Raw genomic sequence first — 57,671 nt, forward strand, 5'->3', positions numbered from 1 at the left:
GCATCGTCCAAGCGCAACGGATTTTTTCGACCCGACTCAATAACATTAAGCATCCTACGATCATTCTGACTTCTTCGAAATTCTCCCATCGCGCGGTCTTGCCTCCGCCTCAACGGAGTTATTCCATCGAGTTCGCAAGGGGACATTTTTTAGAGAGTCAATAACAAGCGCATTCAATGGAGTTGTCTTACCGATCCTCGGCCTCTAAAAGGCTATGGATTCGGAGAACACGCTTATGGCCGACTGGTTCAGCCGACTCAACGAGACAATGATCGCCGGCAACGAATTGTGGCGAATCGGCGCATTCTTTCTCGCCATGCTGGCCGGGCTACTTGGCGGCAAAATGGCCCACTTAGCTGCATCGCGGTCCGCGGACTCCCTTCAGCGGCGAGGTCGTGAATTAGCAGGTGTTGCGCTCCGATCCATAGCCCGCGTGTTTCGGTTTGCCGGATTCATCATCGGCTTCAAGATTGGGTTCTCATTGCTGAACGCGGGACCAGACGCAACGGTATTCGCGAAAACCCTGTTTGGCGTCTTTGTAAGCCTCGCCGTCGGCTACACGGCATATTCCCTTGTCGACGTGGTCGATCACTGGCTCATTCGGTTGATGAGCCGACAAACGGGAAATCTCGGCGAGATGGTTCGCCCCATGGTGCGCGCGAGCCTGAGGATCACGGTGGTGGTGCTCACCCTTCTGCAAATCGCGCAAATTTTGACGGACAAGCCGCTGACGTCCATTCTGGCCGGCCTGGGCGTGGGCGGACTCGCTGTCGCGCTCGCCGCCCAGGATACCGTCAAAAACTTTTTTGGCTCGCTGGTCATTTTTGCGGACAAACCGTTTCTCGTCGGCGACCGCATCATCGTCGATAATACTGACGGAGTCGTTGAACAGGTTGGTTTTCGATCCACGAGGATCCGAACCCTCGAGGGAAGTCTGGTTACCATCCCGAATGGTGAACTGGCAAATAAGGCGATCCAAAATATCGGGCAACGCCCTTTCATCCGGCGAACGCTTAACCTGTCCATCCCCTACTCGTCTTCGCCGGAGAAAATTCAGCGGGCCCTGGAAATTCTCCGGGAACTCCTCGCCAATCACGAAGGGATGAAACCCGAATTGCCGCCGCGGGTTTTATTCAACGATTTTGCGCCGTCCTCGCTGAACATCCTTGTGATGTATTGGTATCATCCCCCCGACTTTTGGGCTTTCCAAGCGTTCAACGAGCGCATCAACCTTCGGATCTTTGAACGATTCACGGCCGAGGGAATCGAATTTGCGTTTCCCACGCAAACCGTTCACGTGGTCAACACGCCCGGCAGCTCACGGTCCTGATAAGTACCGGCCCGCTGTCCGCAATCACTCAAATCCGAATTTTCCGGATCGGGCAGAGGGAATGCCGGCGCGCTGAGGTTCCATCAAGAGCTTGACTGCTTCGAACACCACTCGGAAACGCCGATCGAATTTCTTCTCCAGCGCCTCGACCCTTTTTGCCAGCTCCTCGTGAGAGGCCATCAGTTGTCGGAGCCGCACGAATGCGCGCACCACGTGGAGGCTTGCCTCCACCGCCGCGGGACTGTTCAACACCGCGGCGAGCATCACCGCGCCGTGCTCGGTGAAGGCGTAGGGCAGAGAAGCCGAAAACTTTAGTTTTCGGAGGTGGTCACAAGTTGTGACCACCTTTTGTTTTTCTTCCGCCGTCAGTTGAAACATGAAATCCGGAGGAAAGCGATCCGCGTTCCGTTTCACCGCCTGATTGAGGACCTTGGTCGGCACGCCGTAGAGATCGGCAAGGTCGGCGTCCAGCATCACGCGTTGCCCTCGCAGCACAAAGATGCCGCGCTCGATCCTTTCTGTGGGCACCGGCCAGTCGGAACGACTCATAGTTCGGTTGTACCCTCTCCTGAGGCTATAACGGCATGTGCCCTTGTGTGCGGCCAAAGATCCGTGCTACTCAACCGGGCCATATGCGCCTGATTTTAGCCAGCGGATCGCCCAGGCGGCGAGCGCTACTTTCACAGCTTGGTCTGGATTTCGATGTGGACGTTTCCGGGATCGAGGAACACCCATGGCCTCGCGAGTCCCCCTATTCCTATGCGCTGCGCAACGCGACCGAAAAGGCCCGCGCCGTCGCGATCCGCCACCCCGACGCGCCGATCCTCGCGGCGGACACGATTGTCGTGCTCGAAGGCAAAATTCTGGAAAAACCGACCAGTCCGGAAGAGGCGCGCGAGATGCTTCGGTCCCTGTCCGGGCGCACCCATCTGGTCGTGACGGGGGTCTGCCTCCGCGTGCCCTGCGAATCCGGCTTTCGCGAAATGGCCGACCTCGCCCAGACTTCAGTGACGTTTCATGCCCTCACGGATGAGGACGTGGAGGTGTATATCCGGACCGGCGAACCACTCGACAAGGCCGGCGCATACGCGATCCAAGGCGGTGCCGCGAAATTCGTCGCGCGTATTGAAGGCCCATATGACAACGTGGTGGGATTACCTCTCGAGACGGTCTCCCGGCTGCTCCGTCGGGCCGGGGTGAGGTTTTCCCCTTGAGGAACCGTTTGATTCCCCACTTGCTCATCGAGCGCGGACTCGCCTCGCTGGTTGCCGAAAGAAACTCACTTAGTTGGCGAGGATTCGGAGCGGCCGCGAAGCCGCGCTTGCGCCCCCGCATCAAGCACGCCAAATCCAAAGCGCTCATCCCGACCCGGTTTGCCCGCATCCGTCACCGCAGCGCGAAGCGCATCGATCGCTTGCTGAGCCGTCGTGCCGGGGTTTCGGGCGAAAAACAGAGCGATCTCGCGCGCGACCCAGGCGCTGGCGATTGAGGTTCCTGCATATAGACCTGCGGGTCCCTGATAGCCAATCGGCATGACCGCGGCGCCGGGTGCAGCGACCGTGACAAAATCTCCGCGGTTCGAATTTTCCCAGAGGTCCCCCTTCGACGCCAAGGCGCTCACGGCTATCACCCCCTTGTAGGCGGCCGGATAGACCGGACGGCCGGTCGGTTCGTTCCCGGCCGCCGCGACGACCACCAACCCTTTTGCCTGCGCATAGGCGATCGCTTCCTCGAGGAAAGGGCTGTGCGTCGGCGTGCCCCAGCTCAGGTTCAACACACGAGCCCCTTGGCGGACCGCATAGTCAATAGCGCGTAGGATCGCGAAATTTGAAGTCACACCTCGGTCGTCAAATGCTCGTATCGCAAGAATCGGCAGTCCTTCGTCCGATGGAAGAGATCCCGTTGGCCGGATCATTCCGGATGCAAGCAGCGCCATCTGGGTTCCGTGCCCGAGGGGATCGACGGGCTCCCGATCGGGGGCCATCGCGTTGAACCGGCCGACGACCCAGGCTCCAATCCCGAGTTCGTCCCGCACCCCGGAATCCAGAATCGCGAGGGGAGGCGCCCCGCGCAGGGGCTTGGCCGGCGAGTCTGCAACGAGGGCCTCTTTTGACATCGGGCTGTCGAAATCGGCCCGCGGCAGTGGCGTCGCGAAATTCGGTTCCGCAGATTCGATTAACGGGTTGCGATTCGCCCTCTCGACCAAATCGAAGATGTTGACCCCTGGTGCCACGCGCAACTGGTAGACGCCCAGTGAGGGAACGCTGGCGACGATCGATGCGCCGACTGACCTCAGCCAATTGCGAAACTCTTCTGCGCGAACCCCCCGCGCGACGCGGACCAGGAGTTCATCCGCGACGATCAGCGGACTGTCGGGAAATGGGCCTTGAACAACCCGGAGCACGTTCTCCGGCTGAAGGGGCCGTATCCGCTCCTTCTCGCCGGGGCGAAACACGTGTAATTCAGCCAGCCGCGGCCACTCGCCCAAGGGGCCCGGGACAACCTCCCAAATCGCCGCATACGCGAACGGCTCGAGGAGGGCGGCCAGCGCCTCCTCCACCGGGGCCGCGCCGCAGGATCCCGTGACGAGCACGTCGATCGACGGGTCGTACTGCACACGGACCCCCTTTTCCGCAAACCGCGCGAGAATATTCGTCAGCGGCTCCCTCTCAACGCGAAGGCTGATCCGGTCGTGGTCGAATTGCATCTCGACCGCCCAGCCCGACACAGCCAGACCGACAACGACAATCAGAACAATCCAGGTTCGGCAGTTCACAATCAGTTGGACAACTTTCGCGGCGGTCCAATCAACCTGATATCGGCCACTTTTCGCAAGATTGTGCCGCACTCTTCGTGAAGCTAATATACCTGCGCATGACGTCAGGCAGAGAAGATTCGGCCCGCCTGCTATCCCTCGGATTTGACGAATATTTCGCAGCTTGCGCAGCGGCTTGCGGAGCGACCGGATCGCCCGCCCGCGTGGTGCGCGACGGGCGCGACCTTTGGCACATTGTCGACGAAGGCGGGGAGCGTATTGCCGCGTTATCCGGCCGCTTCCGGAAATCCATCGTCTCGCGCGCCGACTGGCCCGCGGTGGGCGACTGGGTTATGGCGGAAACCAGACCCGACGCGGATCGCGCCACCATCCATGCTGTTTTGCCGCGTAAAACCGCGATCCGCCGAAAACTGCCCGGCGAAGAGGTCGATTCCCAAATTGTGGCCGCGAATGTCGACCTCGTATTTATCGTCAGCGCGCTGGATGGAGGCCGCAATTTTCACCCTCGCTCGATCGAACGCTATCTCGCTCTCGTGCGGGAGAGCGGCGCCCAACCGGCGCTCATCCTGAATAAGTCGGACCTATGCGCGCAGCCGTTGCCCTTCCTTGAGCAGGCACGCGCCCTCGCACCGGATACCCCCGTCTGTCTCACCTGCGCTCTGACCGGTCAGGGGATGGACGCGGTCGTCCGGCTCACCGAACCGGGCCGAACATGTGCCTTTATCGGACCATCCGGCGTTGGAAAATCTGCCTTGGTCAATTGGCTTATGGGGAAGGAAGTGAAAGAAACCGGCGAAGTTCGGGAGACCGACCGCCGAGGCCGCCATACCACCACGTATCGGGAGCTTCTCATGCTTCCAAATGGAGCGTTGGTGATCGATACGCCCGGCCTTCGTGAAATACGAATCTGGGCGGACGAGGACCACCTCGCCGAACTCTATCCCGAGATCGCCGAGCTCGCGGCCGGCTGCCGGTTTTCTGATTGCCGTCATGACCGGGAACCAGGCTGCGCCGTCCGGCAGGCCGTCGAGCATGGAAGCCTGCCCCCCGAGCGGCTTGCTGCATTCCATCAACTGCGAGCGGAATTAGCCGAATTGGCTGAGCGACGGAGAATCCATGAACGCAGGCGGGAGCGCCGACACCGCCGAATCCTACAAATCGGCATAGATCGAGAGACGGCGGTCAAACGGGGACGCGGCGAATGAAGCCCGCTCCCCATTACCTTCGAGAGGCCATAACTCTTGTGATGGCCGCAGCTTCGGTCGCATCGGCTTTCGGGTCGGACCCTAGACCCGAGATTCCTGCGGAGTCGTCTGTCCAGACTGGCCGCACGGAACAGGCAGACTCCGACGCAGGGAATCGACGAACCAATTCGCCTCCACCGGTCCTCGTTGGACTCTCTCTGGCAGTTGGAACAGGGGGGTGGATCATCTCCGGTGTCGATTGGAACTCCGCAGATCCGCGCGCCGACGAAACCGAACCTTCACGGCCTGAGCCACTAGCCCCCACAGGAGAACTGCCGGAGAGGAAGGACGTACTGGAATTCCGCTGGAGCCCCGTTGAGGGCGCGCTCGGCTATTTAGTGGACGTCGACCTCTGCTCAAACGGCGATGCTTGTACGGACTATCGGTTCGATCGCGTTGTCGAAACGTCGTTTGCGACAAGCTGGCCATCCGGTGTAGATCGGGGCCGCTGGCGCGTACGTGCCATTTTCGAAGGGAATCTGGCAGGACCTTGGAGCGAATTCCAAGTCTTCATGTTTCCCCCCCCGGAGCCATAACGCCCGGAGACCAATCGCGGTCAGGGAGCGGCGCCATGCGGGGGAGAGTGATTGGGTTCGCCTATCCATCCCCGCTGATCCCGTCAAAACACTGCAGAAATGTCCGCGTTTCAGATGAAAAGTCGGGCGGAGGGGATGCCGACAACGCAGCCCGATCGCCCGTCAGCGCCGTCGCTAGCCGACTCTCTCTTTGGCTTGACCCTTGGCGTTCGGCGTTTACGCCAACCTCACCCCCACACACTGAGTATCTACCACACGTCAGTCTTGCGTAAGCGCGACTTCGTGTCGAACCTCATAATCCGCCCGGGTTCGCGGCTCTCCCCCTTTCCATGACACTCTTGCCATCGTTCCTTGCCGAAGTTCCGTTTATCGGATAAGGTACTTCGGAGAGTTTCATCATGGATTCGTCTCCAAAGAATTCGCCCGGTTCATCGTCCGACGACAACCGCATGCCGTTTCGCGGCATGGCCCTCTGGTTCTTGCTACTGGCCGGCCTTCTATTCATCTTTCAGATGTTTTCGCAAGGCCCTGAGCGCGTCTCGAAAATCCCCTACAATCCCGATTTTCTTGCGCTGATCGAAGAGGGCAAAATTCAGAAGGCGGAAATCGTGATGGAAATGTCCGGTTTTCGCTTCGTGCGGGGGGAGTTGAAGGAGATCGACGAAAAAACCGGTCGGCCGAAGAAATTCAAGGTCAACATTGCATCAACAGATGAGGTTCAGAAGCGCCTGACCGAAAAGGGTATTCCCTTCGAGGTGATCCCGCAAAATCCCTATCTTTGGCAGGTGTTGTCGGGCGCGATCCCCTTCCTGCTGGTGATGGGGCTGCTGTACTTCCTTTTCATGCGCCAGATGCGGATCGCCGGCAAGGGCGCGATGAGTTTCGGGAAAAGCCGCGCCAAACTTTTGCAGAAAGGAAAAAATCGCATCACCTTTGCCGATATCGCGGGGGTTGAAGAGGCAGAGGAGGAAGTCACTGAAATTGTCGAATTTCTCAAGGATCCGAAGCGCTACCAAAAACTGGGCGGCCGAATTCCGAAGGGCGTTCTCCTCGTCGGGCCGCCCGGCACCGGCAAGACTCTCCTCGCCAAGGCCATTGCGGGCGAGGCGAATGTTCCGTTCTTCAGCATCAGCGGTTCGGATTTTGTGGAGATGTTTGTCGGCGTCGGCGCCTCCCGCGTGCGGGACATGTTTGAACAAGCGCGAAAACATGCGCCCTGCATCATCTTTATTGACGAAATCGACGCGGTCGGCCGGAGCCGTTTCAGCGGGATCGGCGGGGGCCACGACGAACGCGAGCAGACCTTGAACGCCCTGCTCGTGGAAATGGACGGCTTCGACACGCAGGAGGGCATCATCATTATTGCCGCCACCAATCGGCCGGATGTGCTCGACAACGCGCTGCTGCGGCCCGGCCGGTTCGACCGCCAGATTGTGGTGGACCTGCCCTCGCTTGAAGGCCGGGAGGCCATCCTCAAAATCCACACCAAAAAGGTCCGGCTGGCGAAAGATGTGGACCTCCGCCGAATCGCGCGCGGAACACCCGGCTTCTCAGGCGCGGACCTGGCCAATCTGGTGAACGAAGCGGCGTTACTCGCCGCCCGCCGCGGGGCCGAATTCGTAGAAATGAAAGATCTTGAGGAGGCGCGCGACAAGGTCCGGTGGGGCCGAGAGCGGCGCAGCCGCCTGCTCGACGAGCAGGAAAAACGGCTGACCGCCTACCATGAGGCCGGTCACGCGATCGTCCTCGCGCTTCAGGAAGAGAGCGAGCCGTTGCACAAAGTCACGATCATCCCGCGGGGGCAGGCCTTAGGCGCTACAATGCAGCTTCCGGAGAAAGATCGTTATACCCAAGGCCGGCGGAAATTGCTGGGCATGCTGGTTGGCCTGATGGGTGGCCGCGCCGCCGAGGAACTGGCCTGCAGCGATATTACCACTGGAGCTCAGAACGACCTGAAGCAGGCGACTCGCCTGGCCCGCATGATGGTGTGCGATTGGGGGATGAGCCCCGAGCTCGGTCCGCAGTCATTCGGCGAGCGCGAGGAATTGCTGTTCCTCGGACGCGAAGTGTCCCGAAGCCAGGACTACAGCGAAGCGACCGCCCAGAAAATCGACCAGGAGGTCAATCGAATGCTTCGGGAAGCCTATGCGAAGGCGATTGAGATTCTTCGGACCCATCGCGACAAGCTTGACCTTGTCGCCCGGATGCTGATCGAACGGGAAACCTTGGAGGGCTACGAAGTGATGGAGCTCATCCGCTACGGGCGTTTGCTATCCGAAGCTGAGCGGCAGGCGCTTTCCAATACAGCCCCTCCGCCATCGCCCGCTCCATCGCCTTCGGCCGTGCCGGTGACCCAACCGGCGTCCCGCGAGGAACCCGTTCTCGGCGCAAATCCGACCCCCTCCCCCGCGTAGAGGGGCTACATGGCTCCCGCGTTGCTCTGGCGGTGCCGAGACCGGCTGATCGATTGTTCTGCGCGTCCGCTTGTGATGGGCGTGCTCAATGTCACCCCGGATTCCTTTTCGGACGGCGGCCGGTATCTCGACAGTGAACGAGCGGTCGAACGCGGCCTGGAAATCGCCAGCGAGGGGGCGGATATCATCGATGTCGGCGGCGAATCTTCTCGGCCCGGCGCCGTGCCCGTGTCGGCGGAGGAAGAGCTTCGGCGAGTCAAACCGGTCATTGAAGAGCTTGCCCGCCGGACGGATCGGCTGATTTCGATCGACACTTCGAAGGCCGCAGTGGCGGAGGCGGCGCTGGCCGCGGGAGCCCACATCATCAACGACATTTCGGCGCTGCGCGGTGACGCTCGGATGGCGGCGCTTGCCCGCGAAACCGGTGCTGGAGTGGTGCTGATGCACATGCAGGGCACGCCGCAAACCATGCAGATCGATCCGCGGTACGAGGATGTGGTTCGCGAGGTCAGCGACTTTCTCAGCGAGCGAATCGACGCCGCCTGCCGGGCAGGGATCAATTGGGAATGCCTCGCGATCGATCCCGGCATCGGATTTGGCAAAACCGTCGAACACAACGTCGCTCTGTTGGCCCATCTTTCACGCCTTACGGCTATGGGCCGCCCCGTACTTGTCGGCGTTTCGCGAAAGCGTTTCCTCGGAGCCCTCACGGGTCGGGACGTCCATGACCGACTCTTGCCCAGCCTGGCCGCGCTCGCGTTTTCGGTGGCGCAAGGGGCGCACATTTTGCGAGTCCACGACGTGAAGGAGTCTTGCGAAACGGCTCGACTGGTGGCTATCCTGCGATCAGGCCGTGTGCCACCGAAATGACGTTTAAGGATCGAATCGTTTTTCCCGGGCCGAATGGCCTGCTCGAAATCGCCTTCATGGCGGTGGCCATCTATTATTTGCTTCTCTTTTTCAAAGGCACTCGCGGCGCCCAGGTTCTCTACGGGTTGGGCATCCTCTATCTCGGCCTCATGGCGTTGACCTACCTGTTCGAGCTGGACACGCTTAACTGGCTTATCCAGCGTTTCACGGTCTACCTCTCGGTCGCGCTATTGATCATCTTTCAACCGGAGATTCGCCGCGCTCTAGCGGAGCTGGGGCCCCGCCATTTTTCCGCCGGCGAGCGGGAAGATCGCGCTACGGTTGAAGCCCTCCTGGAGGCGGTGCGCCGGCTCGCCGAAAACAAAATCGGCGCGCTGATTGCCATCGAGCGTGGCGTCAATACGGCGCCCTATCAAGAGGCGGCGACGCGGTTGGACAGCCTGCTGTCGCCGGAATTGCTCACGTCAATTTTTTTCCCCAACAGCCCCCTGCACGATGGCGGCGTGATCATTCGCGGCGGCCGCATCGTTGCCGCAGGATGTTTGTTCCCCCTTTCGCAAAAACCCGAACTGAGCCGTTCGCTCGGCACCCGCCATCGGGCAGCCATCGGCCTCTCCGAGGAGACCGATGCGATCGTGATCGTAGTTTCCGAGGAAACGGGCACCGTATCCGTCGCCTACAAGGGCCGCTTGCGGCGCGGCATCGAGCTGGACCGCCTCGAGCGCTTCCTCATCAACATGCTCGTCCGGGCAAGGCATGCAGGGACTTCAACCGCCGCGCGCTCCCGACGATGGCTCGAGGTTTTGCGGCTGCCTCGTCCGCGCGTCCGGGAGACCGTGGCCGCCGCCCTCAATGAGGGTTCTCATGGCCGCTAACCCCTATCTGCTGCTTCGAGCCGTTCGCAATAACTGGCGGCTCAAGTTGATCTCGGTGGCCCTCGCGGTCTTCGCGTGGTATGCCGTCCGTGAATTTACCAGTTACACATCCGTTGTGCGTGAAGTCCGCGTGAATGTCCTTCTCGACGAAGGGTGGGCTGTGCTGGATCGGTCGGTGGAGGATGTCGACGTGCTTTGCCGAGGGTCTCAGAGCGATATCCGTTATCTGACCCGCGACCAGGTGCGCGTCGAGGTCGATCTGCGGGGCCGCTCTGTTCCCGGCGCGATCGAGGTGCCGCTCAGACCGCAAAACGTCAAAATCTCGGGCGGCGCGAGAGCCGTCAGTGTCGAGCCACCCGAATTGACGCTGACGCTCGACCGCGAAGGCGAGCGCGTCGTGCGCGTCCGCCCGGACATTGTGGGCAATCCGCCCGAGGGCTTTGAACTCGCCGAAATCACCGCCACGCCCGCAGAGGTCCGCCTGCAGGGGCCGCAGGGCCGGCTGGCCGCGGTCTCGGAGGTGCGCACCGCCCCGATCGACCTCGAGGGCCGGCTCAAATCTTTTTCGCTCACGCGGACGATTCTGCCGCCCAGTGAGCTCTGGAGCGCGCGTGTGGACCCCGACCGCGCGCGCGTGGACGTGCGGATCGTGGAACGTTCATCAGCAGCCGAGCTTTCCGGCATCCCGATCCGCCTACTGGTCCCGCCCGGCACGCCACAGATTCGAATCATCGACGGCCGAGACCAGGTAAAATTGACGATCCGAGGCCGTGCGGATGCTGTACGCCAGCTAACGACCACAAATGTGACCGCCTTCGTCGATTGCTCCGGCCTGGAACCCGGCCGGGCGGCCGAACTGCCCGTTTTGGTCAACGCCCCGGCCGGCGTTGAAATTGTGAATCGAGAACCATCGCACATTACGGTCCAATTGCTATAATGCTGACTATGCGAATACGTCTCGCATGTCTGCTGCTCATCATCGTCGGGACTGCCTATCAGCTTCATGCCGACGAGGCGGAGGAGACCGTCGATTCGCTCATCGCCCAAATTTACGAGATGTCGTCGAAGCTTCCGGAGCACTCGCGCGTCGCCGATCCGCGGCTGAGCAAGCTCGCTGCGCTGTATGAGCAGAATCGCCTCGAGGAACTCGTCATAGAGTCGCGTGAAATCATCCGTGCGGATCCGGCCAACCTCCCCGCGCGCTACTATGCCGCGACCGCCCTCATTTCGCTGCGGCGATATGAAGCCGCGCGCACCCTCCTCGAGCAGTTGCTTGAATTGCACCCGCAGCATCCCGCGCTGCTGAACAATCTGGCCTGGCTCTACGCTGCTGCCACGGATCCGGCAATCCGCCAGCCGCAGCGGGCCCTCGAGCTGGCCCGCCGCGCGGTCGTCATTGAGCCCAACAGCTTCCACATTTGGAACACCCTCTCCGAGGCTTATTTCGTCAACCGTGATTTCGAGCGCGCCTTGCGGGCCGCGGAGGAAGCCCTTCGCCTCGCCGAACAGCAGAAGGCGCCCGCCGATCTAATCGCCAAATACATCAACCACGCTGAAAAATGCAAAGAAGCCCTCACCGCCTACTCGATATTCGAATAATCGTTGCAATCGCCGTCTTCATCTGCGCCGGGTGCGCGACCGCCGAGGTGGCTCAGGCGCCAGCCGAGCCGAAACCGCCCGCACTGGATCCCGGACGATGGAAATCCCTCGGAACGGTGTCCGTCGATCCGGATGTCCGCGCCGTCATCGCCACGGGCTTTGTCAACCAGGTAGAGGGCGCCATCGAACTGCTGATCTGCGGACCCGGCGGGAAAACCCACGAAAGCGTCTTCGTGATGCAGGCACATCCGATGGACCTGCAGACAGCCCTCCTCCTGCTGAACCTCGAACCAGGACCTCCGCGCTCTGAATTGGGTGAGGGCCCGCCGCTGGGGCCCACCGTGGATATCTGGGTCCAGTGGGAAGACGATCAGGGTCGGACTGTCTCGCATCCCGCCGAAACGTTCGCCTACAACATCGAAACCAAAGAGGTCCTGCCCCATTCCGGCTGGGCCTTCACCGGTTCCGTGGTGATCGACGGCCAATTCAAGGCTCTCGCTGAAGAAAGTTTTGCCGCGACATACTGGGATCCGTGGGCCATTCTCAACATCCTCAACGAAGTGGGGGCGAACGACGAAATCCTCGCCGTCAATCGTGCGCTGGTTCCGCCGCTTGGCACGCCGGTCCGTTTTGTGATCGTTCCCCGTTAGATCTTATCGCCACCGCTGCCATCATGCGCCGCGTCGTGGCGATCCTTGCCTTCCTCCTCGCCGCCGCGGCCGCTGGCGCGGGCGATGACCGCGACGGCGTCGTGTTGTTGGTCAACCGCGCCGTCCCTGAGTCCCGCGCCCTCGCCGAGCTCTACTGCCAGCTTCGCGGCCTGCCGCTGGAGCGGATCTGCGAGCTTGAGCTGCCCCTCGATGAGCAGATCAGCCGCGAAGACTACGAACGACTTCTCCGCGACCCGCTGCTGGACTGGTTGAGGCGCGAGGGCTGGATCGATCAAATCAAACGGGACCCTCGCCGCGTGCGCAGCCACGAATCCGGTTGGGTCACCGTCAAATCGCGCTTGCGCATCCTTTGCTCCTTTTACGGCGTTCCGATTCACATTCGCGATACCCGCCCCTGGCTGCTGGAAAAAATCCGAAATCTTCTTACGCGATCCCCGCAACGGGACGAAGCCGCCGTCGATTCGGAACTCGCCCTCCTGTTGCACAGCCCTTATGACATCGAAGGCCGCATCGGCAACCCATGCTTCGGCCAGCTCCGCTGGGACCATTCCGCCGCATCCGGGTTTGTCATCCTTGCGGCCCGACTTGACGGTCCCGATCCCGACGTGGTCGAACGCATGATGCGCGACGCGGTCGACGCCGAACGCAACGGGTTGCATGGCCGGATGTATTTCGATCTGCGCCAGGCCGCATCAGACGAGTACAAGCTTGGGGATTTCTGGATCACCGAGGCCGCCGAACGATTTTCGCGAGAGGGTTATGACGTCGTCATCGAGCGCACGGAGCTTCTGTTCCGCGAGATCGACCCGATGGATCATGCAGCCCTCTACCTCGGGTGGTATGCCCCGCACGTAACCGGGCCGTTCGCGCGCACGGGCTTTGCGTTCCGGCCGGGCGCGATCGCCAACCATCTCCACTCCTTCAACGCCGCCCGCCTGCGGACTTACACGAACCACTGGGTCGGCCCTCTGTTGGCCGCCGGAGCCGCCGCAACGTGGGGTTCTGTGTCCGAGCCCTTTCTCGGTGCAACGCCGCACCTTCCCATCTTCGCCGACCGGCTCTGCCGGGGGGCGACGTTCGCGGAAAGTGTCTATCTCTCGCTGCCGTTCCTTTCTTGGCAGATTACCGTCATCGGCGACCCGCTCTACCGCCCGTTTGCCACTCCTCCCGACGAGCAGGCTCGGAACCTCGAGACCGCCGGACGCCTGGAAGAGCTTGCATGGGTTGAGCTACGAAAGATCAATCGGCTTGTTCGCGAGGGCCGTCTTCTGATTGCGCTGGATCAGGCCCGCGCCGCCTTGCGACAGCGGGAAAGCGCGCCGCTACACGAGAAGGTCGCCAGTCTCCTCGCGACGAACGGACTGATCGACGAATCCATCCCCCACTATGAGCGGGCTCTCGAACTGGCGACCGACGCCGGAGAGGCCCTTCGGATCGGGAGCGACTATCTGGCTCACCTTCGAGCGGCGGGCCAGGACAGCCTCGCGGAAGGCGTAGAAACCCGACTTCGAGAACGATGGCAAAATAGCCCCTTCCTCGGCCTGCTCGAGCCTGATGGCCGGTAAAGCGATAAAAAATATGCCGACTTTCTTCGATACCCACGCTCATCTGGATACCTTTGACGAAGACGGCTCTTTGCACGACGTGCTGGACCGAGCCCGGAATGCCGGTGTGAGGCGGATCGTCGCGATCGGCGGCACGCCGGCAGCAAATGCGCGAGCGCTCTCGCTCACGCGAGAAAATTCTGACATGCTTCGGGCGGCGGTCGCCTACGACCGCGACGAGGCCAGGGCGGGGCACGACATCGATGCCCTTCGCCTCCTCGTTCGCGACCCGCTCTGTGTTGCTGTTGGTGAGACGGGCCTCGACTACCACTACAGCCCCGAAACCCGCGCCGAACAGATGGCCCTCTTTGAGCGCATGTTGACCCTTGCCGCTGAAATGGGGAAACCCGTGGTCATCCACAGCCGCGACGCTGAATCGGACACTCTTGCCGCCCTCCGCGCCCACGTCCGGCAACCGGGGGTGCCCGTAGATCGTCCCGGCGTGCTTCACTGCTTCACCGGCTCGCTGGAGTTCGCCCGTCATGCAGCCGATCTCGGTTTTTTCATCAGTTTCAGCGGAATTTTGACGTTCAAAAACGCCGACTCTCTTCGGAAGATCGCCCGCCAACTTCCGGCCGATCGGATTCTGGTCGAGACCGACGCTCCCTACCTTGCCCCGGTACCGCACCGCGGCTCGCGCAACGAACCTGCTCGGGTTGCCGTCGTAGCCGCCGCGCTTGCCGACACCCGCCAGGTTCCGTTAGAAGAAATGGCACAGCAACTGTGGGACAACGCCAACCGATTGTTCGGATGGCCATCATGAGGACCTGCCCATGAATGAATCAGAAATGCGTCATGCGATCGGCGTCGATTTCGGCGGCACCTCCGTCAAGCTCGCGCTCGTCAACGAGCGCGGCGTCATTCTGGGCCGGCGCAAATTCGAGACCCGAGAGGCCCCCACCCAGGGCGAATGGCTCGAACGCGTTGCGCGGGAGGTTCGTGACCTTCATGAAAAAGAGGGCGGAAACTGCCCGATCGCCGGTGTCGGTGTGGGCGTGCCTGGATTTGTCGATTTCGAGCGCGGGTACATCTACGAACTGCCCAACGTTCCAGGCTGGAATGGCGTCCACCTCGGTCCGATGCTCGAAGACCGGCTTGGCCTCCGCACGCGCATCGACAATGACGTCAACGCGATGGCGCTCGGGGAATGCACTTTTGGGGCTGGGAGAACGTATCAGCACGCCGTCTTTGTGACGCTGGGCACAGGCGTCGGCGGAGGACTGCTGATCAACAACAAGCTTTACCGCGGCGCGCATTGGATGGCGGGCGAAATCGGCCATGTGTCGATTGACATGAACGGAATTCCGTCGCCGACTGGATTTGGCGGCGTCGAGCAGTATGTGGGCAATCGCCGCATCGTCGAGCGGATGGAAAAGGCGATCGACTCGGGCCGCCCCACCATTCTGCTCGACCTCGTGGGCGGCGACCGCTCAAAACTTTCGCCGAGGGTGCTCAAAGAGGCAGCCGACAAGGGGGATGCGGTAGCACTCGAAATTCTGGATTATGTGACCGACTGCCTTGCGACGGCATTCGCCTCGATCACCTATATTTTGCAACCCCAGGCATTTATCGTTGGCGGCGGGGTTGCCGAGGATGCGAAGCTGCTCTTCCAACTGCTGCGCAAAAACGTCGACAAGCGCCTCAGCGCCCACTTCTCCCGAAGGCTCGAAATCAAACCGGCCGAACTCGGGTCCGACGCTGGCGTTATCGGGTGCGCAACCCTCGCGCTGATCGAACAGTAAGGCAGACAGCCGCCGCCCAACCGGCATCCGGTATTCCCTCACTTCGAGGACGGACGACATTGCCCGACAGACTAACCTTAGAGACCTCCTGAAATTGGCGAATCTGACCGATTCGACGCTACGTGCCCGGCCGGCAGCCACCAAACGGCCTCGTGGGGCGCAGACATTCCCTGCAGCAAAAGCGATAAGCGAGCGGCGCGCGGGACGATCGTGCTCCCTGAATCGGGCGGCCAGTTTGAATACCAGGTGCTCCCGTCATGAAGCTGCAGTTCCAGAAAACGAACCCGACGGGCGACAATGTTGGTAGCGGCGCGGATCGAACCGGACAGCGGAGTCAGCACACGTATTAGATCACGATTGTCTTCGTCGGAACCCTTAAGCGCATAGTGGACACGGTACGGGTTTCCCCATAGCCACTCCTCGGCACGCCCCTCTGAAAACACCGCGCAAAACGACACCGAAAACGGCGTGGAGGAAAGTGCCAGCGCACAGGAGAGATCCCCTGCCGGTACGAACATCGCGGTGAGGTCGGCTTCGATCCTCGATGCGGCCGTGGCCGATAACCGAGCAGTGCCCGTCCGCTCAAGAAGGGTAGCCACAGCCCGCGATGAGACACTCAACGCAATCCACACGATCCCGGCAACGAGTGCGGCAATCGACAGGGCAACCAATAGCTCAACCAGGGTGAAACCGGATGAGCGATCGCCGGACATTCGGGGGCGCAGACCCGCTAATTCGAAAACAGCTTGACGAGCAGGTAAAGGTTGACCCCGAGGGCGATAGCAGCCAGCCCGATGATGACCGGCATCCAGACGTTCAGATTCTCACGCCGCCGCGCGCCGAAGGGCGAAATGTTGTCGAACGACTCGGGCATCGCCGCGGTACCCTGGCTTTCCAGGACCTCCGTCTGAACGGCAGCCTGAGCATCCTCGAAACTCATGGTTTCCGAGTTGAAGAGAAATTCCACGGAGCCAATCTGGATGAGGTCTTTCGGACGCAGGACCGCTTCCTTAATTTCGCGCGAATTGACCCGGGTGCCGTTCGTCGATCCGAGATCGCGCAAGACGTAGGCGTCGCCTTCCCGTTTGATCACGGCGTGATGTCCGGAAACCGTGGCGTTGCTGATGGCGATGAGGTTATCCGAGGCGCGGCCGATGGTGACCTCCTCTTCGCCGATCGGAAAAGATTTGCCCTTCAGGTCGCCAGACATGCCGATGAGTACTGCCATGCGAGTCCTCCGACGTTGTCGCGATAATCGCATGTGGAGGATGGAGTGTCAACGCGTGCGCGCTTCGAGCGTGGAAGCCGTTCCGCCGGCCGGTGTCTCGGATCACGCGGGTTCGCCTGGATTCCATCATGGCATCGGCCGCATATCCCCGATACACTTCCGACTCACATATTCATGAGGGTTTGCGTCGATATCCAATCGGCCGTTGGCGCCCGCGCCGGCGTGGGCCGCTACACGATGTTCCTGGTTCAGCATTTGGGGCTCGAGCGCGGCCCGAATGAGGTCGCGGCATTCCATTTCGATTTCAGGCGACGCGGTCCGCCTTTTGCCGCCGAGGGCGTACAGATGCGTCGGGCCGTCGGCATTCCGGGACGCCTCCCGCAGTTTGCCTGGAAAACCACTGGATGGCCGCCATTCGATTGGTTCGCGGGATCCGCGGATGTGTACCATTTTCCCAACTTTATCATCCCTCCCCTGTCTCGCGGCGCGGGAGTGGTCACCATTCACGACCTGGCCTTTTTGCGCCATCCGGAAACGATCGAATCCAAGAACCTCGCCTATCTGCGCCGACACATTCGGGAAACCGTCCGCCGCGCCGATGCGATCATCGCCGTTTCAGAGTTCACCGCTCGGGAAATTGTCGAGCTGCTCGGCGCTTCGCCCGATGTCGTGCATCCGATCCACTCAGGGTTGGACCCTGCAATGCGGCCGGCGCCGCCGGAAGCCATTCGATCGCTGTGCGCGCGGCTCAACCTGGACCGTCCCTATCTGCTGTCCGTCGGAACACTCGAGCCGCGCAAAAACTTCACCTTCCTCGTCGAGATCTTCGAGCGGCTGACCTCGTTCGACGGCGTGCTCGCGATCGCCGGTCGCCGCGGTTGGAAATTCGAGCCGATTCTTTCGCGAATTAACCAATCGATCCGCCGCGATCGCATCCGCCTCCTCGAGACTCTGCACGAATCAGACCTGCCGGCGCTCTATTCAGGGGCTGAATTGTTCATCCTGCCTTCCCTTTACGAAGGGTTCGGGTTCCCACCACTGGAAGCCATGGCATGCCACACGCCTGCCGTGGTCTCAACGGGCGGCGCTCTCGCGGAAGTCTGCGCGGACGGCGCGCTGGTGATTGACGGGTACGACCCCAACGAATGGGCCTTTCGCATAGCTCGGCTGCTCGATTCCACAACGGAGCGAGAGGAACTCCGGCGCCGGGGAATCGCGCGTGCGGCTCAATTTTCCTGGCGCGAGACCGCACGGCGCACCTGGGCGGCCTATGAGGCATCACTCGCTCGGCACGAAAGCAATGCGCCGCCGAAGTCGAAGCGAACCACGTCCTCTGAACAGCTCTCTTTCAAACCGTGAAGATCTGCATCGACGCACGCTGGATTTTTAGGGAACTCTCCGGCATCGGGCTCTACACACAGGAACTCATCCGCGCCCTCGCGCGCATCGATACCGAGAACGACTATATCCTTCTTTTCCAATCGGCAGAGTTGGAGGATCGCGTACGGGCCGACACGCGCTTCCACGAATCACCGCGCTTCCGCTCGATTCGGGTGCCGTACGGCGTCTTTGACCTGCGAAGTCAGATCGCGCTCCCTGGCCTTCTCGCCAGGCTTCATATCGACGTGTTTCACTCCACCAATTACATGATGCCCCTGTTCCGCCTCGGGCGGTTTCAGCGCGTGGTCACGATCCACGACCTGATCCCCCTGCTGTTCCCTGACCATGCCCCCAAGTCCCGAAAAACACGACTCTTCCCTCTCTACAGGCGACTGATGCTCGAAGTCGGCCGGCGTGCCGAGATAATTCTCGCCCCCAGCGCGTCGACGCGCAGGGATATTCTCAGAGAGCTGCAAATCCCGCAGGATCGGGCCTACCGGGTGGTGGTCACTCCGGAGGGCGTCACTCCGGACTTTCGCCCCGGCCCGCGCCCCACCGATCGCAAAGAAAAGGTGATCCTGTATGTCGGCCGGCTGGATCCCTACAAAAACGTGCCGCGCCTCGTCGAGGCGCTCGCCGGCGTGCGCGCGAACGGCGTGCCCGCTCGACTGCGGTTGGTGGGTCCGCCAGATCCACGTTACCCTGAGGCGCGAGACCGCGCACGGGAGCTTCACGTGGAACCCTTTGTGGACTGGGTCGGGTACGTATCGCACGACCAACTGATTCGCGAATACCAGACGGCTGATGTCTTCTGTTTGCCGTCCCGCTATGAAGGATTTGGCCTGACAGTGCTCGAGGCGATGGCCTGCGGGACGCCGTGCGTGTGCAGCAATATCGGGTCGCTCCCCGAAGTGGCCGGCGACGCCGCGCGCACGGTCGATCCCGCGATTCTTCCCCAACTGGTGAGCGCTCTCACCGAAATTCTCAGCGATCCGGCTCTCTGGCATGAGCTTTCGCGCCGCGGGCTTCAGCGTGCAGCGCAGTTCACGTGGGAACGAACCGCGCGACTGACCCTTGACGCCTACCGGCGCGCCGCCGAATCCGCATCAGGAACAAATTAGTCACGCCGCAATCGGTTCAGCGAACAACCTCAAGGCCCTCGCCATTCCTAGCGGGCGGCTCCGAAAGTCAACCGTAGACTTGACGCAGCTCTAAATTCATTTCGGGTCGGCAATTCCAGCTCCGGCCCGCCGAACCTAATCTCGCCCCAAGCCGCGCCGGATTCGATCCCGATACCAAAATGCGCTATCTTTCGGAATCCGCTGAAGCGTCGACCAATCTACCCAGACAATTCCGAACCGCTGTCGATATCCGCATTGCCACTCAAAATTATCCAGAAGCGACCAGACGAAGTAACCGTCCAACGGCGCGCCGTCGCGCTTTGCACGCTCACAAGCGTCGATATGGCTCGCCAGATAATCGATGCGGCGCTGGTCCTTTACGCGGCGGTTTTCGTCCGGCCCGTCTCCGTAGCTGGCGCCGTTTTCTGTCACAAGCATCGATGTGGGGGCATAGTCGCGAGTGATTCGCATCAAGGTCTCGTATAGGCCCTGCGGATAGACCTCCCATCCCATCTCGGTCGGCTCGCCTTCCGGGGGCAGACTCCGAATCTCGCCTGGCGCATCCCCGGCGGCCACTCGGGCGCAGGTGTAGTAATTGACTCCCAGAAAATCGATGGGGCGGCTAATTTCCTCAAAATCTCCAGCATGGACGAAGGGGAGAGGGCCGGCCGGAAGTCGACCATCTCGCCGGTATGCCGCGACGCGGTCCTCGGGATAGGCCCGCCTGAACAGCGGATCGAGATACCAACGGTTGAAATCGCCGTCGAGGGCGCGCGCGGCTTCGGCGTCCTCCGCGCGCGCAGAGGCGGGTATCACCCAGAGCTGGTTCAGCACGATCCCAACTTTTGCGCCGGGGACGTTCGCGCGTAGAATCGGCACAGCCCGTCCATGCGACAGCAACAGATGGTGCGCTGCCGCGAGCGCCGCCGCTGGATCGCGCACACCGGGCGCGTGAATTCCGTTCGAATAGCCAAGGGTCGCGATACACCAGGGCTCGTTGTGGGTTGTCCAGTATTTCACGCGGTCTCCGAGCGCTCGGCTCACCCGGTCCACATATCGGGCAAAGTCATCCACAATATGCCGGTTCCGCCACCCGCCCTCGTCCTCCAGGGCCTGGGGCAGATCCCAGTGGTAGAGCGTCACGAACGGCTGGATGCCCTGCTCTAGGAGCGCGTCGACCAGCCGATCATAAAACGCGATCCCGCGTGGCTCCTCGCGCCCGCGACCCTCAGGAAAAATTCGAGGCCATGCGATCGAAAAGCGGTATGCATTGACATCAAGCTCCGCCATCAGCGCGATGTCCTCTGCGTACCGATGATAGTGGTCGCACGCCACATCGCCCGAATCCCCCCGTTCGACGGCCCCCGGCACACGGCAAAAGCGGTCCCAGATCGATTCCCCGCGACCGTCCTCCCGCACAGCGCCTTCGATTTGATAGGCCGACGTAGCGACCCCCCACCAGAATGTCTTGGGCGATGATTGGCTCATGCGTCGTGGCTCTCCATGCAGCCGTCAACATGTAGAGAATCTGAAATCAGCTCGCAACAGATCATTCCGATGCGTTGGCCGCGAGAAATCGATCAGCCAGAAATACGCCTCGGAGGGCGCCGTTTCACCGGCGACGATTTCAATTCCCGTGGAGGGCCCAGTTCGACCCGCGCCTTCTGGGGACAGGGTGGAACCTGTCCCTCCAGATGCGGACCCTATGTGGAGGGCGCGGTTCCACCCGCGCCGGTTGTGGAGGGCGCCGTTCCACCGCCGCCATCGTGGATTCGATTTCCGGACGCCGTGGAAGGCGTCCCTCCAACGGTCGGGTTGGAACCCGACCCGTTCTAGGTCGATGTGGGGGCCTTGGCGCGGTCAGGGATTCTCGAGCTCGACGCTGACGCGGTAGGCACGGAAGTTTGTCACCACGCCGTCGGGCAGGGAAATGTTGCCGCCGGTGCCAGCAACGGGGCCGGCAATGGATGTCCAGAGCTGAGTCCCGGTAAGTTGTTGCGCGGCCCACAGCCGATACAGACGGCCGGTCACCGAAGGTGTTACGATGAACCGTGATGCAGCATTGGTGATCGCGATGCTCCGCAGGAAATTCGTCGCGCCACCTGGCGGAACCGGTACCGTGCCGGCGATGAATTCCTCCAGATTCGAGAAACCATCGCCATCGTCATCGGCCTGGTCCCCTGTGTAAGATCCCACAGAGCCCCAGTACGCAACGATGTATGCGGTCTGCGCGGGGCTGTAGGACGATCCCGCGGGGATCGTTTGGCAATCGTTGAGAAGTCCGCGTGAATGCGGCCGATTCGTCGACCACGAGAACGCGCCGTAGTTTGTGCCACTCCCACAGAGCTGGAGCGAGTGGCCGACCGGGCCGGTGGTTGGCTGCGCGACACCAATATCCGTGGAGGTCAGTCCAGCGGCGGGCCCGTTGGTGACGGTGAAAAACCCTTCGTAACTAATAAATTGCAGCACTTGTGTGGCCCCGTAGACGAGCGCGATGCCGTCCGGGCCATTTTGGATATTCGAAATCGCAAACCATAGTGTTCCGAACCCGTTGGACTGATCCGGGATCACGCCGGAAAGATTCGTTGAGGCATAATGGCAGAAGCAGGCGCCGCCGCCGTCGTAGAGCCACAGCGAATACCCGGTAAGATTGACTCCCGCAGGTCCGGCGATTTCCACGCCCTCGTCCACATCAACACCGTTATTGTCGTAATGGAGCTCGTTGATCCACACATTGAGGGAGGGGGCCGGACCAAAGGTATCGTCATCCGTAATCGTGAGAGTGAATGTGGCGGGGGATCCAATGCCGCCGCCGACAACGTTCGTAAGCGTGAGGATCACGGTTTCATTAGTTTCGACCAGGGCGTCATTGTTGATTGTGATGACGAAAAATGCCGAGGTGGTGGTCCCGATAAGCGAGAAGTTGGTTGAATCGATTGTATAATCGTTGCCAGAACCTAGGGTGGCCGTGCCGCTCAATGCGATCGAACCGCTAAGGTTTCCTGAAGGTTGGGTCTTGAATACAGCGACCGTGTACGCGCCGCCGGCTTCTCCGATAGATGCCGAAGCAAGCGCGAAATAGACATTGGTTGCCGGCCCTCCGCCGCAGGGTACGATATTCTGGCCCACATTAAGGATCCCGCGGCTGACCGTGCCCGTGACCCAGGTAAATGCGGCATAATTTGTACCGGCGCCGGCGAGTTGAAGCGTATCGGAAATGCCATTCTGTGTGCCGACGTTTTGAGACGTTACGCCATCCGCGGGTCCACCAGACCCTGTCATGGGGCCCTCATAGCTGATGAATTGCACCAGCGTCGTCGTGCCGCCAACGACCTTGGCCAGCGCAATGCCGTCCGGAGCACCGTTTTGCAGATTCGGCGTATCGAATGCCACGGCGCCAAACCCGCAACCTTCGTCGGGAATCGTCCCCGAGCAAAAAACGTTGCTGTAGGGCATATTCCCCGATCCATTGTACAGCACTAGCAGATAGTTACTGAGATCCAGACCTGCCGGACCTGCCAGCTCAACGAATTCGTTAGAATCCGTGCCTGGCGGGTCATAGTTGAACTCGTTAATCCATGGCTCGCCCGCGGGCGGCGGGGCAAAATCGTTGTCGTTGATCGTCAATGTAAATGTCGAGGGCGTCCCAACAGTGGCGCCGGTGACGTTTGTAATCGTCAAAACGACGGTTTCGGAAGATTCGACAATGGAATCATCATTGATTGTGATCTCTATGGCAATCGAGGTTACGGCCCCGATGAGAGAAAAATTCGTTGTGCTGATGGTGTAGTCATTTCCGGATCCCAAGGTCGCCGTCCCACCGATCGAGAGGGATGCGCTGACGTTTCCGGACGGTTGGGTCTTGTAAACCAGCACGGTATACGTACCGCTTCCCTCGCTGACGACGTCTCCCGAGACACCGAACTGAACGGTGGTTGCGGACCCTCCGCCGCGCAGGCTAAGGATGAATGCCTGATTATTCGCGTTGTTCCATGTGCCGATGCTGCCGGCGGCACGGTCGCCAAGGGCATTGTTTCCATCATAATCGGCAAGAGCCTGGTTCGGAGTCATCGCCTCCGCGGATTCATTCATACCCGAATCTCCAGTAACTGTCCGGAGCTTGGGCGAGGGCGACGACGCAAAAAATGTGTTCGTTCCAGCGACCCCGGACGCGAACGTGTGGATGGCGCCGGTTGTGCCAGACCGGCCCGATCCCGCGCCCTTGATTTGGACAATTTCATGCGTCGCAATGTCGAAGGTGCCCGATTCCGCGGCAAAATAGGTTAGATTGGAGAGGCCGACATCGAGGTTGTAGTCCCCGGAGCCGACTGTCGTATCTGCAGCCGAATCGTCCTTGCGAAGAACGATGATGGTGCCAGCAGGAAGGCTGGACCACAGCGCGTTGCTCGTGAACGAATAGCCACCTCCGTTGTCGTTGCCGCCGCTTGACGAATAATCTTTCAGGATCATGCCGCGCATGTCGAGGCCGTCCTGAATGACCAGCAATTCAACGATGTCCGGCGATGCATTTCGAAATTCGTTGATCACCACAGACTGCGCCACTGCATTTACAGTCGCGATCAAGGCGAAACATCCGATGAAAATCCTCATTACAACACCTCCAATACCTTCTTACAGATGGTACAGACTTTTTATCCTTTGATTAGCCGATTGCGAAATTGCCATGAGAGATTGCTGACTCATTCGACCAGCCGCACACGCAACACGCCTGGAGCGAGGTTGGTGACAATCGTTTGCGCAACCGCTCCCGTCGCGGTCAACTCCTCATTAACATTCGTGAAGTAAAAATCTGCTGGATCGCCTGCGAATTCGGCGTGTTGCAACTGATAGACTTTGCCGGCCACGGCATCCCACTCGACGATTATCGCGTCAGAATCCTCAACCGGATTGAGGCGGACCATTTGTAGGTGAGAAGCCGGATCCAGCGGATCCGTGCCCGCACGGACTTCATCGTGGTCACTCACACGGTCTCCATCGCTGTCCGGATTGTCTTTGTCGGTTCCGTAGCTTTTCTCCCATGAGTTGTGGAGGCCGTCCCAATCGTCATCTCCCGTATCGAGCGGCCTGTCGATCTGCGTAACGTCGATGACAAACACGCCATAGTGTGACACCGGGTTGGTGAAGACTGTGCTATCGGCATAAAATGAGGATTCCTCGCGCGTTGGCCTGTTGAAGATACGGGCGAAGATACGCGCGCCGTTTGAACGATCGATCAGCAGCGCGCCCGACACTTTTCCGAGGGCGCCAGCGCCGGGATCCACGCCGGCTCCGATGTACGTGACGGCCAGTACCTCATTGCTGGGGTGTGGCGAACCATCCGTTGACGGCGGGTAGATTCCAGCGTCTGCAGTCAGAATCTCCACACGAGCTCCGGGTTCCTCCAATGTGCCAGGAAGAACGTTCCCAAATTCGTCGACCATTGAGGCCGCAGTGTCGTACGCGAGCGGAGCGTTGAGACCCCCCCAAGCGGTCGAAGCGAACAGACCGCCAAGAAATGCCACGATGCAGGTCAGCAGGAATAGGGGGCGGATCGCTAGGGAGTATCGCGGCCCAGTGGGAACAGAAAACGGGTTCGCCGACTCCATGCGCGGCATATCCCAGCAATCCGATAACATGATCATGCTCTTCATGGTGAGAAATTCTTCGTGGGCGCGCTGTAGGTGGGCGCGTTGGTCCAAATGACAACCGACGGTTTGCGCCGGACAATGATGATGGCATCGTCCGGTTCAATGATCTGGCTCATCGCGCTGGGCATGGTGTTCGGCGAGCCGCTTGTGGCGAGCCGCCATGGCGCGTTCGAATGCACGGCGAGTGTGCTCAGCCAAATGCGCATCCTCGGTTGCGTCAGAGATCCCTGGCTGAGTCCATTCGTCGGCTGATTATTGAGAATGCGGATCTCGTCCGCGAAATTCGGATGCACGCCACCCTGGAAGCCACTGAACTGTTTGACGAAATTGGAAACGGGAATCCGTTCAGCCATTTGCTGGCTCAACACGTGAAACTCCGGCGCGTTGGTGTTTGACACGGCGGGGATGGTGCGCACGAGCGCCTGCGTGGCCAAGCGACCTACCAGCACGAGGTTCGTCGGCAAAGCATTGGTCGGCAGCTCAATGAGGAAACCCTGGCCGAGCGGAACCCGCTTGTTGTTGGCGTTGCCCGTTCCGCCGAGCTGATAGATCCAACCAGCACTGCTGGAGAGCCAAACGATGCAGGTTGGCGCAGAACCTTGATGATTGATTGCGTTGGAGTGCGCGAACCAGGATATCCGGGTCGACGATGCGAAGGTCGTCCCGGCGGGCAGCGTATTGGTGCCGAAGACATAGGCGACCGTGCTTTCCATTTCATTCGTGGTAGCCGGATCTGGGAAGCTGAACAGCGAGTACCAATTTTCGCCCGGATTCATCCGCAAAGCCTTGGCCACATAAATCTCTGCGCTTCCAACCCGAGGATTCTGGTTGGTCTTCCAACGATCCTGTCGGGCGACGCGATAGAAGCGATACGTGGTTCCGGTCAGCAGCCCGGGCGCCACGCGGTTGGTGCCTCCGAAATCGGACAATCGAGGGCGATTGGTATATTGAAGGAACTGCCACTGGCTGGTCAGGGTGTTGCGGAAGCCGTGCGGCGAATCGATAAAAATGACGTCGTAGTCGCGTAACACTGACTCATTGGTAGGACCGGTCCACTTCAAATCCAGGCCCAGATTCGCGCGGGTCAAGCCCTGAGTGACGATGAACCGGTCCGTGTTCCCAATCACGCTGGTGGCCAAGCCGATGTTCCCAGCGAGATCACGACCCTGAATTTCGATGCGATAATACGTGTCGAATTGCAGATTGGAGAGGACGAGATTGGTAAATGCCCAGTTTCCGAGGGCGTTCGAATAGCCGGCGGAAGTCCGGGTCAGAGTGATTGTTAGGGCATTTGGCGCTGGCGTTCCATTCGTATCGAGGACCTCGTAATACCGCACTATGTAGGAATCCCATGGGGACAGGGCGGAGCTATCACTCGAGCGCCATCCCGCTGCCTGAGCTTCATTGGTGCCGCCCGGCCGCCATTCCACCTTGATCTCGGAGCTTTCATCGATGCTTGGATCAAAGAGATATCCGGCGGCCGCGTCCGTTGCGCGCAGCTGGGTTGCGCGCGGCGGAGGGCTGGTATCGACGCGCACCACGAGCGGTTTGAGATTGCCGATGGCGCGGTCCGCAGGACGGTCATTGTCATCATCCACGGCGAAGACGAAGCCGGTAATGATGCCCTCCTGGTGCAGGATGCTGGCCGTGTGACTTGTCACCGAGGCCGAAATTCCGCTACCCGCGTTGGTGGTGGAGGGAACGGTCGTGCCCACGGCAGGCATCACAAGTCGGTATTCGTCAACCCCAGAAAAATCATCGACAGCGGCGGTCCAGCGAATCGTCAATTGATTCGTGCTTACCCACTCGGGGTTCGGCGTGATGTTGATGTCATCCATGTAGACCTGCACGCCCGTTGCCGCGCGCACCAGGCGGAGCGTGACCACGCCGTCCACATTTACATTCCAGCTCAGCATTTCGAATTCGGGATTCCGCGCGCCGACGAGGTGAGTTCCCAGATTTGTCCACGTGGAGCCATCGAGGCGTTCGAGCCAGACCGCGACGTCGTTCGTGGGTTCTTCCGGACCGAAGCGACCCGCAAAGACGGTGAAGGTTCCCGGATCTCTGACCGGGGGCAATTGCAGCCAGGTGTTCGTCGCAGCGGCGTTGGTGAGCAATCCGATTCGACGTGTTCCCGAGACTTTCGGGTTTAGCGAACCCCAAAGAACTTCTCCGCTTGCAATGTACGTGCCGTTGCTGACCGTGTTCGTCCACGAACCACTAAATGAAACCGTGTTGGTCCATCCGGTGGCCGGCTCAAAGGTTTCAAGGAAATTGGTCTCGTTGCCCGTCGTGCCCTCAGCCACTGCGCTTGCGATCACAGGTCCGCGAGCATCGTCGTCCGCGATTCGAACGAATCCTACCTGATGGGAGATCAGCGTCATCCGGTCGTTCGGCCGATCATCATCCGTATCCGGGATCGTGACCCACACCGGCCGGGTCGTCGTCGCCAGTGGATTGAGATGGATGTTGGTGGCCATCAACGAGCCGATGTACGAGTAGCCGAACACGCCTCCACCAAAACTCCAGATATTCGTCAGGACCTGATTGGTGGCAGTCTGGGCCGATGAGAGGCTGGCATTGTAGTTCGACACGTTGCCGACCATCACCGACCCGATGCTGAAACTCATGACCGTATTGGTACTGCCCGTGTTACCGCGGCTGACCCCGCTATCCACATCCCGGGCACCAAAAGCGAACTGGAGACCGATGGATCCCGATGCCGCCAAATCTCCATCCGATAGAGTCCAAACCGTGTTCGTACCGGTTCCACTTCGCCGGTCGAGGCTTCGCATAGTTTCCCCTGCGGCGAATGTCCCGCCATTGGTCAACACGACGAAGGGGCGGGCGGCGGCATTCGGGAATGTCAAATCCGCCAATACGGGGGTGTTTGTATCATCGTCGATAACGCGCCAGATGCCGAAGAGGGTGTTGCTGCGGTAGGCCGCATCCGACGGGCGATCGTTATCCAAATCGGCCATCGTCGCCCGAATGGGCCGATTGCTTTTTCCATCCGCGTGGAGGTCTCCAATCTGGCTGTACGAGATGGATGTAAATTGCCAGACACTCGTGGACGCCGCCCCCGTCGTGCTTGCGCTGCTGAGTCCGGCCTGATATGCCGCTGTGTTGTTCGTGGCCAAACCGCCAACCGTCACGGCCATGTTCGTCCCATCGAAGGCCGTCCCGCGCGCCAAGCCGCTGTAGGTGTCGTACGCGTTGAAACTGAATCGAATCGGGTTTGTTGATCCGACCGTCGCCAGTGCGCCATCTGTTACTTCGTAATAGGTGATGTACCCCGCATTGAATTGGAAATTATCAAACCGATTGTTGCCGAGTCCGGATACAGCATTCGTTCCGAATGTGATGCGGAATGAAATCTGCGGCGCGCCATTTAGATTGGTATACGAGGACAGATCAAACGTGTGAGTGCCCCATGTGTCGAGGGCCGGTGCCCAATTAGCATTGACGACGACGAAGGGGCCCGACCCAACAGCAACCTCAATCCGATTGGAGTCGTATCCGGTGCTGGAGCGCCGCGCCGCGAAACTCACCACGAGGTCCTTCCGGCCCGACATGTCGAGATCGAAACGGAGGGACCGCCCGATATTCCCCGATCCCTGAACGGTAAGGTCATCGCCCGCAGGATCATTCTCGTAGGAATTGAGGGACGTGCCTGTATTAGAATTGGTCGAGATCAACGTGTCGACCAATGTGCCCGAGCCGTGGCTGACGGCCATACGCGAGCCGGCATTATTGAAATTCCACGCCGCAACGAGCTCCGTGCGGTTCGTCGAAGCGAGTGACTGTGTTCCAATCATCAGCGCGACACCGCCAGGTCCAACGATGGGCGGATCCGGATCGTCATCATAGACGAGGACGGGAAGCCGGTTGGTCCGATACTGGGTATCGTTCGATCGATCATTGTCCATGTCAGCAACCGCCGTGAGCGCTGTAACCGTGCCCAGGGTGATGTTGGAATATGTCCCAGCTGGCGCACTCACTCGGTTGGTCACCGGGGTCTTGGTGCCATCCGCAAAATTGACGGGGAAAATGTTCGAAACGATTACAGACCCGTTTGTGTTCAGAAGCATGAAATACGGCGCGTGGCCGAAGGGCTTATTCGTCGCGATGAGGCCGGCGTCCAGATCGCGGACCACGTTTGTCACGCGGTAACCGCCGGCCAGCACCTGGGCGTCCGACAGCTCGGGCGAATTCCAGTCGAAATCGCCCGGTCCAATGACGTTGAACGAATAATTCGTGATGTCCAGATATCCGCTAGGGAAAGACTGCCAGTTGTTCGAATTGCTAATCTGGCTCAGAAGATACGATGCGGTGCCTGTGGTCGGCCCGATGTAGCGCGCGTTGACAGGATTCGGGGCGATCGGCACGCTCACCGCATTGACCCCATTCGTCAGCCCGCGATAAAGCATGGAATTCTGATTATTCGTGCCGCCGCCCGGATAGGCGAGGTTGGTGAACCAACCGGGTCCGAGATTCAGCGCATATAGGAACGTGATATTATCCGGATCGGTGGTGGGACTGGCCGTGCCATTATACTGGTAAACCACAATCTGGTCCCCGGCGTTATTGATGTTCGTAATCGTAAGTTCCACAACCGTACCCACGTCCATGTTTCCGGATGCAACCCAGGTATTGGTGTGGAATTCATTGAGGTTATACCAGTTGTTCGAATTGGCATCCCAGCCGCAGTCGGTGAAGAGCAAACGGGTTCCCGCCGGGAAAGGTGCAAGTACAACGAAGGAGAATCTCTCCTGAGTGTGTGCGCCATTCAACCCGATGAGCGCAACCGCGCCCGGCAACAGATTCGAAGAACCGGAGCCCCCCACGCCATCAAGGGTGAATTCGAAAAGTTCCGGTGGATTGGGGTCGTCGTCTTTCACAAAAAATTGCAAAGCGGTATTCACCGTCAACGCGCGCCAGAGCGGAATCGGGTCCGCGCCGTTGGGCGCGTTCGTCACGCCACCACCCATATTGTTGTTCTCGGCGCTCAGCGTGATGTAGAACGTGTCGTCGAACGATGAATTCGTAATCGAAAATGCCTGCCGCTGATATGTCGTCACGACCGTGGCGCCGTTCACACCGATCCAGTTCGTAAACGGCGCGTCAAACCCGAAACTCTGAAATTGCGACCCGGTACCGGCGAGGACCACCGGGTCGAAATTCGGATTCACGCGCCCGGCGCGCGAGCCGATGTTGAGAGAGCCGTTGGCGTTGGTCAGGAAGACGCCGAACTGATTGCTCCACAAAACGGCAATGTCCAGAGGATCAGATGTATTCGCCAAATCGGCATCCGTAACTGTGATGTCGTTCGATGCGCCCTGTGGATTGAGTGATATATTATAATTAGTACCGACGTAGAGTAACCGCGGCACCGGTCCATTTGCCATCGCCTGAAATTGGGCTTCTCCATCTCGACGGGTAACCTGATACCAGTTGGTGCCCACTCGAATTTCGTCGTAGTACACATGCCCGATTTGCACGCTCGACGCGGCACCGATCGCCAAACGAACGCCTGTCAAGCTTGTGATATGCCCAAAGCTCTGCGTGGTTGTGACTTGCCAGTACCCCTTCGGTTCCTCGGCAATGGAATCACTGCCGAGTTTGTACGATGTCGCGCTTAGCTCGCGGGTCGCGAAATCGTATTTCGCCACGATCACATAATCGTTGCCGACCCCGTGCAGAAGGTTGTTTGACGACACCGCATTCGCGGAGCTCTCGGCAATCCCCAGGGCTTGATTCGCGGCGGCCACCTTGCCGATAAACGCTTTTTCCGTCGAACCCTGCATGAGCCGGATGCCCGCAAACTTGTCGGTGCCGTTGTATTGGTAGTTTTGGATCCAGGCGAAGTAGACGGTTCCGTTCGTGAACGGCTGCGCAAACGCCCTCGTCGCCAAGACCGTACGACCATTGACATCGCCGTATAGGACCACTTTGTTCCCCGTGGGAGGCGGGTAGGAGGAATTGGTCACGTGGAAGGAGCCAGACGAGTAGTCCGCATAAGGATCGCCGCCCAGAATCCAGAAGTTCGACCATCCGGAACCGCCCCCACCTCCGTTCAGGGTGCCGGAGCTGGATGCGAATCCGTCGTAGATCACGGGCCCCACGCCCGGCGGCGAGATCCCGAGGAGGTCTTCCCAGGTCGTCGCAACTCGAAGTTCATCAAAGTAGGTCGTACCCGGCGTCCCGGATCCCGTTGTGCCTGCGACGAGCCGCACAGCATTGATCTGGCCAACGAGATTGCTTGCCTTGGTGACGCTAATGTCCCACGTCGCGGGCTCGTTGGTCGGTACGGAGTCGGTGCCAATCTTGAACGCGCTGGCGACAGCCTGGCCGGCTGCCCAATCATACCGGAGAATGACAAGATAATCCTGCCCGAATCCGTTGTTCATGACTCGCGTAGACGAGGTGCCGTCGATGCCTAGCCTCAAATCTGCGGTGGACACCTCTCCGGCAAACAGTCGTTCTGTCGTATTTGAAAACAGTTGTACGCCGACATATTTGCCAGAACCCGCGTATTCGAAATTCACGATATATCCCACGTAAATTCGCCCGTCTGAAATCGGCGTGGCAAGGCGGCGGCTGATTCCCAAGGTTTCACCATCCAGCGGGCTGACAGCGATCTTGTTGGCGCGCGGAGTCGGGTAGTCCGCAATCGCGGAGAAACTCAGATTCGAAACGGAGAATCGATTCGTGTCGCCGACCCAGATGTTCGTGCCCCACCCCGATCCTCCGCCTAAGTTGAACGCTTGTACACCTGAGGTGTAGGCAAACACTTCGACGATCTCGCTGACCCCATAAATCCCGACAGTTGCCGAGGCCGAAACAACTGAGGAGTAATGGTTGCTGAAAATCGAGTGAAACGCGTAGTGATTCGTGCTGCCCGGTCGCACCACGTGCTGGAGGTTCGAGCCCGCACCCTTATAAATAACCCGCGTGTGGCCGGAAATCACATCTCCGACGTTGTATAACGTCCCATTGATCGGCGCGGCGGGCGCGTTTGTTTCGCGGTGCAAAATCAGCACATCAAACGCCGGAGATTTTGTCCATCCGAGGCGGACGAATTCGTTCCCGTCATTCGTAACGCCCGCCGAAAGGACGGATGTAATCGCGTTCACCGTGAAAACCACATCAAACAGCTGCGGACTATTGGAGGCGGTATTGGGACCGACCCCGGTGTTGAACACAACGACCCGCCCCGTGTGAACGCCTGCCGCGAGATTCGTCGCCCACAGCGTCAACGAATGGGACTGTGAGTTACTCTCCGCTATGGAGACACCGGCGGTCGGGCTGACCACCAGCCATGCCGGCGCGTTGTTTGTAATCTGGTACGACAGCAACCGCTGACCGACATTGGTGACTGCAAACGACAACGTAACCGCGCCGCCGATAGTGCTTGTAGCTGCCAAGTTGCCTCCAATTCCGATGCCCGGCGGATTGTAGGCAAGGGTCGTTACCGATTGAGTATCGGAATTCGGACTCACACAGGTTCCTCCACCAACGGCCCGGACTCTGTAATAATATGTGACGCCATCGGTGAGCCCCGTCACAAGTGCACTCGTGCCTGTGACGACGCGATTGGAATATCCTGGAACAAAAGCAGATAGGATCGAATCACCAGTTAGCATTACATCATCGATTCGAAATTCCACTGAGGAAGAGGATTGAAACCGGATCCGCATATTCGTTCCGGCCATGGAAGCGGGAACATCATTCGTGCGATAGTACCAAGTTGCAGTACCGGTTCCCGTCGGCAACGATATCGTTCCGCAGGAGACCCAGTCCGTCCCATTCGTACTCGCTTCAAGCGCCAAGGAACTTCCATCTTCTGCATTCGTCGACTTTCGTACGCCGAATCGAATCCGCATATTCGAAAGCCCCGATGAGTCGATCCCAGCGATGATGAAATTTTCGCTAGGTGCATTAAGCATGACATTAAATCCGCCTGACGCAGTTGGATAGCCGGAGGAGGGAAACGTATTCCGCATATCGCCGCTTCCGCTCATGGTCAGAGCCACGTTATCGAATCGGTTGTTGCTCTCGTGAGTGGCGATGCTGTCTCCATTTGCCCCCGAAGTCCCCATCGATTCGTAAAAATTCGTGACCGAAACAGATGCGGAAAACGTCGAAGAGGTTGCCACATCGAGTCGATAGGAAGTAGCTCCCGCCAGGGCAAGCCAGTTTGCCGTGAAATTCGTGTAACCGATGCCGCTTGCGGCTGTCACAGTTGGCCCCGCCGTGTAACACGGCGTGGTGAGGGAGAACTCGGAACCGTAGCCTGTGCCCGCGCTGTTTTGCGCAAAGGCACGATAATAATAGGTGACGCCCGGCACCAAATTCGTCATGATCGCAGTGAATACTCCGGTCCCTGCACCATTGGTGGTTTGAGCTCCAGGTACAGTCGGCCCGGGCGAGGTGCTCCATACGACACCGCGATTGGTCACGCTTGCGCCGCCGTCGGAGGTCACGTTCCCGCCGCTCGTTGCCCATGTCAAATTTGTGTCTGAAGCCTCCGTCGTTGTGACTATCGGCGGGGATGCGCCGGGCGGAGAATACACGAGCTGAAGATTGGTCCCCGACTGGGCCACGCTGAAGGATCCGCCAAAAGATGGCGTGAATCCAGCCGTATTGACAGCAAAGCGGGACGGATCGAAACCAGAAATGCTGGATCCATTCATGATGGTCCAAGCATAGGACCCGGCGCTGTTGAAGCCGGCGGGATTCCCGTTCAAGTAAATCGTGAAGGTTCCCGACGGGGGAACAGTCAGCACACCGGAACCCGTTACCACGTCCCAATGAGTTCCTGGCGAGCCGGACACATTTGAAATGTCGAACGTATAACCCCCTCCGCTTTGAAGCGTGATCGATCCCGCGGTCAGGACACCCGTGCTGCCCGCCGAGTTACCTGGGCTGACGAGTCCGCCGATCGTCAAATTTCCAACCGTGCCGGTGCCGGAAAGCGTAGCCCCCGTTATCACCAAAACAGCGGAATTCGGAATGGATCCGCTTACCAGAAGGGTCCCGTTACTGACGGTCGTCGGACCGCTGTACGTATTATTCCCCGACAGAGTCAACGTACCAGTGCCTTCTTTGCCCAAACCGCCTGTTCCCGAAATGGTACCTCCGAAAGTCGTGCTGGAATTGCCCGCTATGGTCAAATGGCCGGATCCGAGTGTCACAGATCCGGACCCCGCGAGTGATGCCACGCGGGTATTGTTGTTACTCAAATCGAACGTGCCCGCACTGCCGACTGTCACCGCAGTGTTGGACGAAAGCCTGTCGACGCCACTCATCCTCAACGTGCCGCCATTCACGACGGTTGAGCCCGTATACGTGTTGACACCCAACAATACGACCAAACCGGGTCCTTGAACGGCAAGACCTCCGCTCCCGCTAATCGCACCGCTCGCCACCACTTCTCCCGCACCGGTGACTGTCATTACGTGGCTGCCGAGGCTAATGGTCGAATTGAACAGGATCCGCGTTTCATTGCTGACCGCGAATATCGCATCCCCGCTGAGCGTCGTCGCCGCCAATTGCAACGTGGAGGTGCCAGGCGATTGCACGAAGGCGCCTTTTATGACGGTCAGGCGATGGGCACCGATGCTAAGGGTGCCGAGTCGGTTGGAATGATTCGCTGGGGATGTCCCTGCCCGGTCCGGTGTGATTCTCGCGTCTCCCGTCACCGTTACCGGATATTCGTTGAGCGTCAAACCGGTCCGGCCAAGCTCGAGTTCACCCCCGGCAAGGGTGATGCTGCATGCGGCAGGGCCGATCGGATTGTCCACGTTACCGAACCGCACTTTGCCGGCCTGAATCGTCAATGTACCGCTGGTCCGACCGGCTCCCGCGGCCGAGCCAAGGATTAGTTGACCCAGTCCCGTTTTCGTGAAATTTCCGGAGCTCTGAAGAGATCCGAGCGTCAAAACCACGTTATCATCGATGTCAAATGTGGGAGGCGTGGCGCTGAAGGTTGTATTGCCGAATGTCAGTCCCGCTGAACCGCTGCTCACGTTCGGCCCAACCGCAACTCGCAAGGTACTCGCGTTGATGGTCAATGTCCCCATGGTGCTGGTGATTCCAGAACCGCTGGAGTATCGACCGACGGAAATTGTTGTGTTCGTGTTGATGGTGGTGTTGCGATTGAAACTGATATTTGCGTCATTTCGGAGTCGAAGCGCAGTCCCGGTGGCGCGGATGAATATGCTGCCGCTGCCCAAGGCCGAGGGACTGCGACCTGCCTCGACGGCGCCAGTGAAGATATTGATGTCTCCACTGAACGTGTTGTTGTTCGTCAAGATGACCGTGCTGTTTTGAAGAACCGTCAACCCGCCGGCTCCGGAGACAACACCAAACAGCGAGACGGTCCAACCGTTGTTCCCCCAAATGTTGATTGGAGATCCCTGATTGTTGAGGGATCCACGAATCGTGAGGCTCCCATTGATGGGGTTAATTTCAAGAGGATCTGCAAAATCTCCATCGCCTTCGACAGAATGTTCGATCGCATGATGACCGGTTGAAAGATTCTCAATCTTGGGGTCGGCTCCACTGAAATCGTACAGTCGCACGGCATTCCCGCGATTCGTTCGGCTGACTGTCGCTGAGGAACCGAAAATGATTTGATGAATATTGTAGGTGCCCGCCACGTTGTTTGTCGTGACAGGACGATGATTGTTGTTGAAACGGAGGATATTTCCGGGAGGCGGCTCATTCCATAAACCGCCGGGATCCCATCGCGCACCTGCCGCCCCCTGTCGCCAAAATTCATCCGGCGCATCGCTTCGCCAGTCGTACACAGTTTGCGCCAATGAGGACCTCAATCCCCCCGGAATGCCGCAAAAGATTCCTATCAAAATGCAGATCAGGTAAACCGGTTTGACGCCGAAAGCGACCGACCGCGCATGTCCCCATGTGCTGATCAACGAAGCCGACAACATGGCTTTCCATCCAAATGCCGATCAGATTCAAAATTTACATCAGGACACAAATCTCATGCGTTTGAAATTGGCTTTTTTATCGCTAGCCGATCGTAAGTGTTGTGTAAGGGCGGAGCCGGCACTATTCCGTCGTTACGGCTTGCACTAGCGTCACTTCGATCAAATTAAAGCGTTTCTATTCGAGCGGATTTCGTTATGCTTCTGTTATTTATTGTGTCGACGGCGGATTCGACGTGCGGAGCTCCATGCGCGACCTATCCGATTCAGCCGCCATGGGTCCGAACAATGCTTGCAAGTGCTTTCCAGCAGCGTAGGTTGAATTGCCGTGGAGCATCTATTTGACAGAATCGACCCGCTGATCGCCGGATGGATGGAAAGAAACGGAATCCGTATGCTCCGCGTCTCTCTTGGCATCGTCTTTCTCTGGTTTGGGGCGCTGAAAACAGCCGGAATGAGCCCCGCGCAGGAGCTTGTAGCGCGAACGGTGTACTGGGTTTCACCCGAGTTCTTCATTCCGGTGCTGGGCTGGTGGGAGGTGATCATCGGCGTTGGGTTGTTGATCCGGCCGCTGGCTCGAGTGGCAATCGCCCTCCTGTTCCTTCAAATGCCTGGTACGTTTTTGCCGTTGGTGCTACTACCGGATGTCTGTTTTACATCCATACCATTCGGCCTCACAATTGAAGGTCAATACATCGTCAAAAACCTGGTGCTCATCAGCGCCGCCATTGTGGTGGGCGGAACTGTTCGCGAGCGATCCGGAGTCAGCCGTAAACTCTAGACCCAGCCTTCTGACCGCACATGGCACGGTCCGCCTGAAGCGTCAAGCGGGCATAACTCTATGCCCCCGACTCACGAATGTTGCTTGATAACGCCCGGGGTTGCATGCTCTCCGCATGCAGGTTATGGAACTGCTCGTTACGGGAGCGGTGCAAGGCGTCGGGTTTCGACCTTTGGTCTTTCGCATAGCACATCGGCTCGGGCTGGGCGGCGCAGTGTGGAACGAACCCGGTGGCGTCCGAATTCGGCTGGTGGGACCGCCGATCCGCGTCGAGCTTTTCGCCCCGACTCTGCGCCGGGAATGTCAGCTACCCGCTCGAATCGACCAGATCCGCGTTCTATCCGTCTCGGAGGCAGACGCGCCAGAGCCGTTTCGAATCGCAGACAGTTCGATTGGCGGTACACGAGAGGCTCTGGTGATGCCGGACCTGGCGACCTGCCCGGCCTGTCTTCGTGAACTCTTTGACCCCCGGAACCGCCGATACCGGCACCCCTTCATCAACTGCACCCGCTGCGGACCGCGCTACAGCATCATCACCGGCATTCCGTACGACCGAGAGCGGACCACCATGCGCGATTTTCCCATGTGCTCGGAATGCCGGGCCGAATTCGAAAACCCGGAAGATCGCCGCTTTCACGCCCAACCGATCGCCTGTCCCCGATGCGGACCCGCCGTCGAGTTGTTGGATGCGCGCGGGACGCGCATAGGCGGGCGCGATTGGGCAGTGCGTGAAACCGTGCGGCGATTGCGCGCGGGGCAAATTGTGGCCGTGAAGGGGATCGGCGGCTTCCACCTGATGTGCGACGCGCGGTCGGAGGAAACCGTTCGCGAACTGCGCCGGCGCAAACGGCGCGACGAAAAACCGTTCGCCCTCATGGTCCCGGATCTCGCTTGGGCCCGCGAGCTGGCCGAGTTGTCGGATCTTGAAATCGATTTGCTGCTCTCGGCGGCCGCACCGATTGTCCTAGTGGCGCGACGTATGACGAATGGAGTCGCCGAATCGGTAGCGCCCCGCAATCCTCAACTCGGCCTCATGTTGCCCTACGCGCCGATTCACCACATGATCCTTAGGGAATTTTCTGCCCCCCTCGTCGCAACGAGTGGAAATCTTTCCGATGAACCCATTTGCATCGACGAGCGCGAGGCCGTCGAACGATTGGCGGGCATCGCCGATGCATTCCTCGTGCACAACCGGCCGATCGCCCGCCCGCAGGACGATTCCGTGGCCCGCGTGGTTGACCGGCGGGTCTGCATGATCCGGCGCGCCCGGGGCTATGCCCCGCTGGCGATTCCTCTGCCTTTCGAGACCCGCCCCGTTCTCGCCCTCGGGGCGCACCTCAAAAATACCATCGCGCTCGCGTTCCACGATCGTATTGTGTTGAGCCAGCATCATGGGGACCTCGACTCATGGGAAGCCCGGCGCGCCTTCGAGCAGGCCGTCGAGGACCTGCCCGCGCTCTACGGCGTCCGACCGGAGATTTGGGCCGTGGACGCTCATCCGGATTACGCGACATCCCTCTACGCTCGAGACCATGGACTGCAGGCGATTCCGATCCAGCACCATCATGCGCACATCGCCGCAGCCATGGCGGAACACGGGCTGGAAGGTACCGTATTGGGTGTAGCGTGGGACGGCACGGGCCTTGGGAGCGACGGCACCATCTGGGGCGGCGAATTTCTCCTTGTATCTCGATCTTCATTTCTGCGGATCGGTCGATTGAGCTGCTTCCGGCTGCCGGGGGGCGATTCCGCGATGCGCAAGCCCGTCCACTCAGCGTTTGGTGTTTTGAGCGCCGCATGCCCCGACAAACTGCCTGAGCTCGCGGCCCGCGTGCTCGAAATGGATGAGGAATCAATCCGGATTTGTGCCGCCCTCATTCGCAGCGGCGAAAACGCACCTCTAACCAGCAGCGCAGGCCGCTGGTTCGACGCAGCCTCGGCCTTGCTGGGGGCTTGTAGACGAGCGACTTATGAGGGCCAAGCCGCCCAGATGCTGGAATTTCTCTGCCGCGGGACCGAAGTGACAGCCCCCTATCCCTACGAGTTACGCACCGAAGAGTCGGTGGTTGTGTTCGACTTGGCTCCCGTCATCCGGGCGTTGTTGGATGAGATACGGACCGGCGCCGCACCTTCCATCTCCGCCTCGAGATTCCACAACACCATGGCGGACATCATCGCCACGATGGCCCAGGCCCATCCGAATCTCCCGGTTGTGTTGAGCGGAGGGTGTTTCCAGAACCGGGTTCTTCTCTCCCTTGCGATTCGGCGGCTTCGCGAACTCGGAAGGCAGGTTTACTTTCCGGAGCAGGTCCCGCCAAACGACGGCGGAATTTCGCTGGGACAGGCGGCTATCGTGGCTTGGAGATTGAATCTTGGGCCAAAAGCACCATGATAGGCGTATGAGCGATTCGAGGGCCTAATCCGATGTGTTTGGGAATCCCGGGTCAAATTGAGGCCATTACAGACGATGGCGAACTAACCCGCTCCGGCCGCGTTCGCTTCGGCGGGATCGTCAAGGAAGTCAACCTCGCCTACGTGCCCGAGGCAAAGGTTGGCGATTATGTGGTTGTCCATGTGGGATTCGCCATCAGCGTCATCGACGAACAAGAAGCCGGAAACGTGTTTGAGTACCTTCGGCAAATGGATGAACTCGGTGAGCTAAGCGAGTCCGCCGACGGTCAAGCCTCCGGCAGTGAACCCGTTAGCCGCGCCCGCCGGGTTTGAAACCCATTCTTTGGAAGATCTTCTCGGCTGGACAAAATCCGGTAAACGCCGACTGGATCAGGTTCACGCCCACAAAAGCGGTGAAGGCAAACCACCACGGGTGAACCCACAGGCCGAGCGCCAGGCTGACGAGGACGAATGTTCCGGCGAGAACGCGTATGGCATTTTCGAGCGTCATGCGGCTCCTCCTTCGTTATTTTGCGGGAACTCCATTACTGGATAGAACCGTTTCCAAGGCCCGGATCAGAACGGATGCCTGCTGAACACCAAGGAAAGCGCCGACGGGCTGGCCGTCTTTGAAGATCGCCAAGGTGGGGATGGAACGAATTCCGAACCGCGCAGCAGTCGCCGGAGCTTCATCGACATTCAATTTGGCCACAAGGGCCCGGTCCCCCATCGCGGCTGCAACCTGATCGAGAATGGGACTTTGAATGCGGCAGGGCCCGCACCATGGCGCCCAGAAATCGACCAGCACTACACCCTTCGCAATCACCGCGTCGAAATTGGTGTCGTCCACATGTTGTACCCCTATGTTCATGGTTTTCATGGTCAATTCTCCTTTTCATCACGTTAGATGCCCTCTGCGTGGATGGAGTTCCCGAAAAAGGAAGGGCGGGCCTGCGGGCGGGCCGGCCCCACGGATTGAATCGCTCTCGATGCGAGTTGCGATTCCCCCGTGTCTCGTGTACCAGATGGGTTGTCGCCTAATTCAAGGGAACGCGTCCTCGCCCCGGTAGCTCAGCTGGACAGAGCAGCGGTTTCCTAAACCGCAGGTCGCGCGTTCGAATCGCGCCCGGGGCGCCACGCCATGGCATTATTTGAGCGTTATATCGCCATTGATTATTCCGGGGCCAAGACTGCCGATGACCCGTTGCCCGGACTACGCGCGTATCTCGCCACTCGAACCGCGCCGCCCCGCCCCGTAAGGCCGCCGATCCGTGGACGTCATTGGACCCGGCGGCACTTGGCTGAGTGGCTTGCGCAGGTCCTCGAAACCGGCGGACCCACCCTTGTGGGAATCGACCACGGATTCTCGTTTCCGCTGTCCTACTTCATTGAGCACCATCTTCCGCTAGATTGGGACCTGTTTCTTTTGGATTTCGAGCGCCACTGGCCTGCCCGACAGCCAGGCATTAGGATCGACGACCTGCGCCGCGGCATCGTGGGACACGCAGCTCGGCGGCAGGGGAATTCACGGTGGCTCAGGCTCTGCGACATCGCTGCCGGTGCTGCCAAATCTGTCTTTCTCTTCGACGTCAACGGCTCCGTCGCCAAGTCGACCCACGCCGGTCTGCCATGGCTGCTCTACCTCCGAGGACGATTGGGATCCCGCGCGCACTTCTGGCCCTTCGACGGATGGACGCCCCGGTACGGCGCATCAATCATTTGCGAAATCTACCCCTCTCTCTGGCGCCATGCCTACCCCCGAAGAAATCGCACCCCGGATCAGCACGACGCCTATGCCGCCTGCCGTAGGCTACGCGAAGCGGATCTGTCAAGGGAACTCCCCTTGTGGCTTTCGCCGCCGCGCGATCCGGACACCGAGCGCCTGGCCCGAATCGAAGGGTGGATTTTGGGTGTCGCGCCCGCACCAAGCCCGAAAGTGCCCGCCCGAAGCGCTTGAATTTTCTTCGAAATTCCGTGTATCCCATTTGGGCCGGGAATTTTGATGAACATGATGAAGCAGTTGCGTATTGCGGTCCTGCTGGGATTCGCCTCCTTCCTGGTTGCTGGATGTTTGGACGGGGGAGGCGACTCCAAATATGATGACCACGATTTCGGGGATAACGATCGTAATAAAGTCGTTGCCTTGGGCGATTCCATCACGCAGGGCTATACCTGCGAAGACGAGACAAAATCCTACCCGGATCGAATTGCCGAAATGACCGGGCTCACCGTAATCAACGCCGGGGTCAGCGCGGAGAGGTCCGGAGCAGCGGCCGCGCGGGCGGGCCGCGTCCTGGACCGGCACAAACCCGGCTTTCTGCTGATCCTCACCGGGCACAATGATGCCATCTTCGACGTCAGTGCGGATGCGGTCATCAACAATATTCGATCCATCATCAACGCCGCCCTCGCCCGCAAGACCGTGCCGATTGTGGCCACGCTGGTGCCGATCGGGGCACCTCGGCGGTTCGCCACAGGCCCGGCCCGCGAGTACAGCGCGCGCATACGGGAGCTCGCCAAGGAAATGAACGTCGAACTGGTTGACCTCGAAATGGAATTTGGCGACCGGGCGAGAGAGCTGCAATGCGACGGGCTTCATCCCAACGATGCGGGCTCTGCCGTGATCGCGGCTGCCTTCGCAGACAAGCTGCCATAAGCCTTGCCAACGTCCTTTTTCTCCCACTACAGTCCGCCCAATCGTATGCAACCGGAATCCAACACATCGGAATCACCGACTTCGCCCGCATCCACTGCCCCATCGCTCAAAGACAGGCTGCTCGAGATTCGGGAGGTTCCCGAGGCGATTGATTTCCTGCGCGAAAACGGCGTGGCCATTCTGATCGGCGCAGGTGCCGCGGCCGCTCTCTTCCTCGGCTGGTCGCTTTATCGGAATTTTCAGGCGCAAAAACATGCGGAGGCGGCGCAACTGCTGTTCTCGGCGCAGAGTGTCGAGCAGATTCAAGAGGTAGCCACACGGTATTCCAGCGCGCCCGTGGCCCCCCTTGCCAAATTGGTGCTGGCCGGCCAGGCCTATGATCAGGGCGACTATGAATACGCCCATACGCTGTTTACGCAGTTCGTGCAAGAACACCCGAACCACGACATGCGCGACCAGGCCGCCTTCGCCGCGATCACATGCCTCGAGGCTGCTGGGCGGTTCGAGGAAGCCCGCGAGGCATACGCGGCGTTTTCCGCGGAACGACCCGGGCACTATCTGTCCCCTGCAGCGGAATTCGCCCGAGCGCGGTGCCTTGAGCAAATGGGAAGGCTGGAAGAGGCTCGCGACGAGTACAGGCGCTTCATCGAGTCGGCTCCGGACGACCGCTGGCGTGCGCGCGCCGAATCGGCCATCGCTTTTGTTGAAAAGGAGATCCGCGCGCGTGGGGGCGCCCGCAACCCCGGTCTTTCTCCGGTGACGCCGATTACGGTTCCGACGGGGAATCTTTCGGACCGGGCTCCCGCGACGCCTGTTGCTCCTTGAGAAGCAGCGCGCGCGCGCTGATATGCGGGCCGGGGAAAAGTTCCAAGAGGTCCGCCGATTTTTCCTCGCCGCTGAAGGTTTCCTCCAGCGCGCGATATGCCTCCCGCGAATATTGCAGGACCGCCTCGAATCGGCGCGATTGGGCGTCCTGAACCACGAAACAGAGGTGCTCGGGCGTTGAATCCGTCGCGTTAAAAAGAAGAATCTTGCGGGTCGGGTCGAGCCGGGCGGCATTTCGCGAGTACATCGTGAATTTGATGTATTCGATGAGCCGTTCGTCCAATCCCGCCTCAACAAGAAAGATGCGCTCGATTAGCTCTACACGATTGAACACAAGATGGACGTGAGGCGCGCGGACATCATCCGGCAACAAACCGGATAAATCTTTCAGCAGCGCGATAAACTGCTCCTCGCCTCGGGCATAGTCCGACTCCGAGACCGGCACCCAGAAGATCAGCAACCGGCGATCGGGATCGCTGTAGACGAGATTTTTGTCGATCCGAAAGGAAAATTCGCATTCCACGCAGGTGACAGCGTTCAATTTGTTTTCCATCAGCATGGTCCGCAGGTAGGGATCCGTCTTCACATTGACCGCGTCATACAGGGAGACGGTTTGAGCCCTCCCGCACTTGGGGCAACTGATGGTATAGGAGCTCTGCTGCGTCATTCATCATGACGCTACCGAAAGCTCATTCGGCGCGTCAATCGCAGCTTGCTGATCGAGCCGCTCGCGAGTATACAAGTGAATCTTTGTCTGTAGGGAATACTAGAGGAAACAGAATGGGATTCATCGCTACCATCAAGTCGGTCTTTGGAGGAACAGAGGGTTCGAGCCAGGGCTATCGGGTCTGCATTGTGGACGCCGAGAAATTTGCAGATCCCCGCGATGGCCGCGTCGGCCCCCCAGAACGATTTCGCGCCATTCAGCAGCTCGCCCGTTTCAGGGAGCGGGAACAACTGGAGATCATCGCCATTGTTGGCGGCCGGCCCCTCCGCGAAGTGGCCGACGGTGAAACGTATAACGGCGTGCGCGTTTATTACGTGGAGGAGAACAAAACCATCGCAGACCAGATCGAAAAGGCCCTCGCATCCGCCGGCGCAAGAAAATCGCTAGTGATAACGAATGACCGCCAGCTCGAAGCGCGCATGCGCGAGCGCGGAGTGGCCACAATGCGGATCACCACCTTCAAGCGGGGCGTCGAAAGCAGCGAAGCCTCCGCCGCGGAGGAAGGATCACCCAAAATGGACCGCGATCGGGAGCGCCGACCGCGCCGAAGCATCCGGGCGGAGCGCCCGCCGGAAGAACAGGCCGCGGCGCCCACAGCCCCCGCTGCGCCCGAGGATCGAAAAGCAGAGCCGGCTTCCAATCCCACCGAATCCACGGCAAAGGCACCGCCTGCGAAACCTCAGGACACCATCGACGGGCTAATCGATCGAGTCTCCTAGCGACCCGACGTCTGTTCATCCGAGCGGCGCCCTCCGCGCGACTGCGCACTGCGCCGCGTGGAACTGATCCGAAGGGGCTTCAGGCGCAGACAATAGGTATGGCCCTTTTTGGTTTGCGCGGACCACACGGGTCCGTTGCCGGATGCGCCGTCAACCGACCACGATTCCCCCCATCCATGACAAAGGGTAATAGGTCCGCCCGCAAGACTGCGGACGCGAATCTCGATCACACGACCCCCGCGAACGGTCGCCCCGATCAGGAAGGCGCCTTCCACGCGAATGCCGTCGAACTCGAAATCGGTCCAATCTCGCGGACGCGCCGGCAAGACATGCACCGAGCCTTTTCGCGTGTGAACCAGCATGTCCATGATCGCCGACAATGCCCCCATGGCCGCATCCATCTGCATCTGGTCATACGTTCGGGGCGCGCTTCTCTCCGGCGGTTCCATGAACGGGCCATGGATCCAAGAGCTTACGCCGATGGCATGAGCGTTATGAAGGGTTTGCCCGCCCTCATTCGTGAAGAGCAGGCGAAGCGTCCGCAACATCTGCCAGGCGGCGTCGCCTTCTCCGAGCCGCGCGAAAATTTGCGCCGCCCACGGAAACGACCACCCGACCCATTGCCCCTGTCCCATCTCGACCCATCGCAGGATGCCGTGGCGAACGGCTACCCGATGGGCTTCATCCCGCGGATCCAGCGTCTCGAAAGGATAAAGACCGGCCAGGTGCGAATGATGCCGGTGGCTTTCCGTGAGGTCCTGCCCCTGCCACAAAACAATACGAGGCTGTAATTCTGGAACGCCCCACTCCTTCGCCAGCGGCATAGCCGAGTACGGAGGCAACTCTTCGCGCACACGACGCCATCGCGGGTCCTCCGGCTCCCCCAATACGGCGGCCGCTTGGGGAAGGGTTTGAGCGAGCATGTGAAAGGCTGAAAGCTGAAACGACGCGTCGCGCCCCCAGCCTCGGAATTCGGGCGACACGCTCACAGGCAACGAAAGCTGCCCCTCGGATTCACTGCCCGATTCGGCCATTGCCCAAAATCCTTCAAATGCGCCTATGAGAAGAGGCCAGGCAATTTCCCTCAAAATGCGGCGGTCCATTGAATACCGGTATTGAAGCCAGGCCATTCGCGCCATCCAAGCCACGCACGCCTGGTCGATCATGCCCTGCCAATATCGGCCCACCACTTGGCAGCGGTCGTCCACCGCATGGGGAAGCATGAGCGCGCCCGGCGCACGGAAAAAACGGGCGGCATTGTCGCGAAGGCGCGGCATCCACCCGTTGATCATCCGCCAGAGCGGCTCGAAATGCGTAAGCCGATTTGCGCCGAGACAGGGGCCATAGATCATTTGCAAATTGATGTTGAAGTGGTAGTCGTTCGACCAAGGCGCGAAATCATCCTCGGCCATCCACGCGCCCTGCAGCGTGGCGGGCGGGGCGGAGGGATTCGTCATCCCGGCCATTTTGTGAAGGCCGTAGTCCCACAGTTCTTGGAGATCCGGATCGGGCAAACGCAAGACAGGAACATCGGCGCGAAACGAGCGCCACCAGCGCCGCGTCACACCTCGTGCTCTATGCAGAGATTTTCTGGTGCGCTGATCCGCAGAACGCCGGGGCGCATCGCCCAGTGCCGTAGCGATCGTGGCCGAAGTCCGCGTCCAGCGAACCGCCAGCGAGAGTGCGGGATCCGCCGGCAGGCTCTGCACAAATCCCGCGTGGCCGGGCGCCTCCCAGCGCTCCGGGGGCGCCACACCGTCCTTCGACATCCGAGAACCGATGTAGTCCCACGCCGGAACAACGCGGATGGTTTCGACACAGGCACCCTGCACCGTGAGAAACGCCACCTCGTCCTCGGCATCAACGAACAAGCGAGCCGAACCGCCATTTGAAAGAGCCACGGTCAGCTCGCCGGCATCATTGATCGACCCTCGTATCGGACGCGCACCGCCCTCGAAATAGATCTCCACTCGGCCGCCCGGCAGCACGCAGGGACGCCGATAAGCCGCCGTCGAAGGAGCCGTTCGGGCCAGCTTCTGTTTGACCGCCGCCTCTCCTTCTTTCTCCAGAATCTCTCGAAGCGTTGCGTAATCGAAATCGGCAGCGAACGGAACCCCGTCGCGATGATCCCAGAATGCGGCGCGCCCAACGGAGATATTCAGGTGGCCCTCCCCCCATACCATCAGCCCGATCGTCCCGTTCCCCAGCATCAGACCCGTGTAGGGGCGCTTTAGCGGAAAAGGCCGCTCGAAGATCATTTTCCCGGAGGACATGGGGAAAACCAAAAAACAGATCGTTATTCTATGCTGCCGCCCACACTCGATGGCAAGTCAGACTCCCGCTGACCAAGAGCGGCGAACGATTCTTACTTCCAAAGACGCGCTCCGTCGCCAGGCTTCGAACTTTAGAAAAGTCACGACCGACCATTGGGCGGACAATATTTCTCATGAGGCGCTCGAAGAGTGAACCAATATCGGACAATCCGACGCGACCTCCTTCGTAGTCGGGATGAACGGCAAACCGTTTTATGGCGAAGATCATTTATTCAGCCGGATCGATAGGATCTCGAACGGCCTGAAATCTAGCACGATCCCGCCGGCTGCCGGATCAACATGCACACGGTCGGCCAGCCGTTCTTCCAACAGATTGACCCGATCGGCAGAACGAAATGAAATCGAACTTCGGACAACTGCGCTCCCTCTCGTGCCGTGGCACTCGTAGAGCCTCAGGATCAGGGCATCCGAATCCTCGGCCTTCTTGACCGTGTCGAGGATGAGATGAGGGGAATCTACCGTGAACCAGCTTCGGGATCCGCTTGCGGCGCCGGGCGCCACCAAAAGAGGCGTATTGAATTCGTGTGCACGCCGGACTACGCCGGCTTCAGCGATTGAGCCGGTGTGGGGAAAAAGGGCAAAGTTGAATTCGTGCAGGCCCTGGTCGGCCTCTGGATCCGGGTGGGTGGGTCCTCGTAGAAGGGATAGGCGCATCACCGAGCCGTGGACTGCGTGCCCGTATTTGCAATCGTTGATCAGAGCAACGCCATAGCCCGGCTCCGAGAGATCGCACCAAAAATGCGCGGGCACTTCGAAGCGGGCCATCTCGAAAGGGGTGTTGGCATGTGTTGCGCGTTTTACGTGGCCGAACTGAATTTCATACGCCGCTTCGTCCGCGCGCACAGCGACCGGAAACTCCACTTTGAGAAAACGGTGTCGCTCTCGCCAGTCCGCGCGACAGGAAAACACCAGCAGCGGGGAGTCGGCATCGAGACTCACCGTGACATCAAGACGGCTTTTCTCAAAGGCAAATCCAAATTCGATCGCAGCCCGCAACCCATCGGCGAGCTTGATCTTTGCCGACTGAGCCAGGACATCCACCGACTTTTCCAAATGAGAAGGGTCGATCTCCCAAGCATCCCAGTTATGGGGATGGTCTTCGAAAATACGGAATCGATTTCCGCCCGAGTAACCCTCGATCGCGTTCCGATTTGCGGCGCGGTCGACGAGTCGGAGCAAGCGGCCTTCGCGATCGAATTCCGCCGAGAGCAGTCCGTTTTCAAGGATGAGCCGGCCGGATGAGTGTTCTCGAGCGCGCGCCGGACCCGTTTCCGGCTCGAGTGGGGAGATGGGCGCGAATCCGCAGGGGGGTGCGGCGACCAGCACCAACTGCCCTCCCTCGAGCTCTACAACCCCGCGCCGTTCCCAGGCAAGCGTGTTGACAATTGTCGCCCCACCGGCTTGCCGATCCGTTACCGCATCCTCGACGGCGGCGCGGCGCAGGTTGGACAGCGTAGCGATCGCACTCTCATATTCTTGCAATGCCCGCGTGTATACTTCCCGGATTGAACTGCCGGGGAGAATGTCGTGAAACTGGTTGGTAAGAACAGTTGCCCAAATCTCTTCCAGTTGTCGGGTCGGATACTCCGCCCCGTTCGCGGACGCAACCGCGCTGAGCAGTTCGACGTCGCGTAGGAGCCGCTCGCAGACCCGGTTCGCCCGCTTCACCGCAGCCTGCGTCGTATAGGTTCCCCGGTGATATTCCAGATACAGTTCACCGACATGAACCGGCCCATCTCCGATCGCATCTCTGAGGCGGCCAAAAAACGCTTCGGGACGATCCATTCGAACGCGAGGAAAACCCTGAACATCGGCGAGCCGCTCCAGCACCTCGACCATGTGTTCCGTAGGACCGCCGCCGCCGTCGCCCCATCCAAATAACAGGAGCCCCTCGTCAATCCGCCCATGGTCCATTCCTTCCCGCTCGTGGGCGAAGATGTGGCGGACCAGGTCGTCGCCCGTCATCGCGTTGTAGGTGTTGGCCGGCGGAAAATGAGCGAGCACGCGGCTGCCGTCGAGACCCTCCCACCAGAAGGACTGGCGGATGGGCTTGTTGAACTGGCTCCATGAGAGCTTCTGCGTCAGAAAATACTCAATTCCCGCCCCGCGCAGGATCTGCGGCAGCGAGGCGGGAAAGCCGAATGCATCCGGCGCCCAGCACTCACGGCAACGGATGCCGAACTCGCGCTCAAAAAATCGCTGACCGACCAGAAATTGACGCACGAGCGACTCGCCGGAAGGTAGATTGAAATCCGGCTCGACCCACGAACCGCCGACTGGGATCCACTGCCCTCGCGAAGCGGCGCGCCGGATCTCGGCGTAAAGATTCGGATAGTGCTCACGAATCCACGCGTAATGGAGCGCCTGGGAACAGGCGAATCGGAACGAGGGATGTCGATCGGCGAGGCGAAGCGCATTCGAGAAACTGCGAGCGCATTTCCGGATCGATTCGTCGATCGGCCATAACCAGGCGGTGTCGATGTGTGCATGGCCGACAGCGGCGATGCGGTGCGCAAACGTGCCGTTGCGATGGGAAAAAATTTCCGCCAGTAAAGCGCGGCCTTCTTTCCATGTTCTCCGGTCGTCCACGTCGCAGACGTTGCAGAACCGGTTGAGCTGTTCGATGACACGGGCCGGCCAGGGCGGCAATCGTTTGAGGGCGGGCGGGACATGGGCCTGCGCTTCCCAGTCCGGAATGTCCTGAAGCCATTTGATGAGAAGAATCAGATCATGGGCAAGCGCCCACGCCGCATCGTCCCGTAGCGCAAGACGGGCTTCGTAAATCCTATATCGCGTAGAATTTGGCGAGCCGATGCCGCCGCTGGGCGCGCCCCAGAGTCCGTTGCACGCAATCTCGATTTCAGCGTCCAATTGGCCAGATTGGACGATCTTCTCTGGCAAAACGGCTTCAGCGCGCCCGCCATCGCGAAACATCGGATTCGACTCCCAGTTAAGTCCCTGATAGGGCGCACCCTCGAGCCACAGTAGCGCTTCGGAACCGCTGCAAAATCGCAGCACGACAGTCCGGTCACGCCATTCCGCCGGGATCGATCCGCGGAGCTTGAGCCAGTAGGTGCTCCACGGGGGACCCAGCTCCTCGCCCAGATTCGCAGGGCGGAATGGCTCGCGCAACGCCGCCTCTCGCGTGACCCGCCCCATCGGCCCCGCGATTTCGAGATCGAGCGGCCTCGTGTCAGCAAGGAGCCTGCCGCAAAGACGGTTGAAAAACTCCAAGGACCTCGCGACGACGAGCTCGTAATTCCGGTATCGCGTCATCGCGCGAAACGGCCCTGGCCGCAATGCGCGAAGCCTTGATTATTCCTGTGGCTTGACGGGCTTGACGACGATGTCGTCGATGCTCAACGTCCCAATAGCCCCCCATAAGCCCGGTTTGATGGCCAGTCGTTTGGCACCAGGGGGAACGGTAAGCTCAACCTCGAACAATTTCCATTCCGGCTGTGATTCGCGAATGTTCGGCTGCGGCGGATAAGGCTTCACCACATTCCCGTGTTCATCTTCGAATTGCATCGTCAATCGCGCGCCATACCACGCTTCCTCACCCAGTCCTTTGACTTCCCCTTTCATGAGGCACGAGACATGCAACTTCGTCCACGTGGGATCCAGGGGGAGGTAGGCCTCAATCCAGACCCCTTTCTTGCTCTCCGCAACCGTTGGAGAATTGTCTGTGAAACGCACATAACGGTTGCCGTCTTCACTGACGATTTCAAAATTCGCGCCCCAGCTCCGAAGCCATTCAACATTCGGCTGGCGATCCCAACCGACCAGCTTCCCGTCCTCCCCCACGTTTTCGAAATTGCCGGCGGGAAATACATTTGCGTGCACGTAGGTGAGAGCCAATAACAGGAAGATAGTAGCCATCAGTGTGTTTTTCATTTCACAGACCTCCGATGCGGTTTCAACCACTTATGGCGGCACATTTCCCGGGTTGTACAAATGCATATGCGCTTTCCGATAATCGATCGCACGGGCCGATAAATCAACCATCAGATAGCTCGCTCTCTCACCATGGCGAATCGGCGAGCCTTGCGCCCACGTCGCGAATCCAAAGGCGCCGTTGTTGAAATTGTTGGCTCCGGCAACCTGCCAATCCCGGGCATCGGCGACGAGCACCCGTTGATCGGGAAGCGTAACCTGGTCAATTGTTGGCACCTCATTCCAATACATCGTGGATGTTGGATCTGGGTGCATGAGACGAACATTCATTCCATAGCCGGGACTGGACACGGATGCCGGTCCGACCGCCGGAATATTCCAGCTCGAGTCCCGACCCTTCCATTCCGGACAGCCCCAGAGGGGATTGCCACGCTCGAATGCAGGCCACCAATTCGCGGGCGCGCGCGAACCCGGCGGCCATCCGCGGGGCGCATTCGGGGTAATGAGAGAAGGAGGATCCAACTTCAAGCGCAGATACGGTGCAACAAACTGGCACCAGTGGTGAGACCCGTTATTCGCGGTTTTCACGGGTGGCAGGAACCCTTGACGCTCTGAAACGTAGAGACCCATCGCGACCCCGATTTGGCGCAAATTAGCCAGACAAGCTGTCTGGCGCGACCGTTGCATGGCTCCGGAAATGGAGGGAAACAGTAGACTGGCCAAAACGGCGATGATCGCAATGACCACCAAAAGCTCAATAAGCGTAAAACCCGAAGCCAAGAGTTCTGATTTCCGTTTTGTCTTCATCGCTTCACATCAAATATTTCATCGAACGTCTTGAGAAGGTCTCTGGATTTTTTGCCGACCTCAGGCCCGATGTAACCGCGCGGTTCGATCACCGCATCTGCGGCCTTTTTCTCCAACAGCCGGGCTGCATAATCAGCAGAGGGGCTTTCCTCCATAATCACGACGATTCGCGCTGCTTTCCCCTTCCTCACGTGAGCGGCTGACGTATCCGGCGGGGTTGAACACATCCAAACAATCGCCGACGCGTTCCCCTGTTCGTTCAAAATTTTAGAATAAATTTCGCCCGGAACGGTTGTCGTTCCGGATTCCTCATAACCAAGACGAACGGCTTCGACTCCCGAAAAACCAACAGACCTCGCGTGCCGCTCCATTGCCTCCAGAAATTCATTATTACGCGGCGCCATGCCGGGGCGGTCGGCAACCACCGCAACAAGTCGCCCCGCGGCGCCTGCCGCTTGCGAGACCGCCTCACGAGCGGCGCCGGCGGCAAGGATACTCAAATAGGTGGGATTTATAGCGTCCTTTTCGGTGGGTCCGCGGCTGCAACCAACCGTTAGCCCCAGCGAAGCTGCAAAGATCCATCTAAACACTCGCCCGCTCATACATCGGTTGGAAAATGTATCCTTGAGATAAAACATACACGAAATTCATCAATTGCTACAGGTATCATTTTCGCGTTGACGGTCGAACGCCGGTTTATCAGGATTACAGTGTGAAAGCGCCGTTGACTCAGCGCGATCTCGCCCGTCAAGCTGGAGTCTCTCAGGCCACCGTCTGTCTTGCGCTTCGAGGCGACCCGCGGATTTCAAAGCCGGTCCGCGACAAAATCCAATCAATTGCCGCAGCCGCAGGATATCGGCAGAACCCTCTCCTCTCGGCCTACCAGGCGGTCGTGCGCTCCCGCAAACCATTGACTTATCGCGCCACGATCGGCTGGCTTGTCGACCATCCGGAACGAGATTTGTGGCGAAACCAATCCTGGCTTTCTCCCTATTTTTCAGCGGCCGAAAATCGCGCCAAGGATCTCGGTTATGCCCTGGATGAAATATGGTTTCCGGGAATCGCCAAAGGGCCCACCAGAGAAAACATTGAAACGCTTCTGAAAATCCTGCGCACGCGATCCATCCATGCGCTGATCCTCCCGTTTTTACACAATTATCGGTTTGCGCTGCATAAGTGGGCCGAGATTTCCATCGTCGTCATTGGCCGGCCAATGGGCTTCATCCAGAACCGGTCCGAGCGCTACACGACGAATTTGAACGAATACCACGAAGTCAACGCCGACGCGTATTACAATCTGAACCTCGCGCTGGAAAACTTGTACCGGCGAAACTACCGGCGCATCGGGTTGTTAATGTCGGATTGGCTCATCGCCAGCACCGACCACATTTACGAAGCGGCGTATCTGGGATTCCTCGACCGGCACCCGGACCTTCCACGTCTGAGCCGTTGCCCCGGCCACGAGCCCGGAAGCGCCGTGCTATCGCCAACCATGATCCGAGATTGGATTCAGCGGGAACAGCCGGATGCGATTGTTTGCAGCCACGGCAAAACTCGCGACGTCCTTGCCTCCATTGGCGTGCGCGTGCCGGAAGACGTCGGACTGTGCCATCTACATCTGTCGGCAGACGTCGCAGGCTGGAGCGGGATTGACCACAACCCTCAAGCAATCGCCTCGGCTGCGGTCGATCTCCTGACCGCCAATATTCAACGAAATGAATTCGGGATGCCGGAATCTCCGAAAGAGGTTTTGATCAAGGGCCGCTGGGTGAGCGGCGCGACAACTCGCGACGAACTCAAACTCGAGGAGGGGACGAGGGCATGAAGTTGCAGGTCGTCACGCTCGACCAGATTGCCGCCGCCGCGGGAGTTCATAAGATGACCGTCTCACGGGCCTTGCGAAACCATCCGGCTGTCGCGCCCACGACCCGCGAGAAAATCCAACGAATCGCCCAACAGCTCGGCTACCGCCCCAACCCGTTGCTCACGGTATTTCAGGCCCATGTTCGTTCGCGAAAAGCGCCCGCCTACGTCGCCACCCTCGGATGGCTGGTCGCCTCGGTTCCGCGAGATTATTGGGAGCGGCCGTGGACCAAAGGGCTCCTCGAAGGCGCCCGCGCCCGCGCATCGGCGCTCGGCTACAAAATCGATCTGATTTATCTGGGGGATCTGAAGCGGCTGTCAGTGGAGGAGCAACTGGACCGATATCGTTCTGTGATGCATTCGCGCGGCATTCACGGATTGATCATTCCACTCGCTGAAAATCCGCGCTTCGCAACCCGCGTTTGGGAGAATACAGCGGTGGTGGCGATCGGCCAGCATCATATCGAGATGAGCTCTCAGACCCGTCAGGGATATGGAATCGACTCCCTCTACCATACCGTGTCGGTGGATTTTTTCGCTAACATGCGGTGCGCATGTGAAGGTTTGCGGAAGCTCGGTTATCGGCGGATCGGTCTGTTGCTCAATCCGTGGCTGGACAATATTACCGATCACCAGTATCGGGCATCCTTCGCCTTCCAACAGTCTCTGTGGCACGCGCGCGAGCAGATTCCCATCCTGATAGACGCCAACACCTCGGAGCTACCATCGGATGAATTCCGCGCCTGGTTCAGAAAATACCGTCCCGAGGCGATCATCGCGTCCACGCACCGCATTGCAGACTGGCTCCGAATCCTTTCGATGCGTGTTCCAGAAGACATTGCAATTGCCCATATGTGGATTGCGCCGGACGTCGAGGGTTGGAGCGGCATCAACCCCCGCATCCAGGAAATCGGCGCTACGGCTGTTGATGTCCTCATCCACCAGCTCCAGCACAACGAGCTCCATCCCCCCGCCGTGCCCCGACAAACCGAAATCGCGGGCATCTGGGTCGAGGGCAAAACAACGCGCGCTACTCACGCGCCGCAATCGACAAGTTGATCCGCCCCTCTCCTCGGCAAGCGCCCAGATTCACAACGGCATCGCCGCTCGCGGGCTAAAAATAGCAGCGGAGTGACAATTCCATGAACACGTCCGTGTCGCGCAGCTTTTCCTCATCCGGGTAGATGTCCTCGGTCGCGTACGCAAAGACACCCGCGGCCGCCACGGCGACTTGTTCCGCCAAAAAATATTTCGCGCCGGCCCGAAACTCGAGAATGCCGGCCAGATCGTCTCCTCCCACCCCCTCCACATCCACATTCGCAAACCCCGCAAAGAACTCGGCAAATGGTGTTAGGTCCGTTTCCGTGTCGACATTGTACTCCGCAAACGCGCCGAGCCCGATTCGGTTCACCTTCTTGTTATCGGCAAAATCGAGGCGGCCGCCCGCCTGCGCATTGTCGAGAAAGAAGTAGCCGTAGGACGCGTTAAGGCGCAGCTCGCTCCCGTTCACCGTCGAGGGGTCAAGCGATCCCTGTAGACGAAGTTCCTGCGAACCCTCGGCAATCAGGGCCGCTTGCGCCAGACACGGCAGAGCCACCACGACAGCGATCAAGGGCAGATATTTTTTATTCATGCTCGTCTCCTTGGAAAACATTCAGCCGAACTTCCGGATTCAGACGAATATCTTTTCTCAACAGATCCAACAAGGCGAGCGCAATCGGCCCCGGCTTTCCGGACCCGACAGGCCGGCCGTCGAGCTTGACCACCGCCGTAACATCGGGGGTGGTCCCAAAAATGAGGATTTCCCGAGCTGCGGCGAATTCCTCCCTGCGGATCGGCCCGCGAAAAATTCCGCGCAATCGCCCATCACGGACCAACTCCTCGGCCAACGCGAGCGCCCGGTTCATCGTCGTTCCGCTCAGAATGCGCTCGGGACCAGGCACGCGCAGGTTCATTTTGCCGTCAACAATGCCCACATTTTCCGTCGCCCCCTCGGCGAGAAACCCCTGCTCGTCAAAGGCGACGGCAAAATCCGCGCCGGCGTCGACCGCCTGTTTTTTCAGCAAAGCGTTGGGCAGATAGTTACAGGATTTGATCGTGGCAAAAAATCCGGCCTTGATAGGCAGGTCGCTCGTAACGAGCCGGGCCCCTTCCGGATGCGCATCCATGAAGGACGGCACGGGCGCGTGAACCACCACATAGAGGGCCGGTTCCGGACAGTCATATGGATTGATCCCCATGCTTCCCGGGCCCCGCGCGAGCAGGACGCGAATCAGGGCATCGCGCCGTCCGCCGGCGCGGACCGTTTGCGAAACCACATCGGCAAGCGCCTCCGCATCCCAGGGCGCGCCCAGGCCGATCGCGCGCGCCGAATACAGCAGACGGGCAATATGTTCGCGCCACAGGTAGATTCCGCCATCCACGCACTTCAGCGTCTCAAAGACGCCGTCGCCACGGTGCACGAGATGATCGTCCACGGGAACGAGCATGGCCGCCGGGTCGGTGACAATCCCGCCGGCAAGGCTGGAATAAAACGCGTAGAGTTCGGCCCGCCGGATCGACGCATGGGCTTGAACAAACGAATCGCGGTCCAGAAGCGGGATCGCCGTCATTGAGCACATTCCCCGCCGGACGAAGACCGGCGATCCTCGACCGGCGCCGCCTCGAACCTCGTGAACACCTCGTTCAGGCTGCCGCGGCGGTACCCTTGGAGATCCAGCGATACATACCGAAAGCCGCACGCCCGGAGATGGGCCACAATCTGCTCGCGAATCGGGGCTCTGGCCGCGCGTTCGATGTCCTTCGCATCCAGTTCGATCCGCGCCACGTCGCGGTGCACGCGCACCCGCACATTTTGAAAGCCAAGGTCGCGAAGCCCGTTTTCTGCGCGTTCCACCCGTGCGAGCGCCTCCGCCGTAATTTTCTCTCCGTAAGGGAACCGCGAAGCCAGACAGGCGAACGCCGGCTTGTCTGCGGTGGGCAGACCCAGCATGCGCGAGGCCTCGCGGATATCGGCTTTTGAAAAGCCGATCTCTTGAAGCGGGCTTTCCACCCGGTTCTCCAACGCCGCGCGCCGGCCGGGGCGAATGTCGGCGAGATCGTCTGCGTTGGATCCGTCGACCACATGCGCGTATCCCTCGGCGTCTGCAATCGCTCGCAGCAGGCCGTAAAGCTCGGTTTTGCAATGGTAACACCGGCTGGTCGGGTTGTTCGCGTAATTCGGATTCGCCAGCTCGTTCGATTCGATCACGCGGTGCGGGATGCCGATGAGGGCGGCAAGGGCGCGCGCCTCCTGCAGCTCTCGCGCAGGAAATGAGGGCGACGTCGCCGTCACTGCGAGCGCCTTCACGCCCGGTTCGCGGGCCGCTATAGCGGCCAGAAAGGTGCTGTCGACTCCGGCGCTGAACGCGATCACAACCGACTTCATGTCCCGGATCCTCGCGCGCAGGGCCTCCACTTTATCGTCCAGGGTGCGGATATTCGGACGCGCGATCTCTCCGTGCGATTGAACCTCAAATTTCATGCTTTCGCGATCCATCCCCCGCCCAGCAGGGTGTCGCCCGCATAAAATACCGCAGCCTGCCCCGGCGTCACGGCGAATTGAGGCTCCGCAAACTTCACGCGCGCGCGCCGGGCGTCCAGCCTCTCCAGTTGTGCGGCGACGCCCGAGTGCTGATACCGCAGCCGGACGGTCAGAGCCACGCCAAAGTCCGGCTCCCTGCCAGATTGCCAGAAAATGTCTTCGACGATGCACGAATCCCGCAGGACCTCCTCGCGGCGGCCGACCACCAGGGTGTTGGTCTCCGGCAGCAGTTCCCTCACATATAGCCGGTGCGGAGCCGCGATCCCCAGCCCTTCCCGCTGGCCGATGGTGTAGCGGTGCACTCCTCGATGGGTGCCCACTATGCGGCCCGATGAATCGACGATCGGTCCCTCGCGACGCACTTCCGGATGATATTTCTCCACCAGCGGGGCCGGACCCGCATCCGTGATAAAGCACAAATCCGCGGTTTCCCGCATGCCCTGGATCGGTAGCCCTTTTTCGGCGGCTATGCGGCGCACTTGCTCTTTTGTCAATTCCCCCAGCGGAAACACGCAAAGCTGCAACTGCTCCTGCGTCAAGCGATGCAGAAAGTAGGATTGGTCTTTCCGCGGGTCGAGCCCACGCCGCAGGCAGACGCCTCCCGCCGTCCGCTCAATCCTGACGTAATGCCCCGTAGCGACAAAATCGCAACCGAGGGCCAGCGCTCGCTCGATGAGAACGCCGAACTTGAACAATCGGTTGCAAAGAATACAGGGGTTCGGCGTGAGGCCTGCCGAATAGGCAGCGGCGAACGGCCGGATGATCTTCCGCTCAAATTCTTCAACAACATTCAGCGTGTAGTGTCGGATCCCCAGGGCATCGCACACGCGCCTCGCCCTTTGAACGTCTTCGAGCGAGCAACAACGCGATCCCTCTTTGAACATGTGGAGGGTAAGCCCGATCACCTCCCAGCCCTGCTCGGACAGAAGCGCCGCGGCGACTGACGAATCGATTCCACCGCTCATCCCGACGGCAACCCGTCTTGGCCTGGCTGTTATCTCTGTCATGCGGACTTTCGGCATCCACTCACATCAGCGCTTTAACGTCAAAACCCAACCGGTCTACTACCCTCCTCGCGATCGTTCTCGACCGTGGATTATGG

General features: G+C 59.8%; 45 protein-coding genes and 1 tRNA gene. 26 read left to right on the plus strand and 20 right to left on the minus strand.

The features are described 5' to 3' along the window. The first annotated feature begins 235 nt into the window (after positions 1 to 235). Complete coding sequence (locus NZ740_02630; GenBank protein MCS6770905.1) at positions 236 to 1,330, plus strand: mechanosensitive ion channel family protein; 1,095 nt, start codon at positions 236 to 238, stop codon at positions 1,328 to 1,330. Positions 1,331 to 1,354: 24 nt separating this feature from the next. Here the strand turns inward: NZ740_02630 and NZ740_02635 are convergent, their stop codons facing one another. Next, the gene (locus NZ740_02635; GenBank protein MCS6770906.1) at positions 1,355 to 1,879 is read right to left on the minus strand and encodes an ORF6N domain-containing protein; all 525 of its coding nucleotides are present in this window, start codon (positions 1,877 to 1,879) and stop codon (positions 1,355 to 1,357) included. 83 nt (positions 1,880 to 1,962) lie between these two features. On the opposite strand from NZ740_02635, the gene NZ740_02640 reads away from it, so the two are divergent. Continuing rightward, the gene (locus NZ740_02640; GenBank protein MCS6770907.1) at positions 1,963 to 2,544 is read left to right on the plus strand and encodes a Maf family protein; all 582 of its coding nucleotides are present in this window, start codon (positions 1,963 to 1,965) and stop codon (positions 2,542 to 2,544) included. A gap of 65 nt (positions 2,545 to 2,609) precedes the next feature. Here NZ740_02640 and NZ740_02645 read toward each other — a convergent pair whose 3' ends face one another. Then, positions 2,610 to 4,106, minus strand: coding sequence for a S8 family serine peptidase (locus NZ740_02645; protein MCS6770908.1), 1,497 nt, complete (start codon positions 4,104 to 4,106; stop codon positions 2,610 to 2,612). Between the two features lie 98 nt (positions 4,107 to 4,204). On the opposite strand from NZ740_02645, the gene rsgA reads away from it, so the two are divergent. The 11 genes from rsgA to NZ740_02700 all read left to right on the plus strand — a co-directional run bounded on the left by rsgA (position 4,205) and on the right by NZ740_02700 (position 15,661). Further along, positions 4,205 to 5,311, plus strand: coding sequence for a ribosome small subunit-dependent GTPase A (gene rsgA / locus NZ740_02650; protein MCS6770909.1), 1,107 nt, complete (start codon positions 4,205 to 4,207; stop codon positions 5,309 to 5,311). Then, positions 5,308 to 5,886: a hypothetical protein gene (locus tag NZ740_02655; protein MCS6770910.1), complete on the plus strand. Its 579-nt coding sequence runs from the start codon at positions 5,308 to 5,310 to the stop codon at positions 5,884 to 5,886. The genes rsgA and NZ740_02655 overlap by 4 nt, the downstream gene beginning before the upstream one ends. 398 nt (positions 5,887 to 6,284) lie before the next feature. Then, positions 6,285 to 8,300 carry an ATP-dependent zinc metalloprotease FtsH gene (gene ftsH / locus NZ740_02660; protein MCS6770911.1) on the plus strand — a complete coding sequence of 672 codons (2,016 nt, stop codon included), beginning with the start codon at positions 6,285 to 6,287 and terminating at the stop codon, positions 8,298 to 8,300. A gap of 9 nt (positions 8,301 to 8,309) precedes the next feature. After that, positions 8,310 to 9,170, plus strand: coding sequence for a dihydropteroate synthase (gene folP / locus NZ740_02665; GenBank protein MCS6770912.1), 861 nt, complete (start codon positions 8,310 to 8,312; stop codon positions 9,168 to 9,170). After that, entirely contained in the window at positions 9,167 to 10,045 is an 879-nt protein-coding gene (cdaA, locus tag NZ740_02670; protein MCS6770913.1) for a diadenylate cyclase CdaA, read from the plus strand. Before folP ends, cdaA begins: the two co-directional genes overlap by 4 nt. After that, the gene (locus NZ740_02675; GenBank protein ID MCS6770914.1) at positions 10,035 to 10,982 is read left to right on the plus strand and encodes a CdaR family protein; all 948 of its coding nucleotides are present in this window, start codon (positions 10,035 to 10,037) and stop codon (positions 10,980 to 10,982) included. Before cdaA ends, NZ740_02675 begins: the two co-directional genes overlap by 11 nt. Before the next feature lie 8 nt (positions 10,983 to 10,990). Beyond that, complete coding sequence (locus tag NZ740_02680; GenBank protein ID MCS6770915.1) at positions 10,991 to 11,644, plus strand: tetratricopeptide repeat protein; 654 nt, start codon at positions 10,991 to 10,993, stop codon at positions 11,642 to 11,644. 47 nt (positions 11,645 to 11,691) lie between these two features. After that, positions 11,692 to 12,294: a YdjY domain-containing protein gene (locus tag NZ740_02685; GenBank protein MCS6770916.1), complete on the plus strand. Its 603-nt coding sequence runs from the start codon at positions 11,692 to 11,694 to the stop codon at positions 12,292 to 12,294. Positions 12,295 to 12,317: 23 nt separating this feature from the next. Beyond that, positions 12,318 to 13,880 (plus strand): TIGR03790 family protein, encoded by a 1,563-nt coding sequence (locus NZ740_02690; protein ID MCS6770917.1) that lies wholly within the window; start codon positions 12,318 to 12,320, stop codon positions 13,878 to 13,880. A 13-nt stretch (positions 13,881 to 13,893) separates the two neighbouring features. Further along, complete coding sequence (locus NZ740_02695) at positions 13,894 to 14,682, plus strand: TatD family hydrolase (protein ID MCS6770918.1); 789 nt, start codon at positions 13,894 to 13,896, stop codon at positions 14,680 to 14,682. A 10-nt stretch (positions 14,683 to 14,692) separates the two neighbouring features. Beyond that, positions 14,693 to 15,661, plus strand: a complete 969-nt coding sequence (locus tag NZ740_02700; protein ID MCS6770919.1) for an ROK family protein — start codon at positions 14,693 to 14,695, stop codon at positions 15,659 to 15,661. Positions 15,662 to 15,738: 77 nt separating this feature from the next. Here NZ740_02700 and NZ740_02705 read toward each other — a convergent pair whose 3' ends face one another. Beyond that, complete coding sequence (locus tag NZ740_02705; GenBank protein ID MCS6770920.1) at positions 15,739 to 16,374, minus strand: prepilin-type N-terminal cleavage/methylation domain-containing protein; 636 nt, start codon at positions 16,372 to 16,374, stop codon at positions 15,739 to 15,741. Between the two features lie 17 nt (positions 16,375 to 16,391). Continuing rightward, a complete protein-coding gene (locus NZ740_02710; GenBank protein MCS6770921.1) occupies positions 16,392 to 16,889 on the minus strand; it encodes an FHA domain-containing protein in 498 nt (165 codons plus the stop codon). 174 nt (positions 16,890 to 17,063) lie between these two features. Here NZ740_02710 and NZ740_02715 point away from each other — a divergent pair, with 174 nt between their 5' ends. Further along, on the plus strand, positions 17,064 to 18,248 hold the full coding sequence (locus NZ740_02715) for a glycosyltransferase family 4 protein (GenBank protein ID MCS6770922.1): 1,185 nt from the start codon (positions 17,064 to 17,066) through the stop codon (positions 18,246 to 18,248). Further along, positions 18,245 to 19,390: a glycosyltransferase family 4 protein gene (locus tag NZ740_02720; GenBank protein MCS6770923.1), complete on the plus strand. Its 1,146-nt coding sequence runs from the start codon at positions 18,245 to 18,247 to the stop codon at positions 19,388 to 19,390. The genes NZ740_02715 and NZ740_02720 overlap by 4 nt, the downstream gene beginning before the upstream one ends. 135 nt (positions 19,391 to 19,525) lie before the next feature. Here NZ740_02720 and NZ740_02725 read toward each other — a convergent pair whose 3' ends face one another. Then, the gene (locus NZ740_02725; protein MCS6770924.1) at positions 19,526 to 20,878 is read right to left on the minus strand and encodes a GH1 family beta-glucosidase; all 1,353 of its coding nucleotides are present in this window, start codon (positions 20,876 to 20,878) and stop codon (positions 19,526 to 19,528) included. A 69-nt stretch (positions 20,879 to 20,947) separates the two neighbouring features. Between NZ740_02725 and NZ740_02730 the strand changes: the two genes are divergently transcribed. Further along, on the plus strand, positions 20,948 to 21,226 hold the full coding sequence (locus tag NZ740_02730) for a hypothetical protein (GenBank protein ID MCS6770925.1): 279 nt from the start codon (positions 20,948 to 20,950) through the stop codon (positions 21,224 to 21,226). Between the two features lie 24 nt (positions 21,227 to 21,250). Here NZ740_02730 and NZ740_02735 read toward each other — a convergent pair whose 3' ends face one another. The 3 genes from NZ740_02735 to NZ740_02745 all read right to left on the minus strand — a co-directional run bounded on the left by NZ740_02735 (position 21,251) and on the right by NZ740_02745 (position 35,993). Next, positions 21,251 to 24,001 (minus strand): hypothetical protein, encoded by a 2,751-nt coding sequence (locus tag NZ740_02735; GenBank protein ID MCS6770926.1) that lies wholly within the window; start codon positions 23,999 to 24,001, stop codon positions 21,251 to 21,253. Between the two features lie 89 nt (positions 24,002 to 24,090). After that, positions 24,091 to 25,041, minus strand: a complete 951-nt coding sequence (locus NZ740_02740) for a thrombospondin type 3 repeat-containing protein (protein ID MCS6770927.1) — start codon at positions 25,039 to 25,041, stop codon at positions 24,091 to 24,093. After that, the gene (locus NZ740_02745; protein MCS6770928.1) at positions 25,038 to 35,993 is read right to left on the minus strand and encodes an autotransporter-associated beta strand repeat-containing protein; all 10,956 of its coding nucleotides are present in this window, start codon (positions 35,991 to 35,993) and stop codon (positions 25,038 to 25,040) included. Before NZ740_02745 ends, NZ740_02740 begins: the two co-directional genes overlap by 4 nt. A gap of 370 nt (positions 35,994 to 36,363) precedes the next feature. Here NZ740_02745 and NZ740_02750 point away from each other — a divergent pair, with 370 nt between their 5' ends. From NZ740_02750 to NZ740_02760, 3 genes are all read left to right on the plus strand, one after another. Next, entirely contained in the window at positions 36,364 to 36,771 is a 408-nt protein-coding gene (locus NZ740_02750; GenBank protein MCS6770929.1) for a hypothetical protein, read from the plus strand. Between the two features lie 124 nt (positions 36,772 to 36,895). Continuing rightward, complete coding sequence (hypF, locus tag NZ740_02755) at positions 36,896 to 39,163, plus strand: carbamoyltransferase HypF (protein MCS6770930.1); 2,268 nt, start codon at positions 36,896 to 36,898, stop codon at positions 39,161 to 39,163. Between the two features lie 32 nt (positions 39,164 to 39,195). Continuing rightward, entirely contained in the window at positions 39,196 to 39,495 is a 300-nt protein-coding gene (locus tag NZ740_02760; GenBank protein MCS6770931.1) for a HypC/HybG/HupF family hydrogenase formation chaperone, read from the plus strand. Here NZ740_02760 and NZ740_02765 read toward each other — a convergent pair. Together NZ740_02765 and trxA are read right to left on the minus strand one after the other, a co-directional pair. Next, the gene (locus tag NZ740_02765; protein MCS6770932.1) at positions 39,473 to 39,673 is read right to left on the minus strand and encodes a DUF2892 domain-containing protein; all 201 of its coding nucleotides are present in this window, start codon (positions 39,671 to 39,673) and stop codon (positions 39,473 to 39,475) included. The genes NZ740_02760 and NZ740_02765 overlap by 23 nt on opposite strands. Before the next feature lie 15 nt (positions 39,674 to 39,688). Next, on the minus strand, positions 39,689 to 40,033 hold the full coding sequence (gene trxA / locus NZ740_02770; protein MCS6770933.1) for a thioredoxin: 345 nt from the start codon (positions 40,031 to 40,033) through the stop codon (positions 39,689 to 39,691). A gap of 189 nt (positions 40,034 to 40,222) precedes the next feature. On the opposite strand from trxA, the gene NZ740_02775 reads away from it, so the two are divergent. From NZ740_02775 to NZ740_02790, 4 genes are all read left to right on the plus strand, one after another. Continuing rightward, positions 40,223 to 40,299: transfer RNA gene (locus tag NZ740_02775), tRNA-Arg, on the plus strand. Between the two features lie 4 nt (positions 40,300 to 40,303). After that, positions 40,304 to 41,119, plus strand: a complete 816-nt coding sequence (locus NZ740_02780) for a hypothetical protein (protein ID MCS6770934.1) — start codon at positions 40,304 to 40,306, stop codon at positions 41,117 to 41,119. A 45-nt stretch (positions 41,120 to 41,164) separates the two neighbouring features. Then, on the plus strand, positions 41,165 to 41,818 hold the full coding sequence (locus NZ740_02785) for an SGNH/GDSL hydrolase family protein (GenBank protein MCS6770935.1): 654 nt from the start codon (positions 41,165 to 41,167) through the stop codon (positions 41,816 to 41,818). 45 nt (positions 41,819 to 41,863) lie between these two features. Beyond that, complete coding sequence (locus tag NZ740_02790; protein ID MCS6770936.1) at positions 41,864 to 42,643, plus strand: tetratricopeptide repeat protein; 780 nt, start codon at positions 41,864 to 41,866, stop codon at positions 42,641 to 42,643. Here the strand turns inward: NZ740_02790 and NZ740_02795 are convergent. Next, entirely contained in the window at positions 42,585 to 43,310 is a 726-nt protein-coding gene (locus tag NZ740_02795; protein MCS6770937.1) for a CpXC domain-containing protein, read from the minus strand. The genes NZ740_02790 and NZ740_02795 overlap by 59 nt on opposite strands. Before the next feature lie 113 nt (positions 43,311 to 43,423). Here NZ740_02795 and NZ740_02800 point away from each other — a divergent pair, with 113 nt between their 5' ends. Further along, complete coding sequence (locus NZ740_02800) at positions 43,424 to 44,089, plus strand: NYN domain-containing protein (GenBank protein ID MCS6770938.1); 666 nt, start codon at positions 43,424 to 43,426, stop codon at positions 44,087 to 44,089. Here NZ740_02800 and NZ740_02805 read toward each other — a convergent pair. From NZ740_02805 to NZ740_02825, 5 genes are all read right to left on the minus strand, one after another. After that, positions 44,086 to 46,362 (minus strand): hypothetical protein, encoded by a 2,277-nt coding sequence (locus NZ740_02805; GenBank protein MCS6770939.1) that lies wholly within the window; start codon positions 46,360 to 46,362, stop codon positions 44,086 to 44,088. The two genes, NZ740_02800 and NZ740_02805, sit on opposite strands and share 4 nt — an antisense overlap. Before the next feature lie 264 nt (positions 46,363 to 46,626). Then, on the minus strand, positions 46,627 to 49,698 hold the full coding sequence (locus NZ740_02810; protein ID MCS6770940.1) for a glycosyl hydrolase-related protein: 3,072 nt from the start codon (positions 49,696 to 49,698) through the stop codon (positions 46,627 to 46,629). A gap of 39 nt (positions 49,699 to 49,737) precedes the next feature. Further along, positions 49,738 to 50,316 (minus strand): hypothetical protein, encoded by a 579-nt coding sequence (locus NZ740_02815; protein MCS6770941.1) that lies wholly within the window; start codon positions 50,314 to 50,316, stop codon positions 49,738 to 49,740. A gap of 30 nt (positions 50,317 to 50,346) precedes the next feature. Continuing rightward, positions 50,347 to 51,123, minus strand: a complete 777-nt coding sequence (locus NZ740_02820) for a type II secretion system GspH family protein (protein ID MCS6770942.1) — start codon at positions 51,121 to 51,123, stop codon at positions 50,347 to 50,349. Further along, on the minus strand, positions 51,120 to 51,713 hold the full coding sequence (locus NZ740_02825) for a hypothetical protein (protein ID MCS6770943.1): 594 nt from the start codon (positions 51,711 to 51,713) through the stop codon (positions 51,120 to 51,122). The genes NZ740_02820 and NZ740_02825 overlap by 4 nt, the downstream gene beginning before the upstream one ends. 122 nt (positions 51,714 to 51,835) lie before the next feature. Here NZ740_02825 and NZ740_02830 point away from each other — a divergent pair, with 122 nt between their 5' ends. Together NZ740_02830 and NZ740_02835 are read left to right on the plus strand one after the other, a co-directional pair. Beyond that, positions 51,836 to 52,948, plus strand: a complete 1,113-nt coding sequence (locus NZ740_02830) for a LacI family transcriptional regulator (protein MCS6770944.1) — start codon at positions 51,836 to 51,838, stop codon at positions 52,946 to 52,948. Then, entirely contained in the window at positions 52,945 to 54,045 is a 1,101-nt protein-coding gene (locus tag NZ740_02835) for a LacI family transcriptional regulator (GenBank protein ID MCS6770945.1), read from the plus strand. The genes NZ740_02830 and NZ740_02835 overlap by 4 nt, the downstream gene beginning before the upstream one ends. 55 nt (positions 54,046 to 54,100) lie before the next feature. Here NZ740_02835 and NZ740_02840 read toward each other — a convergent pair whose 3' ends face one another. From NZ740_02840 to mnmA, 4 genes are read right to left on the minus strand one after another with little or no spacing between them, the layout of a single operon-like run. Then, on the minus strand, positions 54,101 to 54,619 hold the full coding sequence (locus NZ740_02840; GenBank protein MCS6770946.1) for a hypothetical protein: 519 nt from the start codon (positions 54,617 to 54,619) through the stop codon (positions 54,101 to 54,103). Continuing rightward, positions 54,612 to 55,598, minus strand: coding sequence for an aminotransferase class IV (locus tag NZ740_02845; protein ID MCS6770947.1), 987 nt, complete (start codon positions 55,596 to 55,598; stop codon positions 54,612 to 54,614). The genes NZ740_02840 and NZ740_02845 overlap by 8 nt, the downstream gene beginning before the upstream one ends. Beyond that, positions 55,595 to 56,509: an ATP-dependent sacrificial sulfur transferase LarE gene (gene larE, locus NZ740_02850; protein MCS6770948.1), complete on the minus strand. Its 915-nt coding sequence runs from the start codon at positions 56,507 to 56,509 to the stop codon at positions 55,595 to 55,597. The genes NZ740_02845 and larE overlap by 4 nt, the downstream gene beginning before the upstream one ends. After that, a complete protein-coding gene (gene mnmA / locus NZ740_02855) occupies positions 56,506 to 57,576 on the minus strand; it encodes a tRNA 2-thiouridine(34) synthase MnmA (protein MCS6770949.1) in 1,071 nt (356 codons plus the stop codon). The genes larE and mnmA overlap by 4 nt, the downstream gene beginning before the upstream one ends. Positions 57,577 to 57,671 lie beyond the last annotated feature (95 nt).

The organism is Kiritimatiellia bacterium, from assembly GCA_025054615.1.
Lineage (GTDB): Bacteria > Verrucomicrobiota > Kiritimatiellia > CAIVKH01 > CAIVKH01 > JANWZO01.

Coding starts and splice junctions, on each gene's coding strand:
- rsgA (MCS6770909.1), top strand. CDS start 4,205: ATGACGTCAGGCAGAGAAGATTCGGCCCGCCTGCTATCCCTCGGATTT.
- NZ740_02695 (MCS6770918.1), top strand. CDS start 13,894: ATGCCGACTTTCTTCGATACCCACGCTCATCTGGATACCTTTGACGAA.
- NZ740_02640 (MCS6770907.1), top strand. CDS start 1,963: ATGCGCCTGATTTTAGCCAGCGGATCGCCCAGGCGGCGAGCGCTACTT.
- ftsH (MCS6770911.1), top strand. CDS start 6,285: ATGGATTCGTCTCCAAAGAATTCGCCCGGTTCATCGTCCGACGACAAC.
- NZ740_02760 (MCS6770931.1), top strand. CDS start 39,196: ATGTGTTTGGGAATCCCGGGTCAAATTGAGGCCATTACAGACGATGGC.
- NZ740_02725 (MCS6770924.1), bottom strand. CDS start 20,878: ATGAGCCAATCATCGCCCAAGACATTCTGGTGGGGGGTCGCTACGTCG.
- NZ740_02800 (MCS6770938.1), top strand. CDS start 43,424: ATGGGATTCATCGCTACCATCAAGTCGGTCTTTGGAGGAACAGAGGGT.
- NZ740_02815 (MCS6770941.1), bottom strand. CDS start 50,316: ATGAAAAACACACTGATGGCTACTATCTTCCTGTTATTGGCTCTCACC.
- NZ740_02740 (MCS6770927.1), bottom strand. CDS start 25,041: ATGAAGAGCATGATCATGTTATCGGATTGCTGGGATATGCCGCGCATG.
- NZ740_02635 (MCS6770906.1), bottom strand. CDS start 1,879: ATGAGTCGTTCCGACTGGCCGGTGCCCACAGAAAGGATCGAGCGCGGC.
- NZ740_02820 (MCS6770942.1), bottom strand. CDS start 51,123: ATGAAGACAAAACGGAAATCAGAACTCTTGGCTTCGGGTTTTACGCTT.
- NZ740_02715 (MCS6770922.1), top strand. CDS start 17,064: ATGAGGGTTTGCGTCGATATCCAATCGGCCGTTGGCGCCCGCGCCGGC.
- NZ740_02780 (MCS6770934.1), top strand. CDS start 40,304: ATGGCATTATTTGAGCGTTATATCGCCATTGATTATTCCGGGGCCAAG.
- NZ740_02710 (MCS6770921.1), bottom strand. CDS start 16,889: ATGGCAGTACTCATCGGCATGTCTGGCGACCTGAAGGGCAAATCTTTT.
- hypF (MCS6770930.1), top strand. CDS start 36,896: ATGGAACTGCTCGTTACGGGAGCGGTGCAAGGCGTCGGGTTTCGACCT.
- trxA (MCS6770933.1), bottom strand. CDS start 40,033: ATGAACATAGGGGTACAACATGTGGACGACACCAATTTCGACGCGGTG.
- NZ740_02810 (MCS6770940.1), bottom strand. CDS start 49,698: ATGACGCGATACCGGAATTACGAGCTCGTCGTCGCGAGGTCCTTGGAG.
- cdaA (MCS6770913.1), top strand. CDS start 9,167: ATGACGTTTAAGGATCGAATCGTTTTTCCCGGGCCGAATGGCCTGCTC.
- mnmA (MCS6770949.1), bottom strand. CDS start 57,576: ATGACAGAGATAACAGCCAGGCCAAGACGGGTTGCCGTCGGGATGAGC.
- NZ740_02700 (MCS6770919.1), top strand. CDS start 14,693: ATGAATGAATCAGAAATGCGTCATGCGATCGGCGTCGATTTCGGCGGC.
- NZ740_02730 (MCS6770925.1), top strand. CDS start 20,948: ATGCGTTGGCCGCGAGAAATCGATCAGCCAGAAATACGCCTCGGAGGG.
- NZ740_02805 (MCS6770939.1), bottom strand. CDS start 46,362: ATGTCCTCCGGGAAAATGATCTTCGAGCGGCCTTTTCCGCTAAAGCGC.
- NZ740_02680 (MCS6770915.1), top strand. CDS start 10,991: ATGCGAATACGTCTCGCATGTCTGCTGCTCATCATCGTCGGGACTGCC.
- NZ740_02630 (MCS6770905.1), top strand. CDS start 236: ATGGCCGACTGGTTCAGCCGACTCAACGAGACAATGATCGCCGGCAAC.
- NZ740_02790 (MCS6770936.1), top strand. CDS start 41,864: ATGCAACCGGAATCCAACACATCGGAATCACCGACTTCGCCCGCATCC.
- NZ740_02690 (MCS6770917.1), top strand. CDS start 12,318: ATGCGCCGCGTCGTGGCGATCCTTGCCTTCCTCCTCGCCGCCGCGGCC.
- NZ740_02745 (MCS6770928.1), bottom strand. CDS start 35,993: ATGTTGTCGGCTTCGTTGATCAGCACATGGGGACATGCGCGGTCGGTC.
- NZ740_02705 (MCS6770920.1), bottom strand. CDS start 16,374: ATGTCCGGCGATCGCTCATCCGGTTTCACCCTGGTTGAGCTATTGGTT.
- NZ740_02735 (MCS6770926.1), bottom strand. CDS start 24,001: ATGAGGATTTTCATCGGATGTTTCGCCTTGATCGCGACTGTAAATGCA.
- NZ740_02675 (MCS6770914.1), top strand. CDS start 10,035: ATGGCCGCTAACCCCTATCTGCTGCTTCGAGCCGTTCGCAATAACTGG.
- NZ740_02785 (MCS6770935.1), top strand. CDS start 41,165: ATGAACATGATGAAGCAGTTGCGTATTGCGGTCCTGCTGGGATTCGCC.
- NZ740_02845 (MCS6770947.1), bottom strand. CDS start 55,598: ATGACGGCGATCCCGCTTCTGGACCGCGATTCGTTTGTTCAAGCCCAT.
- NZ740_02835 (MCS6770945.1), top strand. CDS start 52,945: ATGAAGTTGCAGGTCGTCACGCTCGACCAGATTGCCGCCGCCGCGGGA.
- folP (MCS6770912.1), top strand. CDS start 8,310: ATGGCTCCCGCGTTGCTCTGGCGGTGCCGAGACCGGCTGATCGATTGT.
- larE (MCS6770948.1), bottom strand. CDS start 56,509: ATGAAATTTGAGGTTCAATCGCACGGAGAGATCGCGCGTCCGAATATC.
- NZ740_02840 (MCS6770946.1), bottom strand. CDS start 54,619: ATGAATAAAAAATATCTGCCCTTGATCGCTGTCGTGGTGGCTCTGCCG.
- NZ740_02765 (MCS6770932.1), bottom strand. CDS start 39,673: ATGACGCTCGAAAATGCCATACGCGTTCTCGCCGGAACATTCGTCCTC.
- NZ740_02795 (MCS6770937.1), bottom strand. CDS start 43,310: ATGACGCAGCAGAGCTCCTATACCATCAGTTGCCCCAAGTGCGGGAGG.
- NZ740_02655 (MCS6770910.1), top strand. CDS start 5,308: ATGAAGCCCGCTCCCCATTACCTTCGAGAGGCCATAACTCTTGTGATG.
- NZ740_02750 (MCS6770929.1), top strand. CDS start 36,364: ATGGAAAGAAACGGAATCCGTATGCTCCGCGTCTCTCTTGGCATCGTC.